General features: G+C 74.6%; 52 protein-coding genes, 2 tRNA genes, 1 other RNA gene and 10 pseudogenes (1 of these 65 only partly in view). 15 read left to right on the top strand and 50 right to left on the bottom strand.

Going from position 1 to position 56,397, the window contains the following annotated elements:
• Nucleotides 1-427: 427 nt before the first annotated feature.
• The 6 genes and pseudogenes from BJF88_RS03210 to BJF88_RS03235 form a co-directional block, all read right to left on the bottom strand.
• Nucleotides 428-1,354: a RimK family alpha-L-glutamate ligase gene (locus tag BJF88_RS03210; protein WP_075827739.1), complete on the bottom strand. Its 927-nt coding sequence runs from the start codon at nt 1,352-1,354 to the stop codon at nt 428-430.
• A gap of 69 nt (nt 1,355-1,423) precedes the next feature.
• A pseudogene (locus tag BJF88_RS03215) lies at nt 1,424-2,994 on the bottom strand (NAD(P)/FAD-dependent oxidoreductase).
• A 56-nt stretch (nt 2,995-3,050) separates the two neighbouring features.
• Nucleotides 3,051-3,851, bottom strand: a complete 801-nt coding sequence (gene trmB / locus BJF88_RS03220; protein ID WP_075827740.1) for a tRNA (guanosine(46)-N7)-methyltransferase TrmB — start codon at nt 3,849-3,851, stop codon at nt 3,051-3,053.
• 103 nt (nt 3,852-3,954) lie between these two features.
• Nucleotides 3,955-4,383: a hypothetical protein gene (locus tag BJF88_RS03225; protein WP_075827741.1), complete on the bottom strand. Its 429-nt coding sequence runs from the start codon at nt 4,381-4,383 to the stop codon at nt 3,955-3,957.
• Nucleotides 4,380-4,562, bottom strand: a complete 183-nt coding sequence (locus BJF88_RS03230; protein ID WP_075827742.1) for a hypothetical protein — start codon at nt 4,560-4,562, stop codon at nt 4,380-4,382. The genes BJF88_RS03225 and BJF88_RS03230 overlap by 4 nt, the downstream gene beginning before the upstream one ends.
• 89 nt (nt 4,563-4,651) lie before the next feature.
• Nucleotides 4,652-6,196: a metallophosphoesterase gene (locus BJF88_RS03235; protein WP_075827743.1), complete on the bottom strand. Its 1,545-nt coding sequence runs from the start codon at nt 6,194-6,196 to the stop codon at nt 4,652-4,654.
• 170 nt (nt 6,197-6,366) lie between these two features.
• Between BJF88_RS03235 and BJF88_RS03245 the strand changes: the two genes are divergently transcribed.
• The gene (locus tag BJF88_RS03245) at nt 6,367-6,696 is read left to right on the top strand and encodes a hypothetical protein (RefSeq protein WP_075827745.1); all 330 of its coding nucleotides are present in this window, start codon (nt 6,367-6,369) and stop codon (nt 6,694-6,696) included.
• Here BJF88_RS03245 and BJF88_RS03250 read toward each other — a convergent pair.
• The 3 genes from BJF88_RS03250 to BJF88_RS03260 all read right to left on the bottom strand — a co-directional run bounded on the left by BJF88_RS03250 (nt 6,689) and on the right by BJF88_RS03260 (nt 8,484).
• Nucleotides 6,689-7,750, bottom strand: coding sequence for a hypothetical protein (locus BJF88_RS03250; RefSeq protein ID WP_075827746.1), 1,062 nt, complete (start codon nt 7,748-7,750; stop codon nt 6,689-6,691). The genes BJF88_RS03245 and BJF88_RS03250 overlap by 8 nt on opposite strands.
• A 257-nt stretch (nt 7,751-8,007) precedes the next feature.
• Nucleotides 8,008-8,080, bottom strand: a tRNA-Lys gene (locus tag BJF88_RS03255).
• 107 nt (nt 8,081-8,187) lie between these two features.
• Nucleotides 8,188-8,484 carry a co-chaperone GroES gene (locus BJF88_RS03260; protein ID WP_083648836.1) on the bottom strand — a complete coding sequence of 99 codons (297 nt, stop codon included), beginning with the start codon at nt 8,482-8,484 and terminating at the stop codon, nt 8,188-8,190.
• A gap of 135 nt (nt 8,485-8,619) precedes the next feature.
• On the opposite strand from BJF88_RS03260, the gene bcp reads away from it, so the two are divergent.
• Together bcp and BJF88_RS03270 are read left to right on the top strand one after the other, a co-directional pair.
• Entirely contained in the window at nt 8,620-9,096 is a 477-nt protein-coding gene (bcp, locus tag BJF88_RS03265) for a thioredoxin-dependent thiol peroxidase (RefSeq protein WP_075827747.1), read from the top strand.
• A 31-nt stretch (nt 9,097-9,127) separates the two neighbouring features.
• Nucleotides 9,128-9,209 (top strand) — tRNA-Leu (locus tag BJF88_RS03270).
• Nucleotides 9,210-9,296: 87 nt separating this feature from the next.
• Here the strand turns inward: BJF88_RS03270 and trxA are convergent.
• Complete coding sequence (gene trxA / locus BJF88_RS03275; RefSeq protein ID WP_075827748.1) at nt 9,297-9,680, bottom strand: thioredoxin; 384 nt, start codon at nt 9,678-9,680, stop codon at nt 9,297-9,299.
• A 99-nt stretch (nt 9,681-9,779) separates the two neighbouring features.
• Here trxA and BJF88_RS03280 point away from each other — a divergent pair, with 99 nt between their 5' ends.
• From BJF88_RS03280 to BJF88_RS03295, 4 genes are all read left to right on the top strand, one after another.
• Complete coding sequence (locus BJF88_RS03280; protein ID WP_369824463.1) at nt 9,780-11,234, top strand: MFS transporter; 1,455 nt, start codon at nt 9,780-9,782, stop codon at nt 11,232-11,234.
• Nucleotides 11,231-12,034, top strand: coding sequence for a pyridoxal-dependent decarboxylase (locus BJF88_RS22980; protein ID WP_075827749.1), 804 nt, complete (start codon nt 11,231-11,233; stop codon nt 12,032-12,034). The genes BJF88_RS03280 and BJF88_RS22980 overlap by 4 nt, the downstream gene beginning before the upstream one ends.
• A gap of 124 nt (nt 12,035-12,158) precedes the next feature.
• The gene (locus tag BJF88_RS22985; RefSeq protein ID WP_369824464.1) at nt 12,159-12,893 is read left to right on the top strand and encodes a hypothetical protein; all 735 of its coding nucleotides are present in this window, start codon (nt 12,159-12,161) and stop codon (nt 12,891-12,893) included.
• 37 nt (nt 12,894-12,930) lie between these two features.
• A complete protein-coding gene (locus BJF88_RS03295) occupies nt 12,931-13,500 on the top strand; it encodes an NUDIX hydrolase family protein (protein ID WP_075827751.1) in 570 nt (189 codons plus the stop codon).
• 35 nt (nt 13,501-13,535) lie between these two features.
• On the opposite strand, the gene BJF88_RS03300 is transcribed toward BJF88_RS03295, so the two are convergent.
• On the bottom strand, nt 13,536-15,158 hold the full coding sequence (locus BJF88_RS03300; protein ID WP_075827797.1) for an ABC-F family ATP-binding cassette domain-containing protein: 1,623 nt from the start codon (nt 15,156-15,158) through the stop codon (nt 13,536-13,538).
• Nucleotides 15,159-15,488: 330 nt separating this feature from the next.
• On the opposite strand from BJF88_RS03300, the gene BJF88_RS20180 reads away from it, so the two are divergent.
• The gene (locus BJF88_RS20180; protein WP_222843917.1) at nt 15,489-15,770 is read left to right on the top strand and encodes a DUF3054 domain-containing protein; all 282 of its coding nucleotides are present in this window, start codon (nt 15,489-15,491) and stop codon (nt 15,768-15,770) included.
• Nucleotides 15,771-15,788: 18 nt separating this feature from the next.
• Here the strand turns inward: BJF88_RS20180 and BJF88_RS03310 are convergent.
• From BJF88_RS03310 to clpS, 8 genes and pseudogenes are all read right to left on the bottom strand, one after another.
• Nucleotides 15,789-16,459, bottom strand: a pseudogene (locus BJF88_RS03310) (non-canonical purine NTP pyrophosphatase).
• Nucleotides 16,460-16,506: 47 nt separating this feature from the next.
• Nucleotides 16,507-17,271 carry a ribonuclease PH gene (rph, locus tag BJF88_RS03315; RefSeq protein ID WP_075827752.1) on the bottom strand — a complete coding sequence of 255 codons (765 nt, stop codon included), beginning with the start codon at nt 17,269-17,271 and terminating at the stop codon, nt 16,507-16,509.
• A 39-nt stretch (nt 17,272-17,310) separates the two neighbouring features.
• Nucleotides 17,311-18,141, bottom strand: coding sequence for an MBL fold metallo-hydrolase (locus BJF88_RS03320; protein WP_075827753.1), 831 nt, complete (start codon nt 18,139-18,141; stop codon nt 17,311-17,313).
• Nucleotides 18,141-18,944, bottom strand: coding sequence for a glutamate racemase (gene murI / locus BJF88_RS03325; protein WP_075827754.1), 804 nt, complete (start codon nt 18,942-18,944; stop codon nt 18,141-18,143). Before murI ends, BJF88_RS03320 begins: the two co-directional genes overlap by 1 nt.
• Entirely contained in the window at nt 18,941-19,840 is a 900-nt protein-coding gene (locus BJF88_RS03330; protein WP_075827755.1) for a cytochrome c oxidase assembly protein, read from the bottom strand. The genes murI and BJF88_RS03330 overlap by 4 nt, the downstream gene beginning before the upstream one ends.
• Nucleotides 19,837-20,329, bottom strand: a pseudogene (locus tag BJF88_RS22990) (DUF2243 domain-containing protein). The gene BJF88_RS03330 and the pseudogene BJF88_RS22990 overlap by 4 nt, the downstream one beginning before the upstream one ends.
• A 19-nt stretch (nt 20,330-20,348) precedes the next feature.
• Complete coding sequence (locus tag BJF88_RS03340) at nt 20,349-21,032, bottom strand: DUF2017 family protein (protein ID WP_075827798.1); 684 nt, start codon at nt 21,030-21,032, stop codon at nt 20,349-20,351.
• Nucleotides 21,029-21,376, bottom strand: coding sequence for an ATP-dependent Clp protease adapter ClpS (clpS, locus tag BJF88_RS03345; protein WP_369824475.1), 348 nt, complete (start codon nt 21,374-21,376; stop codon nt 21,029-21,031). Before clpS ends, BJF88_RS03340 begins: the two co-directional genes overlap by 4 nt.
• 98 nt (nt 21,377-21,474) lie before the next feature.
• Between clpS and BJF88_RS03350 the strand changes: the two genes are divergently transcribed.
• Nucleotides 21,475-22,866 carry a nicotinate phosphoribosyltransferase gene (locus tag BJF88_RS03350; protein WP_075827757.1) on the top strand — a complete coding sequence of 464 codons (1,392 nt, stop codon included), beginning with the start codon at nt 21,475-21,477 and terminating at the stop codon, nt 22,864-22,866.
• 3 nt (nt 22,867-22,869) lie between these two features.
• On the opposite strand, the gene BJF88_RS03355 is transcribed toward BJF88_RS03350, so the two are convergent.
• The 10 genes from BJF88_RS03355 to BJF88_RS03395 all read right to left on the bottom strand — a co-directional run bounded on the left by BJF88_RS03355 (nt 22,870) and on the right by BJF88_RS03395 (nt 32,664).
• Entirely contained in the window at nt 22,870-24,615 is a 1,746-nt protein-coding gene (locus BJF88_RS03355; protein ID WP_075827799.1) for a DEAD/DEAH box helicase, read from the bottom strand.
• Nucleotides 24,616-24,731: 116 nt separating this feature from the next.
• Nucleotides 24,732-25,073, bottom strand: coding sequence for a DUF3039 domain-containing protein (locus BJF88_RS03360; RefSeq protein WP_075827758.1), 342 nt, complete (start codon nt 25,071-25,073; stop codon nt 24,732-24,734).
• Nucleotides 25,074-25,122: 49 nt separating this feature from the next.
• Nucleotides 25,123-25,905, bottom strand: coding sequence for a glucosamine-6-phosphate deaminase (gene nagB / locus BJF88_RS03365; RefSeq protein ID WP_075827759.1), 783 nt, complete (start codon nt 25,903-25,905; stop codon nt 25,123-25,125).
• Nucleotides 25,893-26,594: an ROK family protein gene (locus BJF88_RS03370; protein ID WP_369824466.1), complete on the bottom strand. Its 702-nt coding sequence runs from the start codon at nt 26,592-26,594 to the stop codon at nt 25,893-25,895. The genes nagB and BJF88_RS03370 overlap by 13 nt, the downstream gene beginning before the upstream one ends.
• Nucleotides 26,591-26,944, bottom strand: a complete 354-nt coding sequence (locus BJF88_RS22995) for a hypothetical protein (RefSeq protein ID WP_369824467.1) — start codon at nt 26,942-26,944, stop codon at nt 26,591-26,593. The genes BJF88_RS03370 and BJF88_RS22995 overlap by 4 nt, the downstream gene beginning before the upstream one ends.
• A gap of 1 nt (nt 26,945) precedes the next feature.
• Entirely contained in the window at nt 26,946-27,863 is a 918-nt protein-coding gene (locus BJF88_RS03375) for a carbohydrate ABC transporter permease (RefSeq protein ID WP_075827760.1), read from the bottom strand.
• Nucleotides 27,860-28,822, bottom strand: a complete 963-nt coding sequence (locus tag BJF88_RS03380) for a carbohydrate ABC transporter permease (protein WP_075827761.1) — start codon at nt 28,820-28,822, stop codon at nt 27,860-27,862. Before BJF88_RS03380 ends, BJF88_RS03375 begins: the two co-directional genes overlap by 4 nt.
• A 101-nt stretch (nt 28,823-28,923) precedes the next feature.
• Entirely contained in the window at nt 28,924-30,252 is a 1,329-nt protein-coding gene (locus BJF88_RS03385) for an extracellular solute-binding protein (protein WP_075827762.1), read from the bottom strand.
• 221 nt (nt 30,253-30,473) lie between these two features.
• A complete protein-coding gene (locus BJF88_RS03390) occupies nt 30,474-31,634 on the bottom strand; it encodes an ROK family transcriptional regulator (RefSeq protein ID WP_075827763.1) in 1,161 nt (386 codons plus the stop codon).
• 88 nt (nt 31,635-31,722) lie between these two features.
• Nucleotides 31,723-32,664 (bottom strand): PfkB family carbohydrate kinase, encoded by a 942-nt coding sequence (locus tag BJF88_RS03395; RefSeq protein WP_255371714.1) that lies wholly within the window; start codon nt 32,662-32,664, stop codon nt 31,723-31,725.
• Nucleotides 32,665-32,761: 97 nt separating this feature from the next.
• On the opposite strand from BJF88_RS03395, the gene BJF88_RS03400 reads away from it, so the two are divergent.
• Both BJF88_RS03400 and BJF88_RS03405 read left to right on the top strand, forming a co-directional pair.
• On the top strand, nt 32,762-33,799 hold the full coding sequence (locus BJF88_RS03400; RefSeq protein ID WP_075827765.1) for a DUF4349 domain-containing protein: 1,038 nt from the start codon (nt 32,762-32,764) through the stop codon (nt 33,797-33,799).
• A 330-nt stretch (nt 33,800-34,129) separates the two neighbouring features.
• Nucleotides 34,130-34,528, top strand: a complete 399-nt coding sequence (locus tag BJF88_RS03405; RefSeq protein ID WP_075827766.1) for a hypothetical protein — start codon at nt 34,130-34,132, stop codon at nt 34,526-34,528.
• A 71-nt stretch (nt 34,529-34,599) separates the two neighbouring features.
• On the opposite strand, the gene ssrA is transcribed toward BJF88_RS03405, so the two are convergent.
• The 16 genes and pseudogenes from ssrA to BJF88_RS03485 form a co-directional block, all read right to left on the bottom strand.
• Nucleotides 34,600-34,966: a transfer-messenger RNA gene (ssrA, locus tag BJF88_RS03410) on the bottom strand.
• Between the two features lie 151 nt (nt 34,967-35,117).
• On the bottom strand, nt 35,118-35,531 hold the full coding sequence (locus tag BJF88_RS03415) for a hypothetical protein (protein ID WP_075827767.1): 414 nt from the start codon (nt 35,529-35,531) through the stop codon (nt 35,118-35,120).
• 116 nt (nt 35,532-35,647) lie between these two features.
• A pseudogene (gene smpB / locus BJF88_RS03420) lies at nt 35,648-36,117 on the bottom strand (SsrA-binding protein SmpB).
• Between the two features lie 157 nt (nt 36,118-36,274).
• The gene (locus BJF88_RS03425; protein WP_255371715.1) at nt 36,275-37,399 is read right to left on the bottom strand and encodes a M23 family metallopeptidase; all 1,125 of its coding nucleotides are present in this window, start codon (nt 37,397-37,399) and stop codon (nt 36,275-36,277) included.
• A gap of 312 nt (nt 37,400-37,711) precedes the next feature.
• Nucleotides 37,712-38,621: pseudogene (ftsX, locus tag BJF88_RS03430) on the bottom strand (permease-like cell division protein FtsX).
• 241 nt (nt 38,622-38,862) lie between these two features.
• Nucleotides 38,863-39,543: pseudogene (ftsE, locus tag BJF88_RS03435) on the bottom strand (cell division ATP-binding protein FtsE); the annotation flags it as partial.
• Nucleotides 39,544-39,719: 176 nt separating this feature from the next.
• A complete protein-coding gene (prfB, locus tag BJF88_RS03440) occupies nt 39,720-40,832 on the bottom strand; it encodes a peptide chain release factor 2 (protein ID WP_075827768.1) in 1,113 nt (370 codons plus the stop codon).
• Nucleotides 40,833-40,929: 97 nt separating this feature from the next.
• On the bottom strand, nt 40,930-42,132 hold the full coding sequence (locus BJF88_RS03445; RefSeq protein WP_075827770.1) for a DUF916 domain-containing protein: 1,203 nt from the start codon (nt 42,130-42,132) through the stop codon (nt 40,930-40,932).
• A gap of 138 nt (nt 42,133-42,270) precedes the next feature.
• A complete protein-coding gene (locus BJF88_RS20185) occupies nt 42,271-42,612 on the bottom strand; it encodes a hypothetical protein (protein WP_222843918.1) in 342 nt (113 codons plus the stop codon).
• Nucleotides 42,613-43,112: 500 nt separating this feature from the next.
• Nucleotides 43,113-43,670, bottom strand: a complete 558-nt coding sequence (locus tag BJF88_RS03455) for a pilus assembly protein TadG-related protein (RefSeq protein WP_255371716.1) — start codon at nt 43,668-43,670, stop codon at nt 43,113-43,115.
• Nucleotides 43,667-44,176, bottom strand: a complete 510-nt coding sequence (locus BJF88_RS03460; RefSeq protein WP_139315893.1) for a TadE/TadG family type IV pilus assembly protein — start codon at nt 44,174-44,176, stop codon at nt 43,667-43,669. The genes BJF88_RS03455 and BJF88_RS03460 overlap by 4 nt, the downstream gene beginning before the upstream one ends.
• Nucleotides 44,173-44,559, bottom strand: a complete 387-nt coding sequence (locus BJF88_RS03465; RefSeq protein WP_075827771.1) for a TadE/TadG family type IV pilus assembly protein — start codon at nt 44,557-44,559, stop codon at nt 44,173-44,175. Before BJF88_RS03465 ends, BJF88_RS03460 begins: the two co-directional genes overlap by 4 nt.
• Before the next feature lies 1 nt (nt 44,560).
• Nucleotides 44,561-44,779, bottom strand: a complete 219-nt coding sequence (locus tag BJF88_RS03470) for a hypothetical protein (RefSeq protein WP_139315894.1) — start codon at nt 44,777-44,779, stop codon at nt 44,561-44,563.
• A 112-nt stretch (nt 44,780-44,891) separates the two neighbouring features.
• Nucleotides 44,892-45,833, bottom strand: coding sequence for a type II secretion system F family protein (locus BJF88_RS03475; protein ID WP_075827772.1), 942 nt, complete (start codon nt 45,831-45,833; stop codon nt 44,892-44,894).
• Nucleotides 45,830-46,689 (bottom strand): annotated as a pseudogene (locus BJF88_RS03480) (type II secretion system F family protein). Before BJF88_RS03480 ends, BJF88_RS03475 begins: the two are co-directional and overlap by 4 nt.
• A gap of 1 nt (nt 46,690) precedes the next feature.
• Nucleotides 46,691-47,977 (bottom strand): CpaF family protein, encoded by a 1,287-nt coding sequence (locus BJF88_RS03485; protein WP_075827774.1) that lies wholly within the window; start codon nt 47,975-47,977, stop codon nt 46,691-46,693.
• Nucleotides 47,978-48,231: 254 nt separating this feature from the next.
• Between BJF88_RS03485 and BJF88_RS03490 the strand changes: the two are divergent.
• Nucleotides 48,232-49,446 (top strand): annotated as a pseudogene (locus BJF88_RS03490) (pyridoxal phosphate-dependent aminotransferase); the annotation flags it as partial.
• Between the two features lie 23 nt (nt 49,447-49,469).
• On the opposite strand, the gene BJF88_RS03495 reads toward BJF88_RS03490, so the two are convergent.
• Both BJF88_RS03495 and BJF88_RS03500 read right to left on the bottom strand, forming a co-directional pair.
• Nucleotides 49,470-50,711 carry an LCP family protein gene (locus BJF88_RS03495; protein ID WP_075827775.1) on the bottom strand — a complete coding sequence of 414 codons (1,242 nt, stop codon included), beginning with the start codon at nt 50,709-50,711 and terminating at the stop codon, nt 49,470-49,472.
• A gap of 219 nt (nt 50,712-50,930) precedes the next feature.
• On the bottom strand, nt 50,931-52,166 hold the full coding sequence (locus BJF88_RS03500; RefSeq protein WP_075827803.1) for a multidrug effflux MFS transporter: 1,236 nt from the start codon (nt 52,164-52,166) through the stop codon (nt 50,931-50,933).
• A 200-nt stretch (nt 52,167-52,366) separates the two neighbouring features.
• Between BJF88_RS03500 and BJF88_RS21085 the strand changes: the two are divergent.
• Nucleotides 52,367-52,654, top strand: a pseudogene (locus BJF88_RS21085) (SOS response-associated peptidase family protein); the annotation flags it as partial.
• A gap of 50 nt (nt 52,655-52,704) precedes the next feature.
• Nucleotides 52,705-53,130 (top strand): SOS response-associated peptidase, encoded by a 426-nt coding sequence (locus BJF88_RS21090; RefSeq protein ID WP_255371717.1) that lies wholly within the window; start codon nt 52,705-52,707, stop codon nt 53,128-53,130.
• 29 nt (nt 53,131-53,159) lie between these two features.
• On the opposite strand, the gene BJF88_RS03510 is transcribed toward BJF88_RS21090, so the two are convergent.
• The 3 genes from BJF88_RS03510 to BJF88_RS23005 are packed head-to-tail and all read right to left on the bottom strand — an operon-like array spanning nt 53,160 to nt 55,213.
• Nucleotides 53,160-54,260: an adenylate/guanylate cyclase domain-containing protein gene (locus BJF88_RS03510; RefSeq protein WP_255371718.1), complete on the bottom strand. Its 1,101-nt coding sequence runs from the start codon at nt 54,258-54,260 to the stop codon at nt 53,160-53,162.
• 9 nt (nt 54,261-54,269) lie between these two features.
• On the bottom strand, nt 54,270-54,635 hold the full coding sequence (locus tag BJF88_RS23000; protein ID WP_369824469.1) for a hypothetical protein: 366 nt from the start codon (nt 54,633-54,635) through the stop codon (nt 54,270-54,272).
• 23 nt (nt 54,636-54,658) lie between these two features.
• Complete coding sequence (locus tag BJF88_RS23005) at nt 54,659-55,213, bottom strand: biotin--[acetyl-CoA-carboxylase] ligase (RefSeq protein WP_369824470.1); 555 nt, start codon at nt 55,211-55,213, stop codon at nt 54,659-54,661.
• Between the two features lie 220 nt (nt 55,214-55,433).
• On the opposite strand from BJF88_RS23005, the pseudogene BJF88_RS03520 reads away from it, so the two are divergent.
• A pseudogene (locus tag BJF88_RS03520) lies at nt 55,434-56,397 on the top strand (acyl-CoA carboxylase subunit beta) (it continues 679 nt past the right edge of the window).

Consider the following 56,397-nt stretch of genomic DNA (forward strand, 5'->3'; position numbering starts at 1 on the left):
GGCTCTCACCGTCGCCCGGTCGCCTTCTCGGCGGCCGGGCGCGTTCGTGTCCGGGCCGCCGGTCGCCTCCGGCGGTCGGGGCGGGTGGCGCGCTCGGGCTGCCGCGCCGTCGCCCCGGTCCTGCCCGTCCCGTTCGCGCGCGCGGCTCTGACGCCCTTCGCACCCCACCCGCCCCGACCACCTCGCGCTCGCGTCACCACCCCGGACTCCCCCGAGCACGGTCGGCTCCAGCGACGACGGCGCCGTGACGCCTGAGGTGACCTGGCCGACGAGGTGCGGGCAGGGGCCGACGACGACGGGTCGTGGCGGGTCTGGCGGGAGCGGCCCGAGGGACGAGGGCCGCGGGTGGTAGACCCGTCGTCGTCGGCCCCGGACCGCGCCGGACGTCAACCGACGCCCCGGACCGCGCCGGACGCGCCCACGGTGTCTAGGCGGAGCGCACCCGCGCTGCGATGGCGCCGGCGAAGCGGTCGAGCGCGCCGGGGGCCAGGGCGAGGAACAGCGAGGGCTCGGTGAGCTCGAGCTCGATGACGACGGGGCGACCGTCGTTGGTGGCCACGAGGTCGACGCGGGCGTAGAGGAAGCTCGACACGTCGCCGTCGGCGACGGCGTCCGCCGCGACCTGGAGCGTGCGGCGCGCCACCTCGACCTGCTCGTCCGTCGCGTCGACGGCGGACATTCGCTCCTGCGGGTACAGCCCGCGCGTCGGGTGGTGCGGGCCCGTGAGGTGCGCGTTGTTCCGCACGACGTGCGACAGCTCGCCGTCGACGAAGACGAGGCGCGCCTCCCCCGCGGTGTCGACGCTCGTCACGTAGGGCTGGACCATGACCTCGCGCCCGGACGCGAGCAGGTTCTTCGCGTGCTGGATCGCGAGACCGCGCGAGTGCGCCTCGCCGGGCTGGTAGCGGCCGGTGTCCTTCGCGCCGGCGCTCACCACGGGCTTGATGACGAAGTCGCCCTGCGCGGGCAGGCGCGTGTGGATGGCGCGCGACGACAGGTTGCGCTCCGGGTCGAGCCACAGGGTCGGGATGACGGGCACGCCGGCCGACTCGAGCTCGCGCAGGTAGCCCTTGTCGGTGTTCCAGCGCAGCACGCGCCCCGTGTTGAGCAGGCGCGGCACGCGCGACGCCCACGCGACGTACTCGTCGCGACGGGCGGAGTAGTCCCACGTCGAGCGCACGACGACGGCGTCGTAGGCGTCCCAGTCGACGTCGGGGTCGTCCCAGACGGCGATCTCGGCGGCGACGCCACGCGCCTCGAGCGCCCCGACGAGCGGGGCGTCGTCGGGGTCGAGCTGCGGCAGGACGGAGCAGGTCGCGAGCGCGACTCGCGGGGAGGGTGTCGGGGTCGTCACCCGCCCGAGCCTAGGGGAACGCCGGGGCGCGTGACGGGCGAACGGCGGCGTGCCGCGTCACGGCCCGCGTCACAGCCCGTACTCCTCGAGGAACCGCAGCCACACCTCGCTCACCGTCGGGTAGGAGGGCACGGCGTGCCAGAGCCGCCCGAGCGGCACCTCGCCGACGACGGCGATCGTCGCGGCGTGCAGCATCTCCGCGGCGTCGGGTCCCACGAAGGTCGCACCGACGACGACCTCGCGGGCGGCGTCGACGACGACCTGGGCGGTGCCCGCGTAGTCGGTCGCGCGCACCGCGGAGCCGGACACGTTCGCGAGGTCGTACCGCACGACCCGGACGTCGATGCCGGCGTCGCGCGCGGTGCGCTCGGTGTGCCCGACGGCGGCGACCTCGGGACGCGTGAACACGACCTGCGGCGACGCGACGTGGTCGGCGGTCGCGGCGTAGCGCGTCCACGGCCGCGGCTCCTGGCCCGCCGCCGGGACGGCGTCACCCGTGGTGGGTGCACCGGGCGTGTCGCCGCCGAAGCGGGCAGCGACCACGTCGCCCGCCACGCGGCCCTGGTACTTGCCCTGGTGCGTGGTCGCGACGCGCCCGGTCACGTCGCCGGCCGCGTACAGCCACCCGCCCTCGACGCCGCGCACGAGCATCGTGTCGTCGACCTCGAGCCCGCGTCCGGGCTCGAGCCCGAACGCTCGACGCCGAGGTCCTGCGTGCGGGGCACCCGGCCGGTGGCCACGAGGACGCGAGCGACCTCGACGGGGGCGAGGTCCGGGTCCTCGTCGCCGCCCCTGCCGCTCGCCTCGAGCGCGAGGCGCGCACCGCCGTCGGGCAGGGGCTCGACCTTGCTCGCGCTCACGCCGAGCCGGACGTCGACGCCGTGCTCGCGCAGCGAGGCCGCGACGGCCTCGCCCGCCCACGGCTCGGTGCGCTCGAGCAGGCCCCCGCGCGCGAGCACGGTGACCCGCGCACCGAGGTCGCTCAGGGCGAACGCCATCTCGCACGCGACGACGCCGCCGCCGACGATCGCGAGGCTCTCCGGCACGTCCTCCACACCCGTCGCCTCGCGGCTCGTCCACGGGTTCACCTCGGCGAGGCCCGGCACGTCCGGCAGGACGGGGACGCTGCCGGTCGCGACGACGACCGCGTGGCGGGCCTCGACGACCCGCGAGCGCGGCAGGTCGTCGACGTCGGCGTCGGCGTCCTCGGCGACCACCTCGACGCGCTTCGGGCCGACGAGCCGGCCGAGCCCGCGCACGAGCGTGATGCCGGCGCCCTCGACCCACTGCACCTGCCCCGCGTCGTCCCAGTCGGAGACCATGGCGTCGCGCCGGGCGAGCACGGCGGGCACGTCGAGGTCGTCGTCCGCGCGCACGCCGGGGACGCCCGCGGCCTCGGCACGCACCGCACCGGGCCGCAGCAGCGTCTTGGACGGGATGCACGCCCAGTAGGAGCACTCCCCGCCGACGAGCTCGGCCTCGACGAGCGCCACGCGCAGACCGGTGCGCCCGGCCCGGTCGGCGACGTTCTCGCCCACGGGCCCGCCGCCGAGGACGATCACGTCGAAGGTCGTGTCGGCCCCGGGTCCGGGGTCGGTGTCGGGAGAGGTCGGGTTGCCGGTCGGGATGTCCGTCGTCATGCACCCATCGTGACGGTCCGGCGCGTCGAGCGCCCCCCGACCGCGCCGCGGCGGGCTCAGGGCCGGACGCGCACGTACTCCAGGTCGGTGATCGACCGGCCGGCGGCGGTGCCCTTGCGCTCGAACCCGGTGAGGACGCGACCGTCGAACCGGGGCGCCACCGCACGCGGGCCGTGGGCGTTGCGCAGCCCCGGCGCGGCCTCCAGCACGTCGACCATCTGGTCGGCGTACTCCGCCCAGTCCGTCGCGAGCCGCAGCGTGCCGCCGGGCGAGCCGTCCGCGGGCGCCCGCAGGACCCGTGCGGCGAGCTCCGCGAACGACGCCGTCACGAGGCGGCGCTTGTGATGGCGGGACTTGTGCCACGGGTCGGGGAAGAACACCCACAGCTCGTCCACGGTGCTGGCCGGGAGCGTGGTGGCGAGCAGCTCGGCCGCGTTGGCCTGGACGAGCCGCAGGTTGGTCAGGTCGCGCTGGGCGGCCCGCAGGACGGTCTGCGCGAGCCCGGGCGTGTAGACCTCGACCGCGAGGAAGTCGGTCTCCCGGTCCGCCTCCGCGGCGGCGACCACGGCCTCGCCCTGCCCGGAGCCGATCTCGACGACGAGCCGCGCCGACCGGCCGAAGAGCTCGCCCGCGTCGAGCACGAACGACGGGTCGACCGACGTGCGTGCGACGTCGCGCGGGACGTCGAGGACGTAGCGGTCGCCGTGGGCGTCCCACGCGCGCTGCTGGCGCGCGCCGAGGCGTCCGCTGCGCCGCACGAACGAGACCGGTTGGGTGCGGTAGCGGCGCGCGGGAGCGTCGGGCGCCGGGCTGTCGGTCGACCGGTCGGTCGTCGGGGCGGGGGTCGGCTCGGGCACCGGACCAGGGTACGGCCGGAGACGGCGACGGCCCGCACGTCCGGTCGGGGACGTGCGGGCCGCCGTCGTCAGGAGACCGCGGTGCGCGGTGCGGCTCCCGCGGTCAGCCGCAGCCGATCGCGTCGAACGCGACGTCGGCCTCCGCGGACCGGCGGTCGCCGCTCGCCGTGACGCGGGCGCTGCCCGCGTCCACGCCGGCCGAGCGCACCGGGAACGCCTGGTACGCGGAACGGCCTGGCTCGACGCCCGTCACGGTGCGCGACCCGAACGGCGTCTCGAGCGTGACGTCCACCGGGACGGTGTCGTCGTTGGTCGCGCGCACGGCGACGTACGCCGAGCCCGCCATGCACTGGGCGCGGGCCACGGCCGACACGACGAGGCCGTCGGGTGCGGGCGCCGTCGTGAACGACTGCACGGGCGAGACCGTCCGACCGCCGTCCGCGCTCGTCGCCGTGACCGACCACGCGTGGCGGGTGCCCGGCTCGAGGCCGTCCCACGTGACCGTCGCGACCTCGCCCGAGGGCACGGTCACCGCACCGATCTCCTCCGCCGGGGAGAAGATCGAGACGCGTCGGTCGAGAGCGTCGTCGTGCGGCTCGTGAGGTCCACCGGGACGGTGAAGTCGTCCTCGCGGCCGTCGTAGCGCCCCTCGTCGTCGTACTCCGTCGCGCCGAAGTTCTCCAGCCACGGCGAGTAGGTGTCGACGATCATCTCGGAGCGGTCGACGTCGAACTGCAGCAGGCGGAAGAAGCTCGCCCCGAGGCGCAGACCTTGCCCGGGCTCGTACCCGCCGATCTCCGTCAGGCCCGCCTCCTCGGCCGTGATCTCGTAGACTGGTAGTCCGCGAGGAGCTCGACGACGCCGCTGCCCTGCGTGCCGACGTCCTGGCGGACGTTGATGCCCACGCCGTGCCGGTGCCCGGCGAGGACGAGGAACACGTTCTCGTTCGGCTCCACGACCTTGGCGTGCACGAGCCGGCCGTCGGGCGTGGAGATCTCCGACCCGCGGCCGTCCGGGTTCGGGCTGGGCACGAGGTAGTCGTGCGTGAGGACGATCGCGTTGCGGTCCGCGAACTGCTCGAGCACGCCGTCGGCCCAGGCCGCCTCCTCGTCCGTCACGCCGTAGGACAGGTACACGGCGACGAAGTCGAGGCCGCCCGCCGTGAACAGGTCGTAGTGGTTCTGGTTGTCGCCCTCGCGCCACGGGCCCCCGTAGGACGCGTCCTCCCAACCCGCGGAGAGCGCCTCGTACCGGGAGGGCCCGTAGAACTCGTTGAAGAGCGCCCCGGCGCCGTTGTCCTGGCCCGTGAGGTTGTCGTGGTTGCCCGCGAGCACGCCGTTGGGGATGCCCGCGTCGTCGACGATCTGCTGCGCGGCCGAGGAGAACTCGTACTCGCCGCGGATCTGCGCCGCCATCGCGTCGTCCGCGGGGACGCGCGTGTAGTTCTCGTTGACGTCGCCGGTGTGGGCCATGTAGGCGATCCTGCGGTCCTCGGCGTTGTCGACGACCCACTGCGCGACGTCCGTGTAGGCCTTGGCCCACACGGCGCGCTCCTCGGGGGTCTCCTGCTCGACGGCGCCCTCCGACAGGTACTGCGTGTCGGTGAGGTGCACGAGCGAGAAGTCGTACGCCTCGCCGGGCGCGAAGTCGGTCTCCTCGCGCGAGCCGCCGGCGCCGATGTCGTCGGCGAACGGGTCGGTGCCCGTGACGAGCACGTGGACCGTGCCGTCGTGGGCGTGCTCGTCGCCGAGCACCGCGCTGAGCTCCGTGGCGCCCTCCACGGCGCCGCGCGCGGACGCGAGCGGCTCCCAGGCGGAGCCGTCCCACACGTGGAGGGTGGCGAGGCGCTGCGGGTCGACGACGCCGTCCCAGCGCACGACCTGGCCGGACGCGTCGCCGTCGGCGGGGATCTCGAACCGCTGGTAGGCGACGTCGCGCGACGCCGCCGAGTCGAGCGTGGCGTCGTCGCCCGGCACGAGCGCGTCGACCGCGGCGGGCTGCTCGCCCTCCACGTGCAGCGTGCCCGACGGGACCGCGGCGGTCTCGCCCTGCGCGGCGAGGACCGGGGCGGCGATCTCGGCGCGCGAGAACGTCGCCGTGACGTCGCCGCCGCCCGGGACGGCGACGCGGGCCCCGAGCTCGACCGCACCCTCGATGCCGGTCGTCCCCGTGGCGGGCGTCAGCCCGGTCGGGACGTCGGGGATGCCGAGGCTCGTGAAGACCACCTCGTGCGTGCTGCTGTTGCCGAGCACGTCGGTCGCGGTGACGACGAGCGCGTGCTCGCCGGGGGCGAGCCCGGGACCGACCGCGTCCCCGGGCGCGAGCTCCGCGCCGTCGAGCGTCACGGACGGCCCGTCGAGGACGCCCGAGGCGTCGGCGAGCTCGACCGCGAGGCTCGTGGCCGTCGCGAGCTCGTCGCCCGCCGCGGGCGTGCTGGACGCGATGGCCGGGCCCGAGTTGTCGGTCGTGATCGTCCGGCGTGCGGTCGCCCCGCGGCCGTCGCGGACGTGATCTCGTGGTCGCCGTCGGCCAGCGTCGCGGTGTCGAGGTCCGCGCGCAGGCCGCGCGCCGGGCGTCCGCGCCGAGGACGACGTCGAACGGCAGGTCGACCTCGGTCGGCTTCGCGCTCGAGCCGCAGTTCCCGTCACCCATCGAGTACGACGGGGCGATCCCCACGGGCGTCGCCGTGCCGTGGCTCGGCTCGAGCCCGATGCCCGAGATCGCGAAGTCGTCGCGGTTGTCCCCGCACGACGTGGGGAACGTGCCGGCCACGAACGTGATCGTGTTCCGGCCCGGGACGAGGAAGGCGTTGGGCACGTCGACCCGCACCGTCTCGCTCACGTAGTCGCGGTCGACGAGGTCGATCCGCTGGCCGTTGACGAGCAGGTGGTTGACGTAGCGCGCCTCGATGGAGTTCGAGCCCACGGTGAAGACGAACGCCGACGTCCCGGCGCCGAGCGTCTCGGTCGTGGCGAGCGCGGTGCCGTCGACGGCGATCCCCGTCGGCGCGTCGCCGCCCGCGGGGGGCGACGCGAGGACCGTCTGCGCCCCGTTGAGGAGCGCACCGTCGGCCGGGGTGATCGCGGGCGCCCGGGGGCGGAGTTGTTCACCGTGACGGCGCTCGTCGCGGCGAGGCCGGCCGCGGTGGTCGCGGTGAGGGTGTGCGCACCGTTCTCGAGCGTCGTCGTGTCGAGCTCGGCGGTGAGTCCGGTGGTCGCCGACGGGTCCTGGGTGAGGTCGAACTCCAGGTCCGCGCTCTGGACGCGGGCGGTGTTCGTGCCGCACGAGCCGTCGCCGAACGCGTACGAGAAGCTGTTGGCGGAGCCGTCGGCGACCTCGCCGAGCAGCTCGAGCGAGACCTCGGTGACGTCGTAGTCGTCGTAGTTGTCACCGCACGAGGTCGGGAAGGTGCCGACGACGAACCGCACGTCGTTGGCGCCCTGCACCAGCCAGTCGGCCGGGACGTCGAGCGCGACCCGCTCGGACACCATGTCGCGGTCGAGGTCGACGCGCTCGCCGTTGACGAGCACGTAGCTGCCGTAGCGCGCCTCGATCGAGTTGCTGCCGACGTCGAACAGCAGGCGCGCGGTCGCCGGCGTCGGCGTCGCCGCGAGCGGCTCCCCGTCGACCGCGAGCTCCGCGACCCGGTCGCCCGCCATCACCGGCAGGGCCTCCACGGTCGTCGTGCCGTCGAGGTAGGTCCCCGTCGTCGGGCGGAGCACCGGGGTGCCGCTGGGCTCCTCGGGCCCGCTCGTCGTCGCCGCGGCGGCGCTCGGCGGGGCCAGGACCGCCCCGGTCGTGACCGGGGCGAGCGCTCCGGCGGCGAGGGTGGCGCCGAGCGCGGCGGCGACCGCGCGGCGTCTCCTCCGGGGCGGGGCCGTGTGCACGTGGGCGTGCATCGTCGTGTCCTTTCGTCGTCGACAGGAAGGGCACGGCGACCTCCGTCACCCGGGGCGACCGCACCCGCCTGGACCCTTCCGGGCACGGGTGAACGACCGGGCGAGACGGGACGAACGCGGGCGGAACGACCGGCGACGGTCGCATGTCGGCCGGACGCGGCGTCGGGGTCGACGACCCGCGAGGACGACCCGCGGGAACGACGACGCCGCCCACCCGATGGGGTGGACGGCCGTCGTACGCCGGGATCCGGCGGAGGTGCGCCATCAGGGACTCGAACCCCGAACCCGCTGATTAAGAGTCAGCTGCTCTGCCAGTTGAGCTAATGGCGCGCGAGAAGAAACACTAGCAGCCTGCTGACGGCCGCCGGAAATCGTGTCGACCCCCTGGGCCTGTGACGTGCACGACAGGACAGATCACCGCGGTCGCCCCGCCCCGGCTACAGGTACAGCCCCGTCGGGCCGCTCTCGTCGACGTCCTGCGACACGGCGTGCACGTCGCGCTCGCGCAGCAGCACCAGGTCCTTGCCGCCGAGCTCGACCTCGGCCCGTTCGTCCGGGTCGAACAGCACGCGGTCGCCCACGGCGACCTGCCGCACGTGCTCCCCCGCCGCCACCACGACCGCCCACGCGAGCCGCTTGGGTCCGGCCGCCGTCGCCGGGATGACGAGGCCCGCGGAGCTCTGGCGCTCGCTCGCGTCGACCTCCGGGTCGACGAGCAGCCGGTCGTGCAGCATGCGCACGGGCAGGTCGGCACGGCGGTCGACGGACGCGGGACGCGGGGAGGTGGACGACGTCTTGCTCACGACGCCCACGCTACCCGGGTCGCCTACCCTCGGAGGGCACACCCCTCCGCGCTCCGAAGGAGACCCATGGCCACGCGCCTCGCCGTCGGCGACACCGCACCCGACTTCACCCTGCCCGCCGCCGACGGCAGCACCGTCACGCTGTCGGACCTGCGCGGTCAGCGCGTCGTCGTCTACTTCTACCCGGCTGCCGGGACGCCGGGCTGCACCACGCAGGCGTGCGACTTCCGCGACAGCCTCGCCTCGCTGCAGGGAGCCGGGTACACCGTCGTGGGCGTCTCGCCCGACCCGGTCGAGAAGCTCGCGGCGTTCGCCGAGGCCGAGCAGCTGACCTTCCCGCTCGTGTCCGACGGGGAGAAGAAGGTCCTCGAGGCGTACGGCGCGTGGGGCGAGAAGAAGAACTACGGCAGGACCGTGGTGGGCGTGGTCCGCTCCACGGTCGTCGTGGACGCCGAGGGCACCGTCGAGCTCGCGCAGTACAACGTCCGGGCGACGGGCCACGTGGCCAAGCTGCGCCGCGACCTGGGGATCGACCCCCGGTAGCCGTCCGGGCCCGCCGTAGACTGGCCGCCGCGCGCGAGTGGCGTAACTGGCAGCCGCGCCAGGTTTAGGTCCTGGTGTCCTCGGACGTGCGGGTTCGAGTCCCGCCTCGCGCACGTCGCACGCGGACGGCCCACCACCCGGGAGGGTGACGGGCCGTCCGTCGTCGCGCGGCCGTGGTCCGGCCGGTCGAGCCGCGGGGCTCAGGCCTCCTGCGCGGGCGCCCCGTCGTCCGCGGCGGCGATCTGGCGTCGCACGTCCTCCATGTCGAGGCCCTTGACGGCGTCGACGACCTGCTTGAGCGCCGGCGCGGGGAGCGCGCCCGGCTGCGAGAAGACGAGGATCCCCTCGCGGAACGCCATGAGCGTCGGGATCGACGTGATGTTGGCGGCGGCGGCCAGGCCGCGCTCCGCCTCGGTGTCGATCTTGGCGTGCACGACGTCGGGGTTCTCCTCCGACGACGCCTCGAACACCGGCGCGAACATCTTGCACGGGCCGCACCAGTCCGCCCAGAAGTCGACCAGGACGATGTCGTTGTCCTTGATCGTCTGCTCGAAGGTCGTCTCGGTGAGGGTCTGCGTGGCCATGGGGGGTCCTTCCGAAGATGTCGTCGTCCGATGGGTGAAGCAACGGCGGAGGAGCGAGTATTCCCCGTCGGCGGCCGCCCCGCCCCCTACGCTGTCGCTGTGACGCACGCCACCGGTGCCCCGGACCCCCGCGACGAGCTCTCCACGCCGCACGGCCCGGCCCGCCGACCCGACGCCCGCACGATCGCCGGGTACGCCGCCGGATCCGTCGGCACGGGCGGGTTCGGCACCCTGCCCGGTCTCGTGCTCCTCGTCTTCCTCACCGACGCGCTCGCCGTCCCCGCCGCCGTCGCCGGCCTCATCGTCACGGGCGCCAAGGTGTGGGACGTCCTCGTCGACCCGTTCATCGGGTACGCCTCCGACCGGGACCTCGCCCGCACCGGGTCCCGCCGCCGGTTCATGACGGTCGGCGCGCTCGCCCTGCCCGTGCTGTTCGCCCTGACCTTCGCGGTCCCGGCCGCGGCGGGACCGACCGCCGCCGCGCTCTGGGTGCTCGTCGCGTTCCTCCTGGCCGCGACCGCCTTCAGCCTCTTCCAGGTGCCCTACATCGCGCTGCCCGCCGAGCTCGGCCTGTCGTACGACGGCCGCACGCGTCTGCTCGCCTGGCGGGTCGCCGCCCTCGCGACGGCGATCCTGCTGTTCGGCGCCGGCGGCCCCGTGCTGCGCGGCGAGGGGGACTCGCTGTCGGGGTACCTCCTCATGGGCGCGGTCTGCGGCGTGCTGCTCGGCGCGGGCATGCTCGTCACCGCGCGCATCGCGCCCCGCGGCGGTCACGCCACCGCCGTCGGGACCGCTGCGGTCCCCGCCCCCACCGCCCGGGCTGCCTGGCTGACCGCCGTGCGCGAGACCGTCGCGGCCCTGCGCCGGTCTCGGCCCTTCCGGACGCTGCTCGCCGCGTTCGTGCTCCAGGCGCTCGCGACCGGGCTGATGCTCGCCGGCGCCGCGTACGTCGCCCGGCACGTGCTCCGGGACGAGGCCGCGGTCAGTCTCCTGTTCGCCGCGCTCATCGCGCCGGCGCTCGCGTGCATGCCCCTGTGGACGCGCCTCGCGCGGCGGGACGGCAAGGAGCGCGGCTTCGTCGTCGCGACCGTGCTGTTCGCCGTGGCGACGCTCGGCATGGTCCCGCTCGCGTGGGTCCCCGGCGCGTGGGTCTACGTGCCGACGGCGCTCGCCGGCGTCGCGTACGCGGGCATGCAGGCGCTGCCCCTCGCGATGCTGCCCGACGTCATCGCGCACGACGCCCGGTCCCACGGCGACGGGCACGGCGGGACGTTCAGCGGCATCTGGACGGCCGGCGAGACCGCCGGTATGGCCCTCGGGCCCGCGATCCTGTCCGTCGTCCTCGCCGCGACCGGGTACGTCTCGACGCGAGCCGGGGAGACCGCCGCGCAGCCCGCGAGCGCCGTCGACGCCATCGCGCTGTCGTTCTCCGTGGTCCCGGCCGCGCTGGTGCTGCTCAGCCTCGTCCCGCTCGTGAGGTACGGTCTGCGCAGGGGGGACATCGACGGCACCGCGACGAAGCTGCCGCACGATCACGACGGAGCTGCTGCATGACCACCCCGCACCGACCGGCCGCCGAGACCGCGGGTCCGCCCGCCCCGCCCGACGCCGTCCCGGTGCGCACCGAGGGCATCCTCGAACGCCTCGCGGAGCTGCGCGCCGCCGACGCCCCGACGCACGGGGGCCGCGTGCTCTCCTACGTCTACGACCCGGGCCTCGCCGAGCTCGACGAGCTGGCGAGCGCCGCCGCACAGGCGGTGCTGCCGGTGAACGGGCTGGACCCGACGACCTTCACGTCGGTCGCCGTCATGGAGCGCGAGCTGGTCGCGTTCGCGCGCGAGGTGCTGCACGGCCCGGCGCACGGGCCGGGCACGGTCGTCGGGTCCGTCACGTCGGGCGGGACGGAGAGCTGCCTGCTCGCGGTGAAGGCGGCGCGCGACGAGCTCGCCGCACGCCGCCCCGGGGTCCGTCCCCGGCTGGTCGCGCCGGTGAGCGCGCACGCGGCGTTCCGCAAGGCGGCGCAGTACCTCGGGCTCGAGCTCACGCTCGTGCCGGTGGACCCGTCGACGGCGTCCCCGCCGCGGCGGACCTCGTGGCCGAGCTCGACCGTCCCGGAGCGAACGACGGCGGCGGCACGGGCGGGGGCGCAGCCGGGGACGTCGCGCTGGTCGTGGTGTCCGCGCCGTCGTACCCGCACGGCGTCGTGGACCCGGTGGCCGAGGTCGCCGCGGCGGCCGCGGAGCGTGGCGTGCCCGTGCACGTCGACGCGTGCGTCGGCGGGTGGGTGCTGCCGTTCTGGGAGCCGGCGGGTGGTGCCGCGGTGCCGGCGTTCGACTTCGCCGTGCCGGGCGTGACGAGCATCTCGGCGGACGTGCACAAGTACGGCTACGCCCCGAAGGCGCGTCGGTCCTCCTCGTACGGGGTCGCGACCGGCAGCGGCACCAGTTCTTCGCCACCACGGGGTGGCCGGGCTACCCGGTGGTCAACTCCGGGGTGTCGGGCTCGCGGTCGGCCGCGCCGCTCGCCGCGGCGTGGGCGGTGGCGCAGGCGCTGGGCGTCGACGGGTACACGGCGCTGACCGCGCGCTGCGTCCGCGCGACGCGTGCGCTGCGCGACGCGGTGGACGGGATCGAGGGCCTGCGGGTGGTCGGCGCGCCCGCCGGGCCGCTGCTCGCGGTGACCACGGACGAGGACGTCGCGCCGTCCCGGCGCGTCGACCCCCACCTGTGGGCCGACGCCGTCCGCTCCCGCGGCTGGGTGCTGCAGCCCCAGCCCGGGCTCGCGCAGGACGACGGCACGCGCCTGCCCCACACGACGCACCTGACCGTCACGCCCGTCACCGAGACCCGCGTCGACGCCCTCGTCGCCGCGCTCGTCGAGGGCGCGGACGAGGTGCGCGGCGCGACGCGCCCCGACACGTCGGCGGTCCTCGGCGCGCTCACCGGCCTGGCGGGCGGATCGGCACCGTCCTCCGACGACGTGTGGGCGGCGCTGCGCGCCGTGCTCGGTGCGCCGGAGGACGGCTCGGCCGGCTCGGTCGTGCCCAGCCGGATGGCGCCGCTCATGGCGATCATGGAGTCCCTGCCCGCGGCCGCGGCCGAGCGCCTGCTCGTCGAGCTCCTCGCCCGGGTGGCCGAGCCGGTCGCCGAGCCCGTCGCCGGGACGGCGGACCGGCCGGTCGACCAGCCTGTCGGTGCGGCACGCCCTCGATGAACTCGCTCCCCCGCTCCCCGCGGGGTAGAACAGTCGGGTGACCGACACCGCCGACTTCCCGCCGGACGACTTCTCGCACGACAACCCCCGGCCCGCCGGGTGGCTCACCCCCGAGGAGATCGCGGTCGCCCGGTCCCAGCTCCCGCTGGTGTACGTCGACGCCGTGCCGGTGCGGGTCGACGACTCGGGCGACGTCGTGGCCGTCGGGCTCCTGCTGCGCGTCGCGCCCGACGGGATGATGACGCGCGCGCTCGTCTCGGGGCGCGTCATGTACCACGAGCGGATCCGCGACGCGCTGCTGCGGCACATCGAGAAGGACCTCGGCCCCGTCGCGCTCCCTCGCGTGCCCGCCTCCCCGCAGCCGTTCACCGTGGCGGAGTACTTCCCGACACCGGGCATCACCTCCTACCACGACGCCCGTCAGCACGCGGTCTCCCTCGCCTACGTGGTCCCCGTGGCGGGCGACTGCCGCCCGCAGCAGAACGCCCTGGAGCTCGCGTGGCTCACCCCCGAGCAGGCGTGCGAGGAGGCGGTCCAGGCGGAGATGCACGGCGGGCAGGGCGTGCTCCTGCGCCAGGCGATGGCGCACGTCGGCCGGCTGCCCTGAGCGTCGTCGGATCGCCCTGAGCACCACCCCGTGGCTCAGCCGGGGAGCTCCAGGCGCGGCCAGTCCTCGAGGTCCTCGCGCATGCGGCGGTCGTGCGTCGCGACCACGACCGCGGCCGGCGTGACGCGCAGCGCCTGCGTGAGCTCGTCCACGAGGTCGATCGACAGGTGGTTGGTCGGCTCGTCGAGCACGAGCAGGTGCGGGGCGGCGAGCAGCGCCCGGGCGAGGTCGAACCGGCGGCGCTGGCCCGCCGACAGCTCGCGCAGCGGCCGCTCGAGGTCCTCCTCGGCGAGCAGGCCCAGGAACGCGACCGGCACGAGGTGGTCCGGGTCGAGCCGGCCCGCCCCGAGCAGGTCGAGCGCCTCGTGCGCGTACTCGTCGAACCCCGTGCGCTCCTCCGCGCCGGGCGGCAGCTCGGGGCCCTCCTGCGCGACGACGCCGAGCCGCGCGCCGTCGACCACCGAGCGCGTGCCCCGGTCGAGAGGAGCCAGACCGGCGAGCGCGGCGAGGAACGTCGACTTCCCGCTGCCGTTGGGGCCCGTGACCAGGAGCCGCCCGGACGGCGGCACCGCGATGCGCGTCCCGGGCAGATCCAGCCGCGCGTCGACCCGCGGGCTGCGCAGCTCGACGACCGGTTCGGCGGGGTCGAACCCCGGCGACATCGCGGGCAGCTCGGGGAACGCGAGCTGCAGCGGGGGGACGGGCACCTCGACGGCCTCCGCCTCGAGCCGCTGGATCATGCGGTCGGCGGCCTTGACGTGGATCCGCGCGCGGGTGGCGCGGCGGTGCTTCTCGCTGCCCTTGGGCGGGCGCCACTCGTCGGACAGGCCCTCGTACGACGCGTCGAGCACCTCGGCGAGCTTCTCGGCGCGCTTGCGCTCGGCCCGGTAGCGCTGGCGCCAGCGGTGCAGCGCCTGGTTCTTCGCGAACCGGTACGCGAGGTACCCGGGCTGGCCGTACAGGACCGGCCGCCCGTCCATCGAGGGGTCGAGGTCGAGGATCTCGGTCGCGACGTCGTCGAGGAGCTGACGGTCGTGCGTGACCATGACGACGCCGCCGCGCCACGCGACGAGCTCGCCCGTGAGGAAGTCGATGCCGCTCACGTCGAGGTGGTTGGTCGGCTCGTCCAGCAGGAGCAGCTCGGTGCGCTCGGCGAGGCGGCACGCGAGGCGCACCCGGTAGCGCTCCCCCACCGACAGGGTCGCGAGGTCGCGCGCGTGGTCGCGGCACGCCCCCAGGCGGGACAGCGCGACGTCGACCCGCCGGTCGGCGTCCCACGCCGCGAGGTGCTCGGCGTGCGCGAGCACGTCCGACAGCTCGGTGAGGTCACCGCTCTCGTGGTCGAAGTCCCGCGCGACCGCGTCGAGCCGGGCGGCGACGGCACGCACCCCGGAGAGCGTCGCCCGGACGAGGTCGCCCACCGTCTGCCCGGGCACGACCGTGAGCTCCTGCTCGACGACGGCGAGCTCGCCCGCGCGCCGGACCTCGCCGCGGCTCGGCGCGAGGTCGCCCGACAGGACGTGCAGCAGCGTCGACTTGCCCGTCCCGTTCTCGCCGACCACGCCGAGGCGCGTGCCGTCGGCGACGCGGACGCTCACGCCGTCGAGGACGGGGCGCCCCGGGTAGGAGAACGCGAGGTCGTCGGCGGCGAGGTGCACGGGGACCACCCTAGGTGTACCCGGCCGGGGCGGGCGGGCCGCATCGAGGGAGGCGACGCCGCCGCCGGCCGCGAGATCGACCCGTGCGTGCCCGTGTCGACCCTCCCGGAGGACGGCGCCGCGCCCGGCGGGCCGATCTCGCGGGTACCGTCGAGGCATGAGCACAGCGCCCTCCGCCGCGTCCTCGCCTCTGCCCGGGGCGGGTCGTCCGCGCGCCGGGCTGGTCGTCCTCGCCGCGCTGGCCGACGTCGCGTGCGTGCTCCTGCTCGCGACCGGCGGCCTCGCCGCGCACACGCCCGGCGAAGGGCTGCCACGGCTGCTGTACGTGGCGTGGCCCTTCGCGCGGGCGCGCTCGTCGGCTGGCTGGTCACCCGGGCGTGGCGGCGGCCCTGGCGGATGTGGCCCACCGGCGTCGTCGTCTGGGGCTGCGCGTGGGCGCTCGGCGTGCTGCTGCGCGTGCTCACCGGGCAGGGCGTGGCCCCGGCGTTCCAGCTCGTCTCGTTCGGCGTGCTCGGCGTGACGCTGCTCGGCTGGCGCGGCGTCGTGGCGCTCGTGGAGGTGCTGCGCCCCGCCGACCGCCGTCGCCGTGCGCGAGAGCTCTCCGGTCGCTGACCGCGCCCGGGCCCGGGCCTACCGCGGTGCCAGGGCCGACACGATCTCGGGGGCGAGCGCGCGGAACGCCGTCCCACGGTGGCTGATCGCGTTCTTCTCGGCCGGGTCGAGCTCCGCCGCGGAGCGCCGCGGCGCCGTCGCGTCGGCACCCGCGACCGCGGGCTGCTCGTCCGGTTCGAGGACCGGGTCGTAGCCGAACCCGTTCTCGCCGCGCGGCGCCGTGAGGAGCGTGCCGCGCATCTCCCCCGTGCGCACCACCTCGTGCCCGTCGGGGGTGACGAGCGCCGCGGCGCACACGAAGCGGGCCCTGCGGTGCTCGGCGCGCACGTCGCGCAGCTGCGCGAGCAGCAGCTCGAGGTTCGCGGCGTCGTCGCCGTGCCGCCCCGCCCACCGGGCGCTGAAGATGCCGGGCGCGCCGCCCAGCACGTCGACCGCGAGCCCCGAGTCGTCCGCCACGGCGGGCAGCCCCGTCGCGGTCACGAGCGCACGCGCCTTGACGAGCGCGTTCTCGGCGAACGTCACGCCGTCCTCGACCGGCTCCGGGGCCCGACGTCCCCGGAGCTGACGACCGCCTCCGGCGCGAGGTCGAGCCCCGGGTGCGCGTCGAGCTCGGCGGCGAGGATGGCGCGCAGCTCGGCGAGCTTGCCGCGGTTGTGCGTCGCGAGGACGAGCCGGGCGCCCTCGGGCACCTGTACCTGGGCGGACGCCGCGCCGGGCTCCGCGCCGGACCCGCTGCTCACGCCCCCGCCCCGAGCGCGGCGCGCTGGACCGCGGTGAGCTCGGCCGTGCCGGCGACGGCGAGGTCGAGCAGCGCGTCGAGCTCGGCGCGGTCGAACGGCGCGTGCTCGGCGGTGCCCTGCACCTCGACGAACGACCCGGACCCGGTGACGACGACGTTCATGTCCGTCTCGGCGCGCACGTCCTCGACGTACGGCAGGTCGAGCATCGGCACGCCGTCGACGATGCCCACGCTCACCGCGGCGACGGAGTCGGTGAGCACGGGCCTGCCGCCGGACTTCACGTGCCCGTGGCACTGGCCCCACGCGACGGCGTCGGCGAGCGCGACGTAGGCGCCCGTGATGGCGGCGGTGCGCGTGCCGCCGTCGGCCTGGAGCACGTCGCAGTCGAGGACGATGGTGTTCTCCCCGAGCGCCGAGACGTCGATGATCGCGCGCAGCGAGCGGCCGATCAGGCGCGAGATCTCGTGCGTGCGGCCGCCGATCTTGCCCTTGACCGACTCGCGCTGGCTGCGCTCGTTCGTCGCGCGCGGGAGCATCGCGTACTCGGCGGTGACCCAGCCCTCGCCGGAGCCCTTGCGCCAGCGCGGCACGCCCTCGGTGAACGACGCCGCGCACAGCACGCGGGTGCGGCCGAACTCGACGAGCACGGACCCCTCGGCCTGGTCGAGCCAGTCGCGGGTGATCGTCACGGGGCGGAGCTGGTCGGGTGCGCGGCCGTCGGCGCGCGCGGCCGACGTGCCGGCGGCAGGAGCAGTGGTCATGCGGTCACCCTACCGACCGCCGTCCCGGGCCCGCGGTCGTCAGACCTCGAAGACCGCGCCCGTCGTCGCGACGTCCACGGGCCCCGGGTAGGTCTCGCGCGCCTCCGCACGCGAGCGCTCGGGGTCGTTCCAGGCGGGCAGGTGCGTGAGCACGAGGCGACGTGCGTCCGCGGCCGTCGCGACCTCGCCCGCGCGGCGGCCGGTGAGGTGGATGCCGCGCTCGACCCCGTCGTCGCGTCCCTCGTGGAACGCCGCCTCGGACAGCAGCAGGTCGGCGTCGCGCGCGAGCTCGACGACGCCGTCGCACACGTCCGTGTCGCCGGTGTAGGCGAGCACGGCCCGCTCCCCCGGCCGCACGCCCGACGGTCCCGTGACCCGCACCCCGTACGCCTCCACCGGGTGGAACACCCGGAAGGGCTCGAGGGTCATCGGCCCGACCCGGACCGGCGCGCCCGGCTCCCACGGGCGCACGTCGAGCTCGCCGCCGAGCCCGTCACCGGGCTCGGAGCCGTACGCCTCCTCGATCCGGCGCGCCGTGCCCGACGGCCCGAGCACCGGGAGCCGCGAGGGCACGCCCGTGCGGCTCGAGCCGCGGACCGGGTGGTAGCGCAGGTACACGTAGAGCCCGCACACGTCGACGAAGTGGTCGGGGTGCAGGTGGGACAGCGCGAGGGCGTCGACGTCGAGCGGGTCGACGAACCGCTGCAGCGCCCCGAGCGCCCCGTTGCCGAGGTCGAGCACGACGCTCCAGTCGCGGGCCGCGAACCCGGCCGCGGCGGCCTCGGCGGCGGGCACCTGGACGAGGTAGCAGGACGCGGGCGAGTCCGGTCCCGCGAACGACCCGGAGCAGCCCACCGTCACGAGGCGCATCAGGCGGCCTCCACGCTGAGGACCTCGGGACCGAGGAAGCGGCGGGCGAGGTGGTCGAACGGCTCGACGCTCCCCGTGGCGAGGAAGCGGTGCTGCGGCGGCCCGGCGTCGCGCGCGCGCTCGAGGTCGTGCGCGACGAGCGTGCGGTACACGTCCTTCGCCGTCTCCTCCGCGCTCGACACGAGCGTGACCTCCTCGCCCATCACGTAGGAGATCGCCCCCGTCAGCAGCGGGTAGTGCGTGCAGCCCAGCACGAGGGTGTCCACCCCGGCGTCGCGCACCGGGTCGAGGTACTCGCGCGCGACCGACAGCACCTCCGGCCCCGACGTCACGCCCGCCTCCACGAGCCGCACGAACTCCGGGCACGCCTGCGACGTCACGGTCAGCCCGGGCGTGACGGCGAACGCGTCGTCGTAGGCGCGGGAGGTGACCGTCGCGCGGGTGCCGATGACCCCGACGCGGCCGTTGCGCGTCGCCGCGACGGCACGCCGCGCGGCGGGCAGGATCACCTCCACCACGGGCAGGCCGTGACGCTGCGTGTACCGCTCGCGCGCGTCGCGCAGCACCGCGGACGACGCCGAGTTGCACGCGATGACGAGCATCTTCACGCCGTCGTCGACCAGCTGGTCCATGATCGAGAGCGCCATCGCGCGCACGGCGGCGAGCGGCTTGGGGCCGTACGGGCCGTTCGCGGTGTCCCCGATGTACAGCAGGGACTCGTTCGGCAGCTGGTCGAGGACCGAGCGTGCCACCGTCAGGCCACCCACGCCCGAGTCGAAGATGCCGATGGGAGCGTCGTTCACCCGCCCGAGCCTAGTGCGGGCGACCCCGCACGACCGCCCGTGCGGCCGGCGTCACGCTGTGGCAGCCCCCACACGCCGTGCGCGGCGCCGGTCCGCCCGCGCCCGCGCGCCGTACCAGCGGGCGAACAGCGCGACGGCCAGCGCGATCTCGGCGACGTCGCCGCCGTAGGACATCCACAGCGCCGCCTGCTCGATCTCGGCACCCGTGCCGCCGTTGCCCGGAGGGAGGTCGGCGCCCGCGCGTAGAGCAGCTTCGCGAGGTACGCGTGCGCGCCCGCGGCGAGGACGAGCGCGCCGACGCGCACGCGCAGGCCGGCGCGGTGCGGCGCCGGGTCGCGGCCGGCGACCGCCCACGTGAACGACGTGCCCGCGAGCACGAAGTGCGCCCCCACCAGGACGTGCAGCGGCGTGCTGGCCGTGCTCGCCGCGTACAGGCCGGTGAGGTACAGCGCGTAGAGGCCGCCCATGTCGACCACGCCGGCCACCACGGGGTGGGTGAGCACGCGCACCGGGACGCTCCCGAGGACGGCGGTGACGCGACGCCGGCCCGCCGTCGAGCACGCGCCCAGCAGGAGCGTGACGGGCGCCGCGAGCACGAGCCCGAGCGGTGCGTACATGCCCAGCAGCAGGTGCTGGACCATGTGGCCACGCGCGTCCCCGTGCGCGAGGGTGGCGACCGGCGGCGAGACGGCGAGCGCGAGGAGCGTCGCGCCGGCCACCCAGGACGCGGTCCGCCCGCGGCCCCACCGCCGGCCCGTGGCCCGTTCGCGGCGGGCCGCGAGCGCCAGGTACGCCCCCACGAGCACCGCGAGGACGACGACGGGCACGAGCCAGCCCACGACGTCCGGTACCGCCCCGTGCGCCACCGGGTCGTGCCCGTGGGCCGCGACGTTCATGCGTGCGGCGGCGCGGGCTCCACGGCCGCCCCCCGCGCACGCACGGCCAGCACGACGCCCACGGCCACCAGCACGAGCCCCGCCCCGTTCCAGACGAGGTCGTACGGCAGGATCTCGACGCCGTAGCGGACCTCGTGCAGCCCGAGCACCTTGTGGTTCACGACGCCGTCGAAGAGCTGGAACCCTCCGGCGCCGAGGAACGCCCCCGCCCACGCGGACCGCGGCACCAGCACCCGACGCGCCGCAGGTCCGCGAACCAGAAGAACCCCCGACGACGAGCACGAGCTCCGCGGCGTGCAGCAGGCCGTCGGACAGGAGCGCCACGTCACCCGTCGAGCCGTCGTAGAAGTGGTGCCACGCCAGGAGCTGGTGGAAGACGATCTCGTCGACCGCCGCCATCAGGCCCACCCCGATCATCGCCGCCGAGAGCAGGGACCCGCGGCGCGCCGCACGGACGTCCTCGACCGCAGGAGCGTCCACCATGCTCATCACCTCCCTGCCCGAGCGGTCAGGCTCGGGTGTCCCCGTGCCCCGCCCGCAGGTCCGCCAGCATCCCGTCGACGAGGGACTCCTGCAGCAGGCCCGTCAGCAGGAAGACGCTCACGAGGAACCGGCGCGCCGCGCCGCCGTCGACGTCGCCCTGCGGCCCGTCCTCGCCCTCCGAGTCCAGCTCGTCGTACAGCCCCTCGACCTGGGCGTCGGTCCGCAGGTCCAGGCGCTCGGCGAGGACGAGGCGCACGTCCGTCAGCGCGCCCGCGACCCGGCGTGCCGTGTCGCGCGGGACCACGAACGGTGCCGCCGACGCCGGCTCGCCGTCGACGAGCATCTGGCCGAGGAGCACCAGCCGGCCGATCTTCTCCGCCGCGAGGTCGCCCTGCGTGAAGCGCCGGAACTCCGCGGCGACGTCCGTGTCGTCGGACGCGTCGGGCAGCAGCCGCCGGACCGCCGGGTCGGCGGGCGCGCCCTCGGCCGCGTCACCGGGCGTCGGCGGCGGCCCCGTCCACCCGGGCGGCGTCCAGGCGCCGTCGACGCCGCCCCTCGGCTCCGGCGGGTCCGCCGGGGCGACGGCGCGGTCGCCCACCTCGTCCTGGAGCATCTGCGCGACGTCGCCCGCCACCTGCGCGAGGACGATCCGCTCGGACGGCTCCAGCTCCGCGACGTATCCGAGCGGCTCGGGGCGGAACGGCCTCACGAGGCGTCGCTCCGCTGCATCGTGGCCCACAGCCCGTACGAGTGCATCGCCTGCACGTCGACCTCCATCCGCTCGCGGTCCCCCGTCGAGACGACCGCGCGGCCCTCGTGGTGGACCTGCAGCATCAGCTCGTTCGCCCGCGGGGGCGGGTACCCGAAGTAGGACTCGAACACGTACGCGACGTAGCTCATGAGGTTGACGGGGTCGTTCCAGACGAGGGTCACCCACGGCGGCTCGGTCGCGACGTCGAGGTCGGCGCGCGTCGCCTCGTCGGGGACCGTGACGGACGCCCGCGGACGGGCAGCACGCACGAGGGCGGGGGAGGACTCACGCCACCACTGTATTTGCACCGCATCTGCGCGCTCGTCGGCAGCACGCGGTGCGCCGACCTGCCCTAGGTTTGTCGCATGAGCCTCCCCCACCAGGCAGCGCCGCCCTGCCGATGACGATCGACGCCATCTCGCTCAGACGTCCCGCGGGGCCGGCGAGCGACCTCGCCCCGCCCGCGTCGACCGCACTCCTCACCGACCGCTACGAGCTGACGATGCTCGAGGCGGCGCTCGCCGACGGCACCGCGCACCGGCACTGCCTCTTCGAGGTCTTCACGCGTCGCCTGCCGGCGGGGCGCCGGTACGGGGTGCTCGCGGGGACGGGCCGCGTGCTCGAGGCGCTGCCCTCGTTCCGCTTCTCCTCCCACGAGCTCGACTGGCTCCACGACAACGCCGTCGTGGGCGAGCGCACCCTGGAGTACCTCGCGGACTACCGGTTCACCGGCTCGATCAGCGGGTACGCCGAGGGCGAGGTGTTCTTCCCGCAGTCCCCCGTGATGCTCGTGGAGGGGACGTTCGCCGAGGCCGTCGTGCTCGAGACGCTCGTGCTGTCGATCCTCAACTACGACTCGGCGATCGCGTCCGCGGCCTCGCGCATGACGAGCGCGGCGGTCGAGAGACCCTGCCTCGAGATGGGCGCACGGCGCGCGAACGAGCAGGCCGCCGTCGCCGCGGCGCGCGCCGCCGTCGTCGCCGGTTTCGCCGGGACGTCCAACCTCGAGGCCGGACGCCGCTACGGCCTGCCCACGATCGGCACCGCGGCCCACGCTTTCACGCTCCTGCACGACGACGAGGAGTCGGCGTTCGCGTCGCAGGTCGCCTCGCAGGGGCCCGGGACCACCCTGCTCGTCGACACCTACGACGTGCGCCGTGGCGTGGAGAACGCCGTGCGCGCGGCCGGGCCGGGCCTCGGCGCCGTGCGCCTCGACTCCGGGGACCTGGGGGGCCTGGCGGTCGAGGTGCGGCGCCAGCTCGACGCGCTCGGCGCGCGCGACACCCGCATCACGGTGACGTCCGACCTCGACGAGTACGCGATCGCCGCGCTCGCCGCGGCGCCCGTCGACTCCTACGGCGTCGGGACGTCGCTCGTCACCGGCTCGGGCGCCCCCACGTGCGGCATGGTCTACAAGCTCGTCGCGCGCTCGAACGGCTCCGGCATGCTCGAGCCGGTCGCGAAGGCGTCGACCGCGAAGACGAGCGCCGGCGGGCGCAAGGCCGCCGCGCGTCGCTACGACGAGGACGGCCGCGCCGTGGAGGAGCTGCTCGTCACCGGACCGGACCTCGCCGTGCGCGACTGGGACCCCGAGCGCGAGCCGGGCGACGTGCGCCCGCTCCAGGTGCCGCTCGTCGTGGACGGCGCGGTGGACTCGCGGTGGGTCGGGTCGTACGGCGTGGAGAACGCGACCGAGCGCCACCGCGACGCCCGCGCGGAGCTGCCGCGCGGCGCGCGCCGCCTGTCCGCCGGGGACCCGGCGATCCCGACGACCGTCCGCACGCTGGTCTGAGGCCTACTTCTGCCCGACGAACCAGCGGCGCACGAGCGCCACGCGCGCGTCGAGCTGCTCGACGGTCGCGAGGGGCACCTCGGGCCCGCCGCACCGGCGACGCAGCTCGGTGTGCACCGACCCGTGCGGCTGCCCGCTGCGGCGCGCCCACGCCGAGACGAGCTGCTGGAGCTCCTTGCGCAGCTCCGCCGCGCGCCGGTGCTCGAGCTCGGAGCGCTCCCGCTCGGCCGACGCCGGGTTCTTCGACCGCGCGCTCATCTGGTCGGCCTGGCGCTGGCGCAGCAGCGTCGTCACCTGGTCGGCGTCGAGCAGACCGGGCAGGCCGAGGAAGTCGAGCTCCTCGTCGGAGCCGACGTCCGCCCCCGTGCCGAACTCGCCGCCGTCGAACAGCACGCGGTCGAACGACGCCTGCGCCTCGAGCGCCTCGAACGTGCCCTGCACGAGCTCGCCGGACGCCTTGTCCTCGCGGTTGGCCGCGGCGAGCTCCGCCGCCTCGGGGTCGAACCCGTCCCCCTGCTCCTCGGCGGTCAGAGGACGGTCGAGCGCGTGGTCGCGCTCGGCCTCGAGCCCGTTCGCGAGCTCGAGCAGCGGCGCGACGCTCGGCAGGAACACCGAGGCGGTCTCGCCGCGGCGCCGGGCGCGGACGAAGCGACCGACCGCCTGCGCGAAGAACAGCGGTGTCGACGTCGACGTGGCGTACACGCCGACCGCGAGCCGGGGCACGTCGACGCCCTCGGAGACCATGCGCACGGCGACCATCCACCGCTGGTCACCGTCGGAGAACTCCTCGATGCGGGCGCTGGCGCCGTCGTCGTCGGAGAGCACGACCGTCGGCGACGTCCCGGTGATCCGTGCGAGGTGCCCGGCGTACGCGCGCGCGTCCGTCTGGTCCGTCGCGATGACGAGCGCGCCGGCGTCCGGGATCGCCCGGCGGACCTCCGACAGCCGCTTGTCGGCGGCCGCGAGGACCGACGGGATCCACTCGCCGTTCGGGTCCAGCGCGGTACGCCACGCCTGACCGGTCATGTCCTTCGTGAGCGGCTCGCCGAGCCGCGCGCTGACCTCGTCGCCGGCCTTCGTGCGCCAGCGCATCTGGCCGGAGTACGTGAGGAAGAGCACGGGCCGCACGACGTGGTCGCGCAGCGCCTCGCCGTACCCGTAGGTGTAGTCCGCCTTCGAGCGGCGGATGCCGTCGGGGCCGCGCTCGTACTCGACGAACGGGATCGCCGCGGTGTCGGAGCGGAACGGCGTCCCCGTGAGGCTCAGCCGGCGGGTCGCGTCCTCGAACGCCTCGCGGACGGCGTCGCCCCACGACAGCGCGTCGCCGCCGTGGTGGACCTCGTCGAGGATGACCAGCGTGCGGTCGGCCGTCGTGCGCGCGGCGTGCAGGGCGGGCTTCGCGGCGACCTGCGCGTAGGTGAGCGCGACGCCGTCGTAGTGCGCGCCGTGGCGGCCCTGGCTGTTGCGGAAGTTCGGGTCGATGCGGATGCCGACGCGCGCGGCGGCGTCGGCCCACTGGTGCTTGAGGTGCTCCGTGGGCGCGACGATCGTCACGCGCCGCACCGTGCCCTGCTCGAGCAGCTCGGTGGCGACGCGCAGCGCGAACGTGGTCTTGCCCGCGCCGGGTGTCGCGACGGCGAGGAAGTCACGGGGCGCACGCGCGCGGTACAGCTCCAGGGCCTGCGCCTGCCAGGCGCGCAGCTTGGAGGCCGAACCCCACGGGGCGCGGCGCGGGAACGCCGGCGACAGGTGGGAGGCGGCGGCCGACGACGGGCTCTGCGGAGCGCCGGCGACGGAGGCCGCGGGAGCAGCGGGAGCGCTGCGGGGGGTGGAAGGGGAGGTGGACGACGGGTGGTGCGTGCCGCTCACGTGGCGGAGTCACCCTCGCCGTCCTGCGGCTCGCGCAGACCCTCGTAGATCTCCTTGCACGTGGGGCAGACCGGGAACTTGCTCGGGTCGCGCCCCGGGACCCAGACCTTGCCGCACAGCGCGATCACCGGCTTGCCGGAGAGCGCCGACTCCATGATCTTCTCCTTGCGCACGTAGTGCGCGAAGCGCTCGTGGTCGCCCGGCTCGGCCTGCTCGCGCGTCTCCTCGCGCTCGAGGAGGCCCGTCGAGCCGGCGCGCTGCGGGTCGCTCGGCTGCGCCGGTCCCCGGGACGGGTCCTCGGGCCCACCGGGGGGCGTGCTCGCGCGGAGTTCGATCATGGTCGGAAGTCTACGTCGCCCCACCCGCACGCCGGACGCCGCGGCGCGCTCACAACCCCTGCCACGGCGGCTTCGCCGCGTACGACTGGCGGTAGTAGGCCGCGAGCTGCAGACGCGAGGCGGCGGCGTCGTCGACCAGCACGGTCGCGTGCGGGTGCATCTGCATGATCGTGGCGGGCCACAGCGCGGACACGGGGCCCTCGACCAGCTGGTGCACCGCCTCGGCCTTGCCGCGCCCGGTGGCGAGCAGCACGAGGTGGCGCGCGGACATGATCGTCGCGAGGCCCTGGGTGAGGCAGTGGGTGGGTACCTGGTCGACGTCGTCGCCGAAGAAGCGCGCGTTGTCCTCGCGCGTCTGCGACGTGAGCGTCTTGATCCGCGTGCGCGAGGCGAGCGAGGACCCCGGCTCGTTGAACGCGATGTGCCCGTCCGTCCCGATGCCGAGGATCTGCAGGTCGACCCCGCCGGCGTCCGCGATCGCCGCCTCGTACGCCGCGCACGCGGCGGGCAGGTCCTCGGCGAGGCCGTCCGGCCCCTGCACCGCCCCGGGCGCGAGGTCGACGCGCGAGGCGATCTCGGCGTCGATGACGTTCCGGTACCGCTGGGGGTGGTCCGCGGGCAGCCCCACGTACTCGTCCAGCAGGAACGCCCGTGCCCGGGCGAAGCTCAGGCCCTCCTCGGCGTGCCGGCGCGCGAGCTCGTCGTACACCTTGAGCGGGCTCGACCCCGTGGCCAGCCCCAGGACGGCGTCCGGTCGCGCGCGCACCAGCGCGGCGACCGCGTCCGCGGCGAGCCGGGCGAGCGTCTCGCCCGGCGCGATCACGACCTCCACGAGAGCTCCTCTCGACGGCCGACGAGGGCGGCGCCCACGGCGGCGACGGGCACGTCGGCGGGCGCGAGGGACACGCGGTCCGCGAGCCGCAGCGACGACAGGAAGGGGGACGTGCGCGACTGCGCGTCGAGCGCCGCCCGCACCGCGTCGAGCAGCGGTGCGCCGAGCGCCGACACGCCGCCGCCCAGGACGACGTGGCGCACGTCGACCGTGAGCTGGAGGATGCGCACCGCGCTCGCGACGGCGGACGCGAACTCGTCCTTGATCCGCCGTGCGTCCGGGTCGCCCGCGGCCGCGGCCTCGAACAGCTCCGCCGGGGCGGGGCGTCCGTGGCGCGACGGCCACCGCGCGCCGAGCGCGGAGCCGGAGGCGTAGACCTCGACGCAGCCGCGCTGCCCGCACGCGCACGGCGGCCCGTGGGGGTCCACGGGGATGTGGCCGATCTCCCCCGCCGCTCCGGTCACGCCGCGGCGCACCTCGCCGCCGAGCACGATCCCGGCGGCGAGGCCGGTCCCGAGGGCCAGGAAGGCGAGGTCGGTGCCGTCGGCCCCCATGGCGTGCGCGGCACCCAGCGCCGCGACGTTGAGGTCGTTGTCCACGTGGACCGGCACTCCCCCGACCGCTCGGGAGAGCCGGTCGGCGAGGGGGAAGCGCGCCCCGTCCACCCCGAGGTTCACGGCGTGGGTCACCGAGCCGTCGGCGGGGTCGACGAGGCCCGGCACGCCGACCCCGACCCCTCGAGGTCGCGGACCGCGACGCCGGCCTGCCGGGCGGCGTCGTGCACCGCGCGCGCGGCGCTCGCCACGACGCCCTCCGGTCCGCGGACCGTGGGGACGCGTACGGTCCCGTGCGCCGCGCCGTCGGGGTCGAGGACGGTGGCCAGCACCTTCGTGCCGCCGACGTCCAGGCCTGCCGTCCACCCGGGGCTGCGACGTCCGCGGACGGGCGCTCCCCCCGGGGGGACGGGTGTCGGGCTCTTGGCGCCCGGGACCGCGGCCGCCTCGCCGTCGACGGAGGCGGTCGTGCTCGTCTCGCTCACGTCAGCCCTTCACCGCACCCGACACGAGGCCCCCGGTCATGCGGCCCTGGACGACGAGGAAGAAGACGATGACGGGCACCGCGATGAGGGTCGAGGCCGCCATCACCTCGCCCCAGTTCACGCCCTGGCTCACGCTCGAGTTGAGGAACGAGCGCAGCCACAGCGGCAGCGTCTCGGCCTGGTTCGACGGCAGGGCCACGAGGGCGATGGTGAACTCGTTCCAGGCCTGGAGGAACGCGTAGACGCCGGCCGCGACGAGCCCCGGCGCGAGCAGCGGGAAGGTGATCCGCACGAACGCGCCCGTGCGGCTGAGCCCGTCGACCATGGCGGCCTCCTCGAGCTCCGCGGGGACGCCCGCGACGAACCCGCGCAGCATCCAGACCGTGAACGGCACGACGGCCGCGGTGTACAGCACGGTCACGCCGATCGCGGTGTTGAGCAGCTCCGCGCTCGACAGCATCCGGTACTGCGCGATGAACAGCCCCTCGGCGGGGAGCATCTGGATGAACAGCAGCGCCACGACGAAGGACTTGCGGCCGCGGAAGCGGAACCGGCTGATCGCGAGCGCGGCGAGAAAGGCGAAGACGAGCACGAGCACGACGGTCGAGAGCGTCACGACGAGGCTCATCCGCAGCGCCGAGAGGAAGGACGAGCCCTCGAGCACGGAGGCGTAGTTGAACGTGCCCGCGTCGAGGCTGACGAACGTCGGCGTCCGGGACTGGACCTGGGTGCGCGGCAGGAGCGAGGTGTTGACCATCCAGTAGACGGGGAACACCCACACCGCCGCGACGACCAGGGCGGCGACGGTCGCGGCGACGGTGCCGGGGCGCGTGCGGCGGCGCCCGGTCCGCGGCGTCGCCGCCGCGGACCGCCCCGGGCTCTGGCGCACCGGGCCTCGTGTCGGGGTCGCGGTGGTCATGCCTCGTCCTCCTTGAGCAGGCTGCGGACATAGGGCCAGCTGAGCAGGATCGTCAGCGCCAGGACGAAGATCGAGACGGCGGCGGCGCCGGCGAAGTCCTGGCGCCCGACGCCGAGCTCGTAGATGAAGTTGCCCAGCAGGTTGGTCTCGGAGACGGGTGCGCCGCCGTCCTGCAGGAGCCGGATCTGGCCGAACACGCGCAGGTCCCAGATGATCTGCAGCAGCAGGACGATGGACAGCACGGGCCGGATCATGGGCACGACGATGTTCCAGAACGCCCGCCAGGGCCCGGCGCCGTCGAGGGCCGCGGCCTCCATGACCTCCTCCGAGACCTGGGTGAGCGCCGCGTAGACGGACAGGGCGACGAAGGGCACGGACATCCACACGACGACGAGCGTCGCGACGAGGTAGAACGTCAGCGGCTGCGCGAGCCAGGAGTAGCCCTGGAAGCCGTCGAGCCCGAGCTGGACGAGGAGCCAGTTGACGACGCCCGAGCGCCAGTCGAACAACCACTTGAAGACGGTCACGGCGGCGACCATCGGCATCGCCCAGGCGAGCAGCATCGCGACCTGCAGGACCAGGCGCGCGGCGCGGGTCGCGGCTCGCATGAGCACCGCGAAGAGCGTGCCGAGGGCGACGGTGAGCAGGGCGTTGACGAGGCAGAAGACCACGGAGCGGGTGACGACGGCCCACAGCGACGGGTCGGCGAACAGGCGAGCGTAGTTGTCGAGGCCGACGAAGGTCGGCGGCTGCCCGAACTGCTGCGCCAGCCCGAACTCCTGCAGGGACGTGACGACCTGCCAGTAGACCGGGTAGCCCATGCCGAGCAGGATCACGAGGACGGCGGCGGCGATCAGCAGGTACGGCGCCCGCGACCGGCGACGACGGCGCGGCGTGCGCGCCGGGCCGGAGACGTCCGGCACGGCGGACCCGACGACCGCGGAGGTGGTGGTTCTCATGGGGAGGCTCCTCCCGGGCCGCCCGCTCCCGCCGGTCCTAACGGTGGTGCCGTCAGGACCGGCGGGCAGGCGCCGCCCGGACTCGGACCGACGTGGTCGCGTCAGCCGTTGTTCAGCATCGGGGTGATCTTCTCGTCGTACTCCGCGGCGAGCGCTGTGACGTCGCCACCCTCGGCGATCTTCTGGAAGAGCTCCTCGTAGACGAGCGCGCCCTCGACCGCGGCCCAGCCCGGGGCCGGCGGCGTGAGCTTCGAGTCGGCGGCCGTCGCGATCATCGTCTCGGCGAACTTGTCGTCGCCGAGGCTGTCGACGTACTGGCTGTTCGCCGGGCCGAGGCCGTTCTCCCCCAGCATCGTCTGGTACTCCTCGGAGAAGATGATGCGCAGGAGGTTCTCCGCGAGCTCGGGGTGCTGGGACTGCGCCGAGATCGCGATGTTGGAGCCGCCCGCGAACACGGGGGCCAGACCGCCGTCGACGCCGGGCAGGCCGAAGATGTCGTACTTCGACGCGTCGGCCATGCCGTCTCGCACCTCCTCGCCCTCGTCGTTCGTCGTGAGCTCGCCGATGGACCAGCGGGCCCAGCCCGGAGCCATGATCGTGGCGGCCTCGGGCGGCGTGCCGCCCTCGCCGTCGTTGAGGAACTCCCAGTACGCGACGTCCTGCGCGGTGGCGGGGACGTTCGAGGCGCCGGCGTAGACGTCCTGCCACTGCTCGAGGCCCGCGACGGTGCTCGGGTCGCTGAGGGTGGACACCCACTCGCCGTCCTCCTCGACGGCGAGCTCGCCGCCGTTCGCGAAGACCCACGAGATGCCGTTGCGCCAGTCCTGTCCGCCCATCGCGAAGCCCGACTGGCTGTCGGTCCGCAGCGCCTTCACCGACTCGGAGAACTCGGCGAGGTTCTGCGGGACCTCGAGCCCGGCCGCCGTCCAGATGTCGGGGCGGTAGAACATGTAGCGCGAGCCGAAGTAGTACGGCAGCGCGAAGTTCTGGTCGCCGACCGTGCCGGCCTCCACGAACGAGGGCAGCAGGTCGTCCCCACCGAGCTCCTCGTACAGCGGCGTCAGGTCGCGGAACGCGCCGACCGTGCTGAACGTCGACGACTGCGTGTTGCCGATCTCGGTGACGTCGGGCGTGTTCTCGGCGTCGGGCAGGGCGGTCGTCAGCGCGGTGACGAGGTCCGGCCACTCCTTCTGCTCGATGGTGAGCGTCGAGCCGGGGTTCTCGGCCTCGAAGGTGTCGACCAGGTAGTCGCGCAGCTCGTCCGGGGTGTCGGGTCCCGCGAGCCACAGCGTGATGTCGCCGGCCTCGGCCTCGCCGCCGGTGCCGTCGGTGTCGTCGTTGCCGCCTCCGCCGGAGCTGCAGGCGGTGAGCGCGAGCGCCAGGGTGATCGTCGACGCCACGGAGGTGGCGACGAGACGGTTCCTCTTCACGGGGTGCTTCCTCTCGGTGTCTGTGCGGCGTCGTCGGTGACGCGCACGGAGTGTGGCAGGAGTCCTGCGTTATTCAGGGTGTGCAGGTGCTGCTGCTTCCCGGGACGTCCGTCGGTGCGGCGGACGGCCCGGGCCGTTCCGGGACGGGTCAGGTGCGGGGTGCGGGCGGGTCCGCGGACGGTCCGCGCCGGTCGGCAGCGGGGTCGCGCGCGCGTCGGTGCTCACGACACCCCCAGCTGTCCGGACAGGACGAGGACGGCGGCCCCGGCCAGGACCACGTCCTCGTCGAGCGTGGCCATCCGCACCTGCAGGCCGCTGCCGATGACCGGCATGGTCCGCTCGCGGACGGTCTCGAGCGCGGCCTCCCGCAGAGGGCCGTCGAGCAGGTCCGCCGGACCGCTGATCAGCACCTCCGCGAGGTTGAGCGCGCTCACGACAGGCGCCAGGGCGACCCCCAGCGTCCTGCCGACCGACGCCAGCGCGGCGTCGGCGGCCTCGGTGTCGAGCCCGTCGACCGCGCGCCGGAGCGCCGGGACGGACAGGACGGTCTCCAGGCAGCCCCGGCGCCCGCAGGCGCAGGGGTCGCCGTGGTCGACGACGGTCACGTGCCCGAGCTCGCCGGCGGCGTCCCCGTGCCCGCGCACGCGGGCGCCGTCGACCATGATCCCGGCGCCGACGCCCTCGCCCACGGTGAGCACGAGGAGACCGGAGCCGGAGGCACCGCCGAAGGTGAACTCCCCCAGCGCGGCCGTGTTCGCGTCGTTCGCGACGTGGACAGCGAGCCCGAGCCGGTCGGTGAGGGTCTCGGCGAGCGGGACGTCGTACCAGCGGCGGTTGGGCGCCTCGACCACGCGTCCTGCGCTGTCCACGACTCCCGGCGAACCGATGCCCACGCCGATCACGGGCTGGCTGGCGGCGGCGACGAGACCCCGGCAGAAGCGCGTCAGGAGGTCGACGAGCTCGGTGCCCGTGCGCCCGTCGACGGGCAGGTCGCGCCGCAGGACGAGGTCACCCGTGAGGGTCATGACGGCGCCGCGCACCACCTCGTCGTCCGTGAGGTCGACGGCGACGACCTGGTACGCGCTCGTGCGCATGCCGACGAGCATCGCGGGCTTGCCGACGCGCTGCCCCGGGCGGACGCCGAGCTCCTCGACCAGGCCCTCGGCCATGAGCACGGCGACGAGGTCGGAGATCGTCACGCGGGTCAGCGACGTGGCGCGCGCGAGGTCGGCGCGCGACGTCGGCCCCTCGTGGAAGAGGTGCTGCAGGACGAGCGAGCGGTTGTGCGCCCGCGCGTGCTCGGGGAGCACCTTCGCGGTCGGCCGCAGGCCTGCGCTCAGGCGCCGGCGTGGTGCCTCGCGTCCCGTCACTGCCGTCGTCATGTTTGTTAGTGAACTGCCTTTACTAAGTCGGTGTCAACCGCCCTCGGACGTCGTGACCGAACCGTTGCCGGGCAGCAACACGGACGACTCAGGCGCCGTCGGCCGCCCAGCCGCGGGCGCCGGCGTGCTCGACCGACCGCGACGCGACGACCACGGCGCGCTCGAGCGCCGCCGCGTACGACGCCCCCTGCGCGAGCGCCGCGGCGAAGGCACCGTGCACGACGTCGCCCGCCCCCAGCGTGTCGACGACCCGGCTCGGGACCGGCACGGGGACGCTCGACCGGCGCCCGTCGTGCAGCACCTCCACCGGGCCGGGCCCGTGCGTGCGCGCCACGTACCGCGGTCCGAGCGCCGCGACCGCCGCGAGCACGTCGCCGTCCGCCCCCGGGACCCGGAGGTCCGCCGACACGACGACTGCGTCGCACAGCGCCATCGTCTCCGCGGAGTCCGGCTTCCACGACCCGCCGTCGAGCACGACCGTGCACCCGGCCTCGCGCGCACGGCGCGCCGCGGGCAGCGCCACGCCGGGCAGGTGCCCGTCGAGCAGGAGCACGTCGCGCGGGCCGAGCGGCCCGAGCAGCGCGCCGACGTCGACGTCGTCGTCGAGCAGCCCGCCGAGCGCCGTCGCGTTGGTGCTGACGACCGCCCGCTCCCCCGTCCCGGCCGTCACCAGCACGGTCGAGACCGCAGGCCGGGCCCCCGGCCGGCGCGCCGGCGCCAGGGCGTCGACGAGCTCCACCCCGGCCGCGGCGACGTCCGCGCGCACCGCGTCCGCGAGCGGCCCCTCCCCCACGGCGGACACGAGCCGGCTCGGCACCCCGAGCGCCGCGGCCGTCGCGGCCGCGTTCGCCGCGGGCCCGCCGAACGTCGCCGCGAGCGACCGCGCGACCACCTTCTCGTCCGGACCGGGCAGGCGGTCGACCACCTGGACGACGTCGAGGGTCAGCAGTCCGCAGCACACGAGCACGGGCCCATCCTGCCGTGCCACGCGCCGGCGGGCGGGTGAACAGACGGCGGGGCGGGTGAACACCTGTCCAGGTCACGGTCCGCTCACGACCGCGTCACGATGCCGCACCGGACAGGCTCCCGGTGCCCGTCCCGAGCGTCCCGCGCCCTACTGTCGCAGCGTGCGCACCTCCCGCCGGCTCCCCGCCCTCCTCCTCATGGCAGCGCTCGGAGCCACCCTCCTGGGGGGCTGCACCGCCGGCACCGGGGACACGGCCGACGACGCGGGGACCGGAGGCGCCGCCGTCGACGGAACCGTGCGGTCGTCGGACGCGGGGGCCGGCGCCGCGACGGCCGAGGACGCCGACGCCGTCGCGGGACCCGGCTCCGGCATCGCCCGCGGCGACGCGTCGGCGCAGGCCGCTGCCGACCGCGAGGTCGTGACGACCGGGTCGGCCACCGTCGTGACGGACGACCCCACCGTGGCCGCGGACGCCGTCGTCGACCTCGCCGAGAGCGCGGGCGGCCACGTCGAGAGCCGCCGCCAGACCCGGGCCGACGGGGACGTGCCGCCGAGCGCCGAGCTCACCGTCCGCGTCCCCGCCGACCGCACGACCGCGACCGTGGACGCGCTCGACCAGGTCGGCACCGTCGAGGACCTGTCCGTGGAGGCCGTCGACGTCACCGGCACCGCGCGCGACCTCGACGCCCGCGTCGAGGCCCTCGCCACGTCCGTCGACCGCCTGCGCGACCTCATGGGCGACGCGACGACGACCGCGGACCTCCTGGAGGCGGAGCAGGAGCTCACCAGCCGGCAGGCCGAGCTCGAGTCGCTCCAGGCCGAGCGTGCCGCGATCACCGACCGGGTGACGATGTCGACGCTGCACGTCACCCTCGTGCAGGAGGCCCCCGCCGAACGGCTCGCACCCGGCGGGTTCCTCGGCGGGCTCCAGGACGGGTGGGACGCGCTGCTGGCGACGCTCAACGGGCTCGTCGTCGTGCTCGGCGTGCTCCTGCCCTGGCTCGTCCTCGCGACCGCCGTCGCGCTCGTCGTGCGCTGGGCGCTGCGACGCTCCCGCCGGGCACCGGGCGGAGCCCCGCCCGCGGGACCCGCACGGCCGGACGGGGGCCCGGGCACCGGACCGTCCGAGCACGGTGACCCACCCGCCGACGGGAGCGGCCGGGAACCCGCCGTGCTCGCCGGCTCGCGCCACCACTGACCGGCACGTCCACGCGCCCGACCGGTCCCGCCACGCACCGCGCGACGCCCTCGTCCCACATCCTGGTCGACCGGCGTCGCACCGGAGGAAACTTCACCCGACCGGACCGCCCTCCCGAACCCGGACAGCACAGGCACAACCGGCGCGCCGCGCCATCGACACCGGATCGTGACCCGTGCGACCGCACGGACCGGCCCGATCCTGAGCCGGGCGTGGTGACGTCACGGGGCTGGGACACACCCCAGTGCGGAGCGTCGATGCGCCAGGGGGCGACCGCGGGCCGGCCGCGGACGGTACGAGCACGCACCTTCCCGATCGACGAGGACTGGCATGAACACGCTGACGTGGACGACCCTCGACCCCCGGACCTGGCGCGCGCGCTCCACGGCCGGCGACTACCTCATCCACCGCACCGCCGACGACGGCCCCTGCACGCTCGAAGGCCCCGACCGGGTGTGGCGCTCCCTGCCCGACCTCGAGGTCGCCCAGGAGGTCGCGGCGCACGCGGAGGAGGTGCGCGACGACGACCACCACCTGCCGCTCTACCGCGTGGTCACCGCGGCCGGCGCACGGTGCGGCGAGACCTTCGGGGCACCCAGCGACGACGACGCGCTGCGGATCCTGCGAGCGCGGCGGCGCGCGGGCAACCTCCCGCTGAGCGGGTTCCGGCTCGAGACCGAGCACGGGCGCGCCGCGGGCTCGTGGCGTAGCGTCGCGGACCTGGACTGAGCGGGCCGCCCGCCCGGCCCCCGGAACGCACGAGCGCCCGCCGGGCCGTGGGCCGGGCGGGCGCTCGTCAGGGGTGGAGGTGCGGGGAATCGAACCCCGGTCCGGTGACGCCGATCGAGGACTTCTCCGGGCGCAGTCTGCTGTCGTTTTTCTCGGCCCCCGCACTCACGCAGACAAGGTGCGGACGGGCTCAGTCACCGAAGAGTCCCCGCAGCCCCGGTGACGAGGACTGCGAGCAGTGGCTCTCTAGATGACGCCAGGATCCGAGTCGAGAGCTAGCTCGGGCTGACGGACTTCGGGGCTCGCTCAGGCGGCGAGGGCGAAGTCGGTGCGCTTGTTATCGGCACCTGTAGTTTGCAGACATCGTTAACGAGATAAGCCTGCATCCTCGGCCCGCTTCTCCTCGAAGCACGACCACCGTCGAAACCGATCACCCCCTGTGCAGTTGTCAAGCACTGCCGATCCCGCGGGACGAGCCCGCGGCGCCTGCAGCGTGACCAGCGTACGGGACCAACGCGAGGGGCCGCACCCGTATTCCGCGGCGTGCTCCGCGGCGCCGCCCGACGCCCTCCCGCGACGCCCGACGCCGCTACTTCTTGCGGCTCAGCACGTCCGCGAGAAGGCCACCGGCGATGCCGAGGAGGAACACGTCCTTCGCCAGGCCGATGCCCTCGTCGGTCGGGCGGACGCCGTCCTCGCGCGTCATGCCCGGCGTCTTGAGGTACAGGCCCACGAGGCCGGCGGAGAACGCGGCGAGCGCGGGCGCGACGAGCGCCGTCGGGACGAACGGCGTCACGAGCGCCGCGCCGAGCGCGATCTCCGTCGTGGAGAGCGTCTTCGCGAACTGCTGCGGCTCGACCTCGCCGAGGAACGGGTAGGCGCCGGCGGCCATGCCGTGCATGCCCTCCGACGCGTCCTTGTCGGCGCCGCGCTTGCTCAGCCCGGAGTTGAGGATGTACGCCCCGGCGGCGAGGCGGGGGATGTACTGGCGCAGCTTGACCATGCGGGCTCCTGTCGGCGCGGGGACGATCGCCGCACCGTGACGGGCGGCGTGCCACCGACCGTACGACGTCCCGGGCGAGCCCACCAGCGCGACCCCCCGTGCGCGCGCGGGCCGCGTCAGCGCATCTCGCGCTGGCGCATGGCGCGCTGCGCCTCGCGCTGGTCCTGCTTCTCGCGCAGCGCCTGGCGCTTGTCGTACTCCTTCTTGCCGCGCGCGAGCGCGATCTCGACCTTCGCGCGCCCGTCGAGGAAGTAGAGCTGGAGCGGGACGACGGTGTGCCCCTTCTCGCGCGTCTTCGACTCGAGCCGCAGGATCTCCTCCTTGTGCAGCAGGAGCTTGCGCTTGCGGCGCGGGGCGTGGTTGTTCCAGGTGCCTCGGTGTACTCGGGGATGTGGACGTTCTCGAGCCACGCCTCGCCGCGGTCGACGCCGACGTAGCCGTCGACGAGCGACGCGCGTCCCATCCGCAGCGCCTTGACCTCGGTGCCGGACAGGACGATCCCCGCCTCGTACACGTCCTCGATCACGTAGTCGTGGCGTGCCTTGCGGTTGCTGGCGACGACCTTGCGGCCGCTGTCCTTCGCCATCTCGTCCTACCGTCCTCGTGGGGTCTCGCGGGTGCTCCGGGCGGCACGCGCGACGTGCCGACCCACCAGGGTACGGCGGCGGGGCGGAGTCCGGTACGGATTATCCCGGGGGCGAACGTCATCGCTCCTGGCCGGTGCCCGCTCCGGGGCGTGACGGTCAGAGCCGCGACATCGGGTTCACCGTCGAGCCGTTCACGTACACCTCGAAGTGCAGGTGGCACGCGCTCGACGTCCCGGTGTTGCCCGAGTACCCGACGACCTGACCCTTCTGCACCGACTGGCCGGACGAGACGGCGAAGCGGGACAGGTGGTTGTAGCTCGTCATGACGCTCTGCCCGCCCATGGTGCCGTGGTTGACCAGCACCTGGTTGCCGAGGCCTCCGTAGCGGCGGGCGAAGAGCACGGTCCCGGACGCCGAGGCGAGGATCGGCGTGCCGCAGTAGGCGCGGAAGTCCGTGCCCGCGTGCAGCCGGTAGATGCCGAGCGTCGGGTGCAGACGCATGCCGTAGTGCGACGTCACGTGCGGCACGGCCGTCGGGTAGGACAGCCCGCTCGACGTCGGCGGCGGTGCCGGCGGGGGCGCGGGGTTGCTGCTCCCGCCGCCGCCGCCGCCGCTGCTGCCGCCACCGCCCTGGTTCTGCTGCTGCTCCTGGCGCCGACGCTCCTCCTCCTGGCGCCGGCGCTCGGCCTCCTCGGCCGCCTTGCGGTCGCGCTCGGCCTGCTGGGCGATGATCGTCTGCAGCTCGGCCTGCAGCGCGGCCTGGTCGCGCTCGTTCTGCTCGATGCGGGCGAGCGCGTCGTCCTTGCGGTCCTCGATCGTCGCCTTCTTGGCCTGCTGCTCGACGATGAGGCTCTCCACCTCCGCCTTGCGCTCGACCGCGGCCTGGCGCGCGGCCTCGGCCTCGACGACGTTCTGGTCGGCCTGCGTCTTGAGGTCGGTGATCGACTCCCGGACGGCCTGGAGCCGGGCCTCGCGGTTGCGCGCGACGGCCTCGGCCTCCTGGAGGTCCTGGAGCGTGCGGGACTGGCTGCGCGCAGCCGTCGACGAGACCGCGAACTCCTCGATGAACTCCTCGGTGCTCTGCGCACCCGTGACGATCCCGAGGCTCGACACGTCGCCCGCACCCCGGTAGGCGCTGCGCGCCATCTCGGCGATGCTCGACCGGGCGTCGGCGACCTCGGTCGCGCCCTGCTCGATCTCCTGGCTGATGGCCGCCTCCTGCCCGAGGGCGTCCTCGAGCCGCTGGGCCAGGAGCTCCGCCTCGCGCTGGGTCCGCTCCACCTCGGCCTCGCGCCCGCGAGCTCGGCCTGGGCGACAGGCAGCCTCGCCTCGATCTCCTGCAGCTCGACGACGGCCTGCGCGAGCGCCTCGTCGGTGCCCTCGAGCTCGGCCTCGAGCTGCTCCTGGTTGCCGAGCATCTGCTGCTGGCGCCGCTCCGCCGCGGCACGGCGGTCGTCGATGTCGTCGGCGCTCGCGCCCGCGACCGTCCCGGTCACGAGGACGACGGCGGCGAGCACGGCCGCGAGGACACGGCGCGACGAGCGGGCGGCGGTGCGCGCGCCGGGGCGCGCGGGACGGTTCGCTGAGGTCATCTCACACCCTCGTGTGGCGGTTGAGCGTGACGACCGAGGAGATGGCCGCCAGGAGGAACGCGGCGCCGACGAGGACCGGCGCGATGGTCAGCACGTCGGACTCGTCGACGTACGCGACCCAGGTCACGGACTGCGACAGCCAGTCGGTGACGAGGTACTTCACCCCGACCCACAGCCCGCCGACGGCGAGGAGCGCGCCGACGACGGCGGCGATCGCGCCCTCGAGCAGGAACGGGAGCTGGATGAACAGGTTCGAGGCTCCGACGAGCCGCATGATCCCCGTCTCGCGGCGCCGGCTGAGCGCGGACAGCCGGATGGTCGTCGTGATGAGCAGGACCGCGGCGAGGAGCATGACCGCGGCGAGGCCGGCGGACAGCAGCGACGCCCGGTTGAGCGCGAGGAACAGGGAGTCGAAGATGCGGCGCTGGTCCTCGACCACCTCGACGCCGGGGCGCCCGTGACGACGTCGTTGACGACCTCGTAGTTCTCGGGGTTCGTGAGCTTGAGCCGGAACGAGGCCTGCATGTCGTCGACCGTCAGCTGCGTGCCGAGGTAGCCGTCGGGGTAGCGCTCGGAGAACGCGGCGAACGCGTCGTCCTTCGACTCGAAGTAGACGGTCTCGATCTCGTCGCCGAGCTCGGAGGTGAACACGTCCTCGAGGGCGCCGATCTGCTCGGGCGTCGCCTCGCCCGCGGCGCACGTCGGTTCGGCGGAGCGTCCGGGCAGAGGAAGACGGAGACCTCGACCTTGTCGTACCAGTCGTCCTTGAGCTTGTCGATCTGCGTCTGCAGCAGCAGCGAGGCCCCGACGAACGTCAGGGACACGAAGGTCACGAGGACCACGGACACCGTCATGGACAGGTTGCGGCGCAGCCCCTGACCGATCTCCGTGAGGATGAACTGGAAGCGCACCCCGCTCACTCCCCCGTCCGGACGTTCGCCGCGTGGCGGCGGGCGCGCAGCGCGCTCTCGCGGCGCGGCAGGACGGTGGTCGGCGAGGTCGCGGGGCCGGTTCCCCCCGCGTTCCGGGGCGCTGCGTCCTGGGGCGCTGCGCTCTGGGCCGCCGCGCTCTCGGGCGCGGGGCCGCGCGGCGCTCGGGCGCACGCGCGGCCGGGGGCGCGACCGACGCGTGCTCACCGGTCGCCGGGGCCTGCGCCCCGTACCCGCCGTGCGCCTGGTCGCGCACGAGCGTGCCGGTGTCGAGCTCGACGACGCGCTTGCGCATCTGGTCGACGATCTCGTGGTCGTGCGTCGCCATGACGACGGTCGTGCCCGTGCGGTTGATGCGGTCGAGCAGGCGCATGATGCCGAGCGAGGTCGTGGGGTCGAGGTTCCCGGTGGGCTCGTCCGCCAGGAGGATCGGCGGCCGGTTCACCATGGCGCGGGCGATCGCCACACGCTGCTGCTCACCGCCCGACAGCTCGTGCGGTCGCCGCTTCTCCTTGCCCGCGAGGCCGACCAGCTCGAGCGTCTCCGGGACGGTGATGGCGATCGAGTGGCGCGGCCGGCCGATCACCTGCAGGGCGAACGCGACGTTCTCGAACACCGTCTTGTTGGGCAGCAGCCGGAAGTCCTGGAAGACGACGCCGATCTGGCGCCGCAGGTGCGGCACCTTCCAGCTCGACAGCGAACCGAGGTCGCGGCCGGCGACGAACACCTTGCCGCGGGTGGGGCGCTCCTCGCGCAGGATGAGGTGCAGGCAGGTCGACTTGCCGGAGCCGGAGGCGCCGACGAGGAAGACGAACTCGCCGCGACGGACCTCCAGGGACACATCGTCCACGGCGGGCCTGGCGCCGCGCGCGTAGACCTTGGTGACGTTCTCGAAGCGGATCACGACAGGCACAACTCTCGAGTCAGGGAGCGAACCGGGTTCGCTGGACGTTCTCGAGGGTAGGCACGCGTCGCGGGCCGGATCGGGCGGACACGCCGCACCGGGACGGACCCGGACTGTTGCCCGGGTCACCGTATCTCGGGCGAAACGGGACCAACCACCCCGTCACCGCCCGTGTTTCACCCGGCTTGCTGGACGCCCCGGCGCCAGCGGATGCCGGCCTCGATGAAGTCGTCGATGTCGCCGTCGAACACCGACGAGGGGTTGCCGACCTCGTGCTCGGTCCGCAGGTCCTTGACCATCTGGTACGGCTGGAGCACGTAGGACCGCATCTGGTCGCCCCAGCTCGCCTTGATGTCGCCCGCGAGCTCCTTCTTCTTCGCGTTCTCCTCCTCCTGGCGCACGAGCAGCAGGCGGGACTGGAGCACGCGCAGCGCGGCCGCGCGGTTCTGGATCTGCGACTTCTCGTTCTGCATCGACACGACGATGCCGGTCGGGATGTGCGTCATGCGGACGGCGGAGTCCGTCGTGTTCACGGACTGGCCCCCCGGCCCGGACGAGCGGAACACGTCGACCTTGATCTCCGACTCGGGGATCTCGATCGAGTCCGTCTGCTCGATGAGCGGGATGACCTCGACCGCGGCGAACGACGTCTGGCGCCGGCCCTGGTTGTCGAACGGCGAGATGCGCACGAGCCGGTGCGTGCCGGCCTCCACCGACAGGTGCCCGAACGCGTACGGCGCCTTCACCTCGAACGTCGCCGACTTCAGGCCGGCCTCCTCCGCGTAGGAGGTGTCGAGCACCGTCGTCGGGTAGCCGTGCCGCTCGGCCCAGCGCAGGTACATGCGCAGCAGCATCTCGGCGAAGTCGGCGGCGTCGACGCCGCCCGCGCCCGCGCGGATCGTCACGACGGCCTCGCGGGAGTCGTACTCGCCCGCCAGCAGGGTGCGGACCTCGAGCTGGTCGAGATCCTTGCGGATCCCCGCGACCTCGGTCTCGGCCTCCGTCAGGGTGTCGGCGTCGTCCATCTCGTGACCCATCTCGACGAGGGTCTCGACGTCGTCGATGCGCTGCCCGAGCCTTTTCACCCGGTCCAGCTCGCCCTGTGCTGCCGACAGTGCAGACGTGACCTGCTGCGCCGCGTCCGGGTCGTCCCAGAGATCGGGGGCCGACGCCTTCTCCGACAGCTCGTCGATCCGCGCGCGCAGCACCTCGGGGTCGCTGACGCTCTCGATGGACTCGAGCGTGCTGCGGAGCGCCTTGATCTCGGTCGCGAAGTCGATGGTGGCCACGAGGTTCAAGGTTACGCGACGGCCCGGGTGCGGCGCGCCGTCGGGCCCGCCGCCGGGCCCGGGTCTGCGCTCCCCCGGCCCGACGGCGCGGCCCCGCTCACGCGCTCGGCTCGCCCTTGCCGGCCCCGGCCGGGGCGCTCGACGGCGCGTCCGCGGAGCGACGGCCCTCGTCGCGGGCCTTGGCCAGCATGTCCTCGAGGCGCTTCCGGCGGCGACGGCGGTCGTCGCGGACGCCGAGGAACACCACGACCACGATCGCCACGAGCAGCAGCTGCGGCCACGGGATCGCCCACGCCGTCACCGAGACGGTGACCGGCTCGAGCGACGCGTCGATCACGTCCTCACCGACCGCCGACGGCGTGACGGTGACGGTCGTCGTCACGGGGCCGAGGGGCCACACGCGGTCCACCTCGACGGTGCGGTTGAGCGAGCCGTCCGGGAGGAGCTCGTCGATGGGCTGCGCCGTGCGGTCCTGCGTGAGCAGCCCGAACAGGGCGGACGTCGAGACGTCGCTGGCCGCACCGAGACGGATGTTGCCCTCGTTCGCGACGTCGTAGGACACGCGCAGCTCGCCGGCGGCGAAGGGGTTCCACGACGCGGTGTACGCGGCGCTGACGTCGGGCACGGCGAGCGCGGGCTGGACCTCGCCGGTCACGCGCGTCGTGATGCGGAAGCCGACGCGGCTCTCGACGCCGAGGTTCGTGCCGCCCTCGCCGCTCCGGGTGCTCGTCACGGACGCGGCGATGCCCGCCGGGTGGTCGCCGGGGGTCGCGTTCTCGGGGACGGTCAGGGTGTACGGGACGACCACGGTCTCCTCGGGGCCGACCTCGACCGTGTCCTGCACGTCGATCCACGTGCCCGCGTCGGTCGACTCCTCGGTGGAGGGGAGCATGTTGAACCGGCCGTTGGCGGTGAGGTAGCCGTCGGCGGCGTTGATGGCGAACGTCGCGGCGACGTCGCCGAAGTTCGTGACGGCGAGGTGGTCGTCGACGCTCGCGCCCGGGTCGAGCTCGAGGTCGACCCAGCGGCGTCCGTCCGGGCCGTCCGGGCCCGACGGCGTCACGCTCCACGTGATGCGGCCCTCCGAGTCGGCGGGCTCGGTGTCGGCAGACTCCGTGTCGGCGGGCTCCGTGTCGGCGGGCAGGACCGTGGCCGCTGCGGCGGGCAGGACCGTGGCCGTTGCGGCGGGCACGGGGCCGGCGGCGCCCGCGGAGGCGGCGGGCAGGAGTGCGGCGCTGAGTGCGGCGAGCGTCGCGAGGACGCGGCGCGCGGTGCGGCGGGGCTGTCGTGCGGAAGTCACTGGTCTTCGTGCTCTCTCGGTGCTGGTGCGACGACGAACGGCGGGCCGGGTGGTCCCGGAGGTCTGCGCCTCCGGAAGCACCCGGCCCGCCGTCCGTCAGTCCGTGCGGATCCGGTCAGCGACCGGTCGCTCGACGGATCAGAACGCGTCCTCGAAGAGGGACAGCGTGATCGTCGAGTTGTACGAACCGCCCTCGACGTCCTCGGCGGTGCGGAGGGTGAGGCCCGCGTTCGCGGTCCACGAGCCCTCCGGCGCGACCTCGCCGGAGTCGAAGGTCGAGACGAGGAGCTCCTGGTCGGCGAGGCCGACGTTGTCGCTGTCGTCCGCGTCGCCCTCGAGCGCCGGGTCGACCTCGGGACCCTCGGAAACGAGACCCGACTCGCTCTCGGAGACGAGGTTCGGCGTCCAGCCGAGGTTCTCGGCGCCGATCTCGGTGCCGTTCTCGTTGACGAAGGCGGTTGCGCTGCCGAGGACGTACACGCGGCGGAACCCGCCTCGGGGATCTCGTCGCCCGTGCGGGTGTCGGTCACGGTGACGGCCGGGAGCTCGCCCGTGAACTCGCGCGTGCCCTCGACCGAGGAGTCACCCTCGCTCAGGCTCGTGGACTCGGCCGCCACGCTGAAGGCGAGGTTGCCGGGCTCGACGGTCGACTCGATCTCGACCGACACGTCCACGTTCTGGTCGTCACCGACGGGGTCGGCCATGGCAGCGGAGGACAGAGCGACCGTGCCGATGAGCATCGCACCGAGGGCACCCCCGGCGACGAGCTGCTTCCTTGCTCGTGCGTTCATGTTGTTGCTCTCCATCGTTGGAGTTGTTGTCGGACCGGATCACCATAGCGGCGAACCATGCGGTTTCACAGAGATGCGCGAGAAGTGGTCAACCACTGTTAAGGAAGTGAACGAACACCCTTCGTCCGTTCACGCACCGTTGCGTACAGTCCTCTCTCCGTCGTTCGTCGTCGAACAGGCGTCGACGGTTCACCACGCCCTCGCGCGTGCTTCCGCACGGACGATGATGCCATCACTCCAGAGCTGCGTCACCCAGCTGACCATGGCGGGTCGCGCGAGCGCGGTCAGCGAGACCTCGGCGGTGCGCCCGTCGGCGGTGGTCGCGTCGACCACCCGGACGCCGTCCAGCCCGGCCGTCGCGTCGGGGTGTTCCTGCAGGTAGTCCCGCACTTCCGCCTGGATCTCACCGTCGGTCAGCGTGAGCACCGCGCCGTCCGTCGGACGCTCGGCGGCGCCCGCGTAGAACGTCTCCTGCGACATGGAATCTGCCGCCGCGAGCGCGAGCGCGTCGGCGAGGTCGAACAGCCGTTTGCGCTCGAGGTGGACCTGCGTCGCGCTCACCACCACGGTGACGAGCAGCAGGGCGAACGCCACGAACGCGGACGTGAGCAGCATGATCTGGCCGGACTCGCGAGCGAGGGCGTCCTCGGGCGTGTCCTCGCGCGAGCCCTTGCGGGTCGACCTGCCGGCGTCACGGGCGGTGCCGGCGGGCGCGTCCCACCGACCGGTCGTCCTCGCGCCCGTCACGGTCGCCGCGCCGCGTACTGGTCGACCTCGGCGACGAAGCGCGACTCGACCGGGACGGACAGGGGGACGGCGTCGCGGACGAACGCCGGGACGAGCGGGAGCGGCACGTCGAGCCGCACGTGCGCGGCGACGTCGCTCCCCGGCTCGAGGCACGGCGACGTCGAGCAGGCCACCGTGAGCGTGTCGCTCGGCCCCTCGTCGAACCCCTGGTCCTCGAGCGCGATCGCGACCGCCGCGCCGGCCCGGGCGCGCGCCTCGGCGCTCGAGGGCGCGGTGACGAACGCGCGCGCCGCCTCGCGCGCGGCGCCCTCGACCGCGAACGTGGCCGCCTGGACGCGGCCCACCGTGAGCACCAGGTACAGGAGGGGCAGCAGGAGGACGAGCGCCACGCCGAGGAACTCGACCACCGCGTTCCCGCGCTCGCCCGGCTCCGGTGACGACGCGCACGCCGGTCCGGTGAGCCGTGCGCGGGCGCGTCGCACCGGCTCGGGCACGGCGATCCTCATGCGCCCTCCTCGAGCGCGTGCCCGGAGACCGTCACGGCCCCGGACGGTCCGAGCAGGCCGACGACCGGCAGCGGCGCCGTGACGGTCACCTCCACGACGGCCAGTCCGTCCACCGTGCTCTGGCGTGCCGTGACGTCCTGCGCGTAGCGCGACGACAGCGAGGCCGCGATGAGCTCCTGCGTCCGGGCGACGCCGTCGGACGGGCCGCGGTCGGCACGCCCCGCCACCCGTGCCCCCTCTGCGGCACAGTCGATGATCATCGACCGCACGTGGACGGCGAGGGCGACCTGGACCACGCCGAGGAAGAGCACGAGCACGAGGACGGAGACGAGCGTGAAGTCCACGACCGCGGACCCGCGCTCGTGCTCCGACGCGCCCTGCACGTCAGGGTCCGCTGACGCTGCTGATCGCGTCGCTGAAGGCCGCGGTGAGCGCGGGCCCGGCGACGGCCCACAGCGCGATCACGAGTCCCGCCGTCATCAGGGTGATGAGCACCCATCCCGGCACGTCCCCGCGCTCGACGTCCGCGCCCGACAACCGCCGGTAGATCCCCGCGCCGGCGCTGCGTGCCCGGCGCACCGTCCTGCTGAGCAGCGTGTGCATGCGTCCTCCTCCTGCGGCGCCCCGTCCTCGGGTGCGCGTGCGATGTCGTGCGATCGTTCGTGGGCTGTCGTGGTGGTCTGGCGGCGGTCGAGGCTCGTCGGGCGGGGTCGTCTCAGAAACCGATCCGCAGGGTCGCGACCGACGGGAACACGGCGAACACGACGGTCACCGGGAGAATGAGGAACACCACCGGGACCATCATGAGGACCTCCTTGCGCCCGCCCGCCTCCATGAGGGCGCGCCGGCCCGACTCGCGCACGTCCTGCGCCTGGGACCGCAGCACCTCCGCCAGGGGCGTGCCGCGCTCGACCGCGACGGCCACGCCCTCGGCGAAGCGCGTCAGGCTGGGCAGCGACGTGCGGTCCGCGAGCTGCTCGAGCGCCCGCGTCAGCGGCGCGCCGGCGCGCACGGACGCGAGGGTCGTCGAGAGCTCGGCGGAGAGCTCTCCGCGGGCTGTCGACGCGACGCGCTCGAGCGCCGCGACAGGGCCTTCGCCGGCCGCGACGGCGAGGGCGAGGAGCTCGGCGACGGTCGGGAACTCCGCGAGCATGCGCTCCTCGCGACGCCGGACCGCCCGCGCCAGGTGCTGGTCGCACGCCAGGACCCCGCCCACACCGCACAAGATCGCGAGCAGCACGAGCGCGACGACCGACGACCCACGCGTGGCGGCGAGCAGGACCGCCAGCAGCGTCCCCGCGGCGAGCCCGAGCACACCCCAGACCAGCTGACGGGCACGGAACTGGTCGACGCTCTCGGCGCGTCCAGCGCGGTCGAGGCGCCGACGCAGCTCCCCCCGCGTCGAGCCGATCCGGTCGAGCGCCCGACCGGCGTCGGCGACCCACGGTGCGACGAGCCGTTCGATCGTCGGGAAGGGCGTGTGCACCGGCTGGTCGCGCAGCAGGGCGGAGGTCGCGTCGCGCGTGCGCAGGTACGGCGCGAGCCGTTCGTCGAGCCGGATGGCCCGTCCGCGGACGCCGGCGGCGACGAGCAGGACGCCGATGCCGGCGAGGGCACCGGCCGCGGCTCCGACCCACGAGATCTCGGGAGCGGTCATCGCAGGACCCTCTCCTCCTCCGGCAGGCGACCGATCCGCAGCATGAGCTGGTAGGCCACCACCGTGCACGCCGCGCCTCCGGCGAGGACGAGCGCGCCTGTGACGGAGTTGTACGCCGCCGCGGTCTCCGGACGGGTCGCGAGGAAGCCGAGCACGACCCACGGCCCCGCGACGGCCAAACGAGCGCCGTTGACCGTCCAGGACTGACGTGCTTCGAGCTCCCCGCGCGTGCGGGCGTCCTCGCGCAGGAACGTCGACAGGGTCCGCAGGAGCCGGCCGAGGTCGGTGCCGCCGACGTCGCGGGTCAGGCGCAGCGCCTCGACGATACGGTCGGCGACCGGGTCGGCGAGCCGCTCCTTCAGCGCGTCCAGGCAGTCGCCGAACCGCCCGCTCGCTCGGTAGTCCTGTGCGAAGCGCCGGAACGGCTCGCGCAGCTCGAGCGGCCCGCGGTCGCCGAGCTGGCCCACCGCCTCCGGCAACGACAGCCCGGCGCGGACGCCCGACGCGAGGTGGTCCACGACCTCCGGCCACACGTCGCGCAGCCGGGCGCGCCGGTGCCGGGCACGCGCCCGGACGAGCATCGCGGGCGCGGACGCGGCGATGAGGGCGAAGCACGCGGCGATCGTCGCCGACCGGGTCAGCACGCCCGCCACGAGCAGGACGGCGACGCCGACGCCCACGCTGCTGCCGACGAGGGCACCGGGTGTGACCGAGGGGGCGCCGGCCTGGACGAGGAGGTCCTGCGTTCGGGCGGACCAGCCGTCGGGTCGGCGGGGCCGGCGCGGCCCGGGCGCCAGAACGACCACCAGACGCAGAACAGGCCCGCCCCGAGGAGGAGGCCGACGACGACGCCCACGTCAGCGCACCCCCGACCACGCGCCGTCGGCCAGGGCACGACGCTCGTACCCCGCCTCGGGCCGCAGCAGCGCGGCGAGGTCGATGCCGGCACGCGCGAACCGATCGGCCGCCGGCGGGTAGCCGTCGCCCCGGACCAGGGCGTCGCCGGAGCGGACGAACAGCTCCGACGCCTCGACGACACCCTCCTCGACGCGTCCCGGCACGCCCAGGATCTCGCGCACGCGACGCCGCCCGTCGACGTCCACCCCGAGGTGCACGACGAGGTCGACGGCGGACGCGACGGTGGGAACCACGAACCGGTCCGAGACGTTCTCCCCCGCGAGCAGCGGCAGCGTGGACATCTTGGCGAGCGCCTCCCGCGCCGAGTTGGCGTGGATCGTGCACATCCCGGGAACTCCGGCGTTCAGAGCGATCAGGAGGTCGAAGCTCTCCGCCTCACGCACCTCGCCGATGACGATCCGATCCGGGCGCATGCGCAGCGCCTCCTTGACGAGGCGACGCAACGGGATCTCCCCCGTCCCCTCGAGGCTCGGCTGCCGGCACTGCATCGACACGATGTCGCGCACCGCGAAGCGCAGCTCGAACACCTCCTCGCACGTGATGACGCGCTGCGTCGCCGGGATCGATCCGGCGAGGGCGTTGAGCATGGTCGTCTTGCCGGCCTGCGTCGCTCCCGCGACGAGGACGTTCAGGCCGGCGCGGACCGACGCGTCGAGGAAGGCGGCCGCCTGCGCGGTGAGCGACCCGAGGCGCACGAGGTCGTCGAGGTGCGACGCCCGCACGACGTGCTTGCGGATGTTGACGGCGAAGCTCTCCCGGGTGACGTCGGGGATGACGACGTGGAGCCGCTCGCCGCCCGGGAGCGCGGCGTCGACGAACGGGCTGGACAGGTCGAGCCGGCGGCCCGAGGAGCGCAGCATCTGCTCGACGAGGTCGCGCACCTGCTGGGCGGTGAGGATCGTGGTGGTGAGCTCGGAGACCCCGCCGCGGGCCACGAAGACCTGCTGCGGGCTGTTGATCCAGATCTCCTCGATCTCCGGGTCGTCGAGGTACTGCTGCAACGGTCCGAGGCCGGCGACCGCGTCCACGACCGCCCGTCCGGCCGCCGTCGGGTCGGCCAGCGGCGTGACGGCTCCGAGCGCGCTGCGCGTCTCGTAGTCGGCCACCGCGTCGCGCACGAGGCGGTCGACCGCCGCCCGGTCGCGTGCCGGGTCGACCCCGCGGCGACGGACGAGCTCGCGCACCTCGCTCTCGAGCACGGCGATCCCGTGCGCGTCGACGGACATCCGCGCGTCCACCTCGCTCCCGTTCGGCCGGCAGCTGCGCGCCGGAATCTGGACGAACGACGCCAGACAGTAGGGCATCGGAGCATCAGCGCAGAAGTGCCCTTGTGGACAACGGCGACCGATCGGCAGGATTCCGCCGGTCCCGGGCGCGTCTCGTCCCACATGATGAGCGCCCACGACGCGCGCCGTCGGGCGCGGCGAGCCCGACCGACCAGGACCGATGGCAGGTCGGCGACGGCCGGTAGGGTCGGCGCATGGCACCGCAGACCGGACCGCTCCCGCCCGGCCGCTGGCGGGACGCCGCGCGCGCGACCGGTCTGCTCTCCCCCGACGGCCACGTCGCGTCGACGGTCTTCGCCGAGATGACCGACCTCGCGCGCCGCACGGGCGCGATCAACCTCGGGCAGGGCTTCCCCGACGTCGACGGGCCGGCCGCCGTCAAGCACGCGGCGCAGCGGGCGATCGAGGACGGGCACAACCAGTACCCGCCCGGCCCGGGGGTCCTCGCGCTGCGCAACGCGGTCGCCGACCACCAGTTCCGCCACTACGGCCTGGACCCCGACCCGGAGACCGAGGTGCTCGTCACCACGGGCGCCACCGAGGCGATCGCCGCCACGCTGCTCGCGCTCGCCGGACCGGGCGACGACGTCGTGACCCTCGAACCGTTCTACGACTCCCACGCGGCCGGCATCGCACTCGCCGGCGCGCGCCACGTCACCGTCCCGCTGGTCCCCGGCCGCGACCGCTTCCACCTCGACGTCGACGCGCTGCGCGCCGCGGTCACCGACCGCACGCGGATCATCCTCGTGAACTCGCCGCACAACCCGACCGGCACCGTCCTCACACTCGACGAGCTCGACGCGATCGCCGCCGTCGCACGCCGCCACGACGCCGTCGTCGTCACCGACGAGGTCTACGAGCACCTGACGTACGACGACGCCCCGCACGTCCCGATCGCCACGCTGCCCGGCATGCGCCAGCGCACGATCACCGTCTCGTCGGCCGGCAAGACGTTCTCGTTCACCGGCTGGAAGGTCGGCTGGCTGCACGGCCCCGCGCCGCTCGTCACGGCCGTGCGCACGGTCAAGCAGTTCCTCACCTACGCATCCGGCGCCCCGTTCCAGCCGGCGATCGCCGACGCCCTCGCCGACGACGAGACGCCGAGGGCCCTCGCCGACTCCCTCGCGGTGCGCCGCGACCTGCTGTGCACCGGTCTCGAGGCGGCGGGGTTCGACGTCGTGGTGCCGCAGGGCACGTACTTCGTCGTGGCCGACGGCGCCCCGCTCGGCCACGACGACGGCGTCGCCCTGTGCCGCGCGCTGCCCGAGCTCGCCGGCGTGGTCGGCGTCCCGGTGAGCGCGTTCTGCACGCCCGGCTCACCGACGGCCCGGGCCCTCGCGTCGCGCGTGCGGTTCACGTTCGTCAAGCGCGACGACGTGCTCCGCGACGCCGTCGAGCGCTCGCCCGCCTGCGCCGCGCCTGACCCGTCCGGTCAGCCGCAGACGCCCGGGAGCAGGGTCTCCGTCGGCGTCGGCTCGGGAGCGGGTTCCCCGGTGCCGGCGTCGGTGCCCGGGTCCGTCGTGCCCGCGTCGTCGCCCGTGCCGTCGGCGGGCGGAGCGGGGTCCGCGGCCGTCTCCGCGCCGTCGGCGGGCTGCTCCTCGCCGGAGCCGGGCGCGGTCGCGTCGTCGCGCGGGTCCGCCGGTTCCTCGTGGCCGGGGGGCGGCTCGTCCGCGGCGATGCGCTCCCAGATCGCGTCGGCCTCCGACGTCCACACGACCCGGTTGGGGTCGCTGGGCGCGGTCGCCACGGGCAGCTCGGTGAAGACGATCTCGGACGTGCTGATGTTCCGCAGGCTGTAGGCGAGCCCCGCGAGCGCGGTCGGATCGGCGATCGAGGGGTCGGCGCTGATGGAGCCGAGCACCGCCTGGATGAGGCCGTAGAGCTGCGGTGAGTTGGTGATGAGGTTCTTGTCGAGGATCTCGCGGATCATCGAGTCGATGAAGGCCTGCTGACGCTGGATGCGAGCGAGGTCGCTGCCGAGCTCGAGCCCCATCCCCTGGCCGCCGCGCGCCCGGAGGAAGTCGATGGACGTCCGCCCGTCCAGCGTCTGCTCGCCGGCAGGGATGTTGAGCCCGGGCGAGTGCTTGCCTCCGATGACCGGCTCGGGGAAGCACATCGTCACGCCGTCGAGCGCGTCGACCACGCCGATCACGCCGCTCATCTTCACGACGACGTGGTTGGTGACGGGGACGCCGGTGAGCTCCTGGACCGCGTTGATGGTGCACGCGGCGGCGTGGTCGATGTCGTCGACCCCGCCGGAACCGATCTCGAACGCCGAGTTGAACATCGCGCTGCGCTGGGGGGAGGACATGGAGCCGTTCGGGAGCTTGCACGCCGGCAGCGGGACGAGGGAGTCGCGCGGGATGGACACGACCTCCATGCGGGTGCGGTCGCCCGACACGTGCGCGAGCAGCGTGGTGTCGGACCGCATGCCCCCCTCCTCACCAGCGATGGCGGCGTTCTCGGCGTCGCGGTAGTCCGTGCCCATGACGAGGACGTTGAGCGCGCGCCCGGCGAACGGGTCGTCGGGGTCCTCGGGCGGCTCCGCCGCGGGCCCGCCGACGACGAGGTCGGACACGTCGCTCACGGTGATCTGCGACTTGAGGTCGAGGTACACGGCGCCGGCACCCACGGCGACGAAGGTCAGGGCACCCGTGAGGACCAGGCCGACCACCCGCGCGACCCGGTGCGAGGCGAGTCGGCGCGCATGGTGAGGACCGACCGCGGGACGGTGCGCGGACGGTTGTCTGGTCGATGGCACCCCCGCAGGGTAGAGGGTCGACCCGCAGACGACCGCGCGACACCACGCCGATTCCGTGAAGGCCGCGCGAAGATCACTCCCGTGACTTCCCGGGCACGGGCCGCGGACGGGCGCGCGTGCGCCCGGCGGGCGTCACACCGGCGTGTGCCAGCCGCCCTTGCGGAAGGCGGGCGTGGCGAGCCCGAGGACGAGGAGCGACGTGCACACCGCGCCGAGCATGACGCCGGACATCGCGACGGCGTCGCCGCCGAGGAAGCCGACGAGCGGGCTCACGAGCCCGGCGACGCCGGACTGGAACGCGCCGATGACGGCGGCCGCGGTGCCGGCGATCTCCCCGTGCCGCGTGAGGGCGAGCGCCGAGGCGTTCGCGGGGATGAGGCCCTGGAGCGCCAGGACGAGCCACAGGGCGACGAGGAGACCTACGAGCCCGCCCGCGCCGGTCACGGCGACGACGACGAGGCCGGTCGCGAAGACGCCCTGCAGGACGAGCGCGGTGCGCAGCAGCCGGATCGGCGCGACCCGCCGCACGAGCGCGGCGTTCGCCTGCGCCGAGACGACGAGCCCGACGCCGTTGATCGCGAACAGCAGCGCGAACTGGCCGTGGCTGAGGTCGAAGCCCTCCTGGAGCACGAACGGCGACCCCACGACGTAGCTCATGAGCACCGCCTGACCGAGCCCGGGCAGGACGGCGAGGGCGACGAAGTGCCGGTCGCGCAGCAGGCTGCCGTAGCCGCGCAGGACGGTCCGCGCCCCCGCGGGCCGTCGACGCTCGAGGGGCAGCGACTCGGGCATCCACCGGAGCACGATCGCGCCGAGCACGAGGCCCGCGGCGGCGAGCACCCAGAAGACGGCGCGCCACGTCGCGTGCGCCCCGATGAACGAGCCGAGCGTCGGTGCCAGGAGCGGCGCGAGACCGATGACGAGCATGAGCCGCGAGAGGATGCGTGCGGCGTCCGACCCGGTGAAGCGGTCGCGGATGGCCGCGATCGCGACCACCGACGCGGACGCGTTGAAGAACCCCTGGAGCACGCGCAGCGCGACGAGCAGCCCGATGTTCGGCGCGAGCGCGCACAGCAGCGACGTCACGACGTGCAGAGACAGCCCGACGACCACGGGCAGGCGACGGCCGAACCGGTCGGACAGCGGCCCGATGACGAGCTGGCCGACGGCGCCGCCGACGAGCATCCCCGACAGGGTGAGCTGGGCGAGCGAGTCGGGCGCGCCGAGCTCCGCCCCCACCTCGGGCAGGAGCGGCAGGTACATGTCGACCGTCAGCGCGGGCAGCGTCGCGAGGGCGCCGAGCAGGAGCACCCACTTGGCCGACGACCTGGTCCTGGGCAGGGCTGTGTCGACCGACGAAGAGGGCATGACCCCCATCGTAACGATTCGACATCGAAAACGGTCGCCTGGGGCGACGTGATCCGCCTCTCGTCCTCGAGCGGCGCGCGTCGTCCTCGAGCGGCGCGCGTCGTCCTCGAGCGGCGCGCGTCGTCCTCGAGCGGCGCGCGCCTCCGCGCAGCGGCGTCCGCGCCGGGCCCCGTGTGGGCGGCCTGCGGCACGCTGGGAGCATGTGCGGACGCTACGCCTCCTTCCGGGACGCCCAGGACCTCGCGGACGAGTTCGCCGTCGCGGAGATCGCCGACGACGCCCGCCTGCTCCCGCCGTCGTGGAACCTCGCCCCGACGGACCCGGTGCGCATCGTCGTCGAGCGCGCCGCGAAGGACACGGGCGAGGTCCGGCGCTCGTTGCGGATCGCACGCTGGGGGCTCGTGCCGTCCTGGTCGAAGAGCCCGGCCGGCGCAGCCCGGATGATCAACGCGCGCGCGGAGTCCGTCCTCGACAAGCCGGCGTTCGCCAAGCCGTTCGCCGTCCGGCGCTGCCTGGTCCCCGCGGACGGCTACTACGAGTGGCGCCCGCTGCCCGACGCCGCGTCCCCCGCGGGCGACGCGTCCCGGCCGCGCCGGGGAAGACACCCAAGCAGCCGTACTACATCACCCCGCAGCACGGTCGGAGCGCCGCGTTCGCGGGGCTCTACGAGTTCTGGCGCGACCGCACGAAGGCGGACGACGACCCCGACCGCTGGCTCGTCTCGACGACCATCGTCACGACCGACGCGGCGCCGGACCTCGCCGAGATCCACGACCGCATGCCGCTCGTCCTGCCCCCGGACGCGTGGGACGCGTGGCTCGACCCGGCGGTCGACGCGGAGGGCGCCGCCGGTCTGCTGCGGCTGGGCGGACCGCACGGCGACGTGCCGATGGCGGCGCGCGAGGTCTCGACCCTCGTCAACACGGTGAGCAACGACGGCCCCGGGCTGCTCGAGGCCGTCTGACGCGTCCCCGGTCGGCTGCGGGCAGTCGCTCAGCCGCGGTAGGCGCGCTGCAGGCGGACCGGCTCGATCGTGCCGAGGCCCTGGACCTCGCGCTCCGGCTGGGCGGTGAGCGCGAAGCGCGTGTCGTCGGCGAGCAGACCCGCCGTGTCCCGGTCGACGAGCACGGCCGCCGGCTCCGCGATGTCCACCAGGCGCGCCGCCAGGTTGACGCTGGGGCCGAAGACGTCGCCGAACCGGGACAGCACCCGTCCCCACACGAGGCTCACGCGCACGGGCGGGACGTCGACGTCCTCCGCCCGTCCCCCGGCCTCGGCGAGGCCGAGCGCGACCCGCGCCCCGGTGACGACGTCGTCCGCGACGAACAGGACCGCGTCCCCGATCGTCTTGACCACCCGCCCGCCCGCCGCGGTGATGACGTCGCGCGCGCTCGTCTCGAACAGCTGCACGAACTCGGCGAGCTCGCTCGACCCGAGGCCGCGCGTGCGCTGCGTGAAGGCGACGATGTCCGCGAACCCGACCGCGCGCGGCAGCGGGAGCTCGTGCTCGTCGACGGCGGTGGACCGTGCCTGGGAGAACTCGACGGCGAACCGTCCGGCGACGGCCGCGAGCTGCCGGTGCCACGCGTGCACGAGCTGCTGCTCGAGGACCGGCGCGAGGTCGGGCAGTCGGTCGAGCACCAGGAGGCGCGCGCTCGTGTCGTCGAGGTCGAAGCGCCGCGTCACGTGCTCGACGAGCGCCTCGACCTGCCACAGCACGAGCCGCTCGGTCGTGTGGCCCGTCGACCGGATGAGCGTCGTCAGCGCGCGGTCGTCGAGCGCCTCCTCCTCGGCGAGGGCGTGCACGGCGGAGAGCGCCTGCGCGTCCTTCTCGGTGAACGCGGGCACCTCGCCCTCGGTGACGGGGAGCCCGAGCGCCTGCCAGTAGTCGCGCACGCGGGCGACGTCGACGCCGGCGCGCTCGGCGAGGCGGTCGACGGTGAGGGTGCGGGGCCCTCCGAGCAGGGCCTCGTCGAGCGCGGCCTCGGTGCCGCCGGGGGCCGGTCCGGCGGCGTCCTCCGGGCTGCCGGACGGGACGGCGTCGGGGACGTCCTGCGTGCGGGGCAGGTCGACGGCGTCGTTCTCCTCGGGCACCCGGCGATCCTACGACGGGGCGTGGCCCTCGGGCTGGTCGTCGGTCCGGTCGTCGGCGCGCAGGTGGTGGACGTCGCCGCTGCGCTGGACGCTCGTCGTGCCGTCGTCGTGCCGGAGGACGAGCCCGCCGTCGGGTGCGAGGGCGACGGCGGCGCCGAGCACCTCGTCGCCGTCGACGCGCTCGACGCGCACGCGGGCGCCGAGGGTCGCGCACACCTCGGCGCAGTCGGCGTCGAGGCCCGCTGCACGCGCGTCGCCGTGGGCGTCCTGCCACCGGGTGATCACCTCGTGGAACGCCTCGGCGAGCGCCACGAGCAGCACCTCGCGGTCGGTGGTCGCGGCCCCGGCGAGGGCGAGGGAGGTCGCGGTGGGCACGGGCAGCTCGTCCCGGCCCTGCGTCACGTTGAGCCCGACGCGACGACCACCGCGCCGTCGGGCAGCACCTCGGCGAGGATCCCCGCGACCTTGCGCAGACCTCCGTGCAGAGGACCGGACGGGTCCCCGGAGGCGTCGGGGACGAGGACGTCGTTGGGCCACTTGACGACGGCGTCCACGCTCGCGGTCGCACGCAGGGCCCGCACCGTCGCGAGCCCGGCGAGCAGCGGCAGCCAGCTGAGCGTCTCGGCGGGGACGTCGGACCGGAGCAGGAGCGAGCCGAGCAGCGCGGCGCGGGGCGGCGTCGTCCACGTGCGGCCGAGGCGTCCGCGCCCTGCGCCCTGGTGCTCGGCGACGAGCAGCGCGGGCGCCGGCCACGCCGGCGGGTCCTGCGCGACGGCGCGGGCGAGCTCGCCGTTCGTCGACGCGGACTCCTCGACGACCTCGAGCCGCCCGAGCGGCCCGGCGGGCGCCACCAGCAGCTCGCGCAGGAACTCCGCCCGCAACGCGGGCCGCGTCGCGTCGTGCGGAACGCGCGCGTCGTCGGACCGTGTCTCGCCGTCGGGCAACGTCACCATCCCGCCATCCTCGCCCACGCGAGGGCCGACGGCGCCGTCGGCCCGCCGCCGAACCCCGGGTTGCGCACCACCACGGCCGCCGAACGGTGGACGACCCGGGGTTCGGCGGCCCAGCACCCCCGAGACCGACGCGCGTTGTGGGGACCCGCCAACGGCGACCCGCACTCCGCTGGCGACGACCGCATCGAGTTGGTCCCTCCCACCAACTAGTCTCGACCGTGTGACCGAGTCCTCCGCCACGACAGACGCCCCCACCGCCACGGCCTCCGGCGCCCCGGACGCGGCTCCCCTCGCGGGGACGGCCGCGAAGCTCGCCGACCTCGACCGCCGCCGGGCCGCGGCGACGACGGAACCGGAGGAGGCGGCGCGCGCGAAGCAGCACGCACGCGGGAAGAAGACGGCGCGCGAGCGCATCGAGGCGCTGCTGGACGAGGGCAGCTTCGTCGAGCTGGACGCGTTCGCGAAGCACCGCTCCGTGAACTTCGGCCTCGAGAAGAAGCGCCTCGCGGGCGACGGGGTCGTCGTCGGGCACGGCACGATCGACGGTCGTCAGGTGTGCGTGTACAGCCAGGACTTCACGGTGTTCGGCGGGAGCTCGGCGAGGTGCACGGGCAGAAGATCACGAAGGTCCAGGACCTGGCGCTGCGCACGGGCGTGCCGCTGATCGGCATCAGCGACGGCGGCGGCGCGCGCATCCAGGAGGGCGTCGCGGCGCTGACGCAGTTCGCGGAGATCTTCCGCCGCAACGTGGCGGCGTCGGGCGTGATCCCGCAGATCTCGCTGATCCTGGGCCCGAGCGCGGGCGGCGCGGTCTACTCCCCCGCCCTGACCGACTTCATCGTCATGGCCGACCAGACGTCGAACATGTTCATCACCGGCCCGGACGTGATCCGCGCGGTGACGGGCGAGGACGTCGGGTTCGAGGAGCTGGGCGGTGCGCTGACGCACAACGAGCGGTCCGGGGTCGCGCACTACATGGGCGCGGACGAGGACGACGCGATCGACTACGTGCGCCACCTCGTGTCGTACCTGCCGCAGAACAACCTCTCGGACGCGCCGTCGTTCCCGCCCGAGGACACCCCGCTCGACGTGACGGACGTCGACCTCGAGCTCGACGAGCTCGTCCCGGACTCCGACTCCCAGCCGTACGACATGCGGACCGTGGTCGAGCACGTGCTGGACGA

Origin of the sequence: Cellulosimicrobium sp. CUA-896 (genome assembly GCF_001942335.1) — a bacterium.
Taxonomy (GTDB): Bacteria; Actinomycetota; Actinomycetes; order Actinomycetales; family Cellulomonadaceae; genus Cellulosimicrobium.

Coding starts and splice junctions, on each gene's coding strand:
- BJF88_RS03230 (WP_075827742.1), bottom strand. CDS start 4,562: ATGATCGTCGACACCTACTCGCCGTGGCTGGAGAACTTCGGCGCGACG.
- BJF88_RS03250 (WP_075827746.1), bottom strand. CDS start 7,750: ATGCACGCCCACGTGCACACGGCCCCGCCCCGGAGGAGACGCCGCGCG.
- BJF88_RS03260 (WP_083648836.1), bottom strand. CDS start 8,484: ATGCTGCACGACCGGCTGCTCGTCGACCCGGAGGTCGACGCGAGCGAG.
- bcp (WP_075827747.1), top strand. CDS start 8,620: ATGGCCACGCGCCTCGCCGTCGGCGACACCGCACCCGACTTCACCCTG.
- trxA (WP_075827748.1), bottom strand. CDS start 9,680: ATGGCCACGCAGACCCTCACCGAGACGACCTTCGAGCAGACGATCAAG.
- BJF88_RS22980 (WP_075827749.1), top strand. CDS start 11,231: ATGACCACCCCGCACCGACCGGCCGCCGAGACCGCGGGTCCGCCCGCC.
- rph (WP_075827752.1), bottom strand. CDS start 17,271: ATGACCACTGCTCCTGCCGCCGGCACGTCGGCCGCGCGCGCCGACGGC.
- BJF88_RS03320 (WP_075827753.1), bottom strand. CDS start 18,141: ATGCGCCTCGTGACGGTGGGCTGCTCCGGGTCGTTCGCGGGACCGGAC.
- BJF88_RS03330 (WP_075827755.1), bottom strand. CDS start 19,840: ATGAACGTCGCGGCCCACGGGCACGACCCGGTGGCGCACGGGGCGGTA.
- BJF88_RS03350 (WP_075827757.1), top strand. CDS start 21,475: ATGACGATCGACGCCATCTCGCTCAGACGTCCCGCGGGGCCGGCGAGC.
- BJF88_RS03360 (WP_075827758.1), bottom strand. CDS start 25,073: ATGATCGAACTCCGCGCGAGCACGCCCCCCGGTGGGCCCGAGGACCCG.
- BJF88_RS03375 (WP_075827760.1), bottom strand. CDS start 27,863: ATGACCACCGCGACCCCGACACGAGGCCCGGTGCGCCAGAGCCCGGGG.
- BJF88_RS03380 (WP_075827761.1), bottom strand. CDS start 28,822: ATGAGAACCACCACCTCCGCGGTCGTCGGGTCCGCCGTGCCGGACGTC.
- BJF88_RS03390 (WP_075827763.1), bottom strand. CDS start 31,634: ATGACGACGGCAGTGACGGGACGCGAGGCACCACGCCGGCGCCTGAGC.
- BJF88_RS03405 (WP_075827766.1), top strand. CDS start 34,130: ATGAACACGCTGACGTGGACGACCCTCGACCCCCGGACCTGGCGCGCG.
- BJF88_RS03415 (WP_075827767.1), bottom strand. CDS start 35,531: ATGGTCAAGCTGCGCCAGTACATCCCCCGCCTCGCCGCCGGGGCGTAC.
- BJF88_RS03460 (WP_139315893.1), bottom strand. CDS start 44,176: ATGAGGATCGCCGTGCCCGAGCCGGTGCGACGCGCCCGCGCACGGCTC.
- BJF88_RS03470 (WP_139315894.1), bottom strand. CDS start 44,779: ATGCACACGCTGCTCAGCAGGACGGTGCGCCGGGCACGCAGCGCCGGC.
- BJF88_RS03475 (WP_075827772.1), bottom strand. CDS start 45,833: ATGACCGCTCCCGAGATCTCGTGGGTCGGAGCCGCGGCCGGTGCCCTC.
- BJF88_RS03485 (WP_075827774.1), bottom strand. CDS start 47,977: ATGTCCGTCGACGCGCACGGGATCGCCGTGCTCGAGAGCGAGGTGCGC.
- BJF88_RS03500 (WP_075827803.1), bottom strand. CDS start 52,166: ATGCCCTCTTCGTCGGTCGACACAGCCCTGCCCAGGACCAGGTCGTCG.
- BJF88_RS23005 (WP_369824470.1), bottom strand. CDS start 55,213: ATGGTGACGTTGCCCGACGGCGAGACACGGTCCGACGACGCGCGCGTT.